58 protein-coding genes and 1 tRNA gene are annotated in these 53,843 nt (G+C 67.4%); 34 read left to right on the top strand and 25 right to left on the bottom strand.

Annotated features, from left to right (window positions below; genetic code table 11):
* Window positions 1-140 precede the first annotated feature (140 nt).
* The gene (locus ACFOOL_RS10775) at window positions 141-965 is read left to right on the top strand and encodes a siderophore ferric iron reductase (RefSeq protein WP_380097004.1); all 825 of its coding nucleotides are present in this window, start codon (window positions 141-143) and stop codon (window positions 963-965) included.
* Between the two features lie 10 nt (window positions 966-975).
* Here the strand turns inward: ACFOOL_RS10775 and ACFOOL_RS10770 are convergent, their stop codons facing one another.
* On the bottom strand, window positions 976-1,530 hold the full coding sequence (locus ACFOOL_RS10770; RefSeq protein WP_380097003.1) for an SH3 domain-containing protein: 555 nt from the start codon (window positions 1,528-1,530) through the stop codon (window positions 976-978).
* A 105-nt stretch (window positions 1,531-1,635) separates the two neighbouring features.
* Here ACFOOL_RS10770 and ACFOOL_RS10765 point away from each other — a divergent pair, with 105 nt between their 5' ends.
* The 4 genes from ACFOOL_RS10765 to truB all read left to right on the top strand — a co-directional run bounded on the left by ACFOOL_RS10765 (window position 1,636) and on the right by truB (window position 4,819).
* Entirely contained in the window at window positions 1,636-2,655 is a 1,020-nt protein-coding gene (locus tag ACFOOL_RS10765; protein WP_380097002.1) for a 2-hydroxyacid dehydrogenase, read from the top strand.
* A 160-nt stretch (window positions 2,656-2,815) separates the two neighbouring features.
* A complete protein-coding gene (locus ACFOOL_RS10760; protein WP_380097001.1) occupies window positions 2,816-3,460 on the top strand; it encodes a hypothetical protein in 645 nt (214 codons plus the stop codon).
* Window positions 3,461-3,493: 33 nt separating this feature from the next.
* Window positions 3,494-3,907 (top strand): 30S ribosome-binding factor RbfA, encoded by a 414-nt coding sequence (gene rbfA / locus ACFOOL_RS10755; protein ID WP_380097000.1) that lies wholly within the window; start codon window positions 3,494-3,496, stop codon window positions 3,905-3,907.
* 3 nt (window positions 3,908-3,910) lie between these two features.
* A complete protein-coding gene (truB, locus tag ACFOOL_RS10750; RefSeq protein ID WP_380096999.1) occupies window positions 3,911-4,819 on the top strand; it encodes a tRNA pseudouridine(55) synthase TruB in 909 nt (302 codons plus the stop codon).
* Between the two features lie 119 nt (window positions 4,820-4,938).
* Here truB and ACFOOL_RS10745 read toward each other — a convergent pair whose 3' ends face one another.
* The 4 genes from ACFOOL_RS10745 to ACFOOL_RS10730 form a co-directional block, all read right to left on the bottom strand.
* The gene (locus ACFOOL_RS10745; protein ID WP_380096997.1) at window positions 4,939-5,604 is read right to left on the bottom strand and encodes a TetR/AcrR family transcriptional regulator; all 666 of its coding nucleotides are present in this window, start codon (window positions 5,602-5,604) and stop codon (window positions 4,939-4,941) included.
* Window positions 5,576-7,099: a tripartite tricarboxylate transporter permease gene (locus ACFOOL_RS10740; protein WP_380096996.1), complete on the bottom strand. Its 1,524-nt coding sequence runs from the start codon at window positions 7,097-7,099 to the stop codon at window positions 5,576-5,578. The genes ACFOOL_RS10745 and ACFOOL_RS10740 overlap by 29 nt, the downstream gene beginning before the upstream one ends.
* 12 nt (window positions 7,100-7,111) lie before the next feature.
* Window positions 7,112-7,651, bottom strand: a complete 540-nt coding sequence (locus tag ACFOOL_RS10735) for a tripartite tricarboxylate transporter TctB family protein (RefSeq protein WP_380096995.1) — start codon at window positions 7,649-7,651, stop codon at window positions 7,112-7,114.
* Between the two features lie 103 nt (window positions 7,652-7,754).
* Window positions 7,755-8,804, bottom strand: a complete 1,050-nt coding sequence (locus ACFOOL_RS10730; RefSeq protein WP_380096994.1) for a Bug family tripartite tricarboxylate transporter substrate binding protein — start codon at window positions 8,802-8,804, stop codon at window positions 7,755-7,757.
* A 224-nt stretch (window positions 8,805-9,028) separates the two neighbouring features.
* Here ACFOOL_RS10730 and ACFOOL_RS10725 point away from each other — a divergent pair, with 224 nt between their 5' ends.
* From ACFOOL_RS10725 to ACFOOL_RS10710, 4 genes are all read left to right on the top strand, one after another.
* The gene (locus tag ACFOOL_RS10725) at window positions 9,029-9,775 is read left to right on the top strand and encodes a sulfite exporter TauE/SafE family protein (RefSeq protein WP_380096993.1); all 747 of its coding nucleotides are present in this window, start codon (window positions 9,029-9,031) and stop codon (window positions 9,773-9,775) included.
* A 94-nt stretch (window positions 9,776-9,869) separates the two neighbouring features.
* A complete protein-coding gene (locus ACFOOL_RS10720) occupies window positions 9,870-11,021 on the top strand; it encodes a Gfo/Idh/MocA family protein (protein WP_380096992.1) in 1,152 nt (383 codons plus the stop codon).
* A 155-nt stretch (window positions 11,022-11,176) separates the two neighbouring features.
* The gene (locus ACFOOL_RS10715; protein WP_380096991.1) at window positions 11,177-12,346 is read left to right on the top strand and encodes a dihydrodipicolinate synthase family protein; all 1,170 of its coding nucleotides are present in this window, start codon (window positions 11,177-11,179) and stop codon (window positions 12,344-12,346) included.
* A gap of 338 nt (window positions 12,347-12,684) precedes the next feature.
* Window positions 12,685-13,503, top strand: coding sequence for a sugar phosphate isomerase/epimerase family protein (locus ACFOOL_RS10710; RefSeq protein ID WP_380096989.1), 819 nt, complete (start codon window positions 12,685-12,687; stop codon window positions 13,501-13,503).
* Window positions 13,504-13,515: 12 nt separating this feature from the next.
* On the opposite strand, the gene ACFOOL_RS10705 is transcribed toward ACFOOL_RS10710, so the two are convergent.
* The 3 genes from ACFOOL_RS10705 to ACFOOL_RS10695 all read right to left on the bottom strand — a co-directional run bounded on the left by ACFOOL_RS10705 (window position 13,516) and on the right by ACFOOL_RS10695 (window position 16,001).
* On the bottom strand, window positions 13,516-13,902 hold the full coding sequence (locus ACFOOL_RS10705) for a hypothetical protein (protein WP_380096987.1): 387 nt from the start codon (window positions 13,900-13,902) through the stop codon (window positions 13,516-13,518).
* A gap of 214 nt (window positions 13,903-14,116) precedes the next feature.
* Window positions 14,117-15,106 carry an aldo/keto reductase gene (locus tag ACFOOL_RS10700; protein WP_380096986.1) on the bottom strand — a complete coding sequence of 330 codons (990 nt, stop codon included), beginning with the start codon at window positions 15,104-15,106 and terminating at the stop codon, window positions 14,117-14,119.
* Between the two features lie 10 nt (window positions 15,107-15,116).
* Entirely contained in the window at window positions 15,117-16,001 is an 885-nt protein-coding gene (locus ACFOOL_RS10695; RefSeq protein ID WP_380096985.1) for an aldo/keto reductase, read from the bottom strand.
* 105 nt (window positions 16,002-16,106) lie between these two features.
* On the opposite strand from ACFOOL_RS10695, the gene ACFOOL_RS10690 reads away from it, so the two are divergent.
* On the top strand, window positions 16,107-17,003 hold the full coding sequence (locus tag ACFOOL_RS10690; protein WP_380097008.1) for a LysR family transcriptional regulator: 897 nt from the start codon (window positions 16,107-16,109) through the stop codon (window positions 17,001-17,003).
* 113 nt (window positions 17,004-17,116) lie between these two features.
* Here ACFOOL_RS10690 and ACFOOL_RS10685 read toward each other — a convergent pair.
* The 4 genes from ACFOOL_RS10685 to metK all read right to left on the bottom strand — a co-directional run bounded on the left by ACFOOL_RS10685 (window position 17,117) and on the right by metK (window position 19,998).
* Window positions 17,117-17,192: transfer RNA gene (locus tag ACFOOL_RS10685), tRNA-Ala, on the bottom strand.
* Window positions 17,193-17,265: 73 nt separating this feature from the next.
* A complete protein-coding gene (locus tag ACFOOL_RS10680) occupies window positions 17,266-17,931 on the bottom strand; it encodes a flavodoxin reductase (protein ID WP_380096984.1) in 666 nt (221 codons plus the stop codon).
* A 50-nt stretch (window positions 17,932-17,981) separates the two neighbouring features.
* The gene (gene trmB, locus ACFOOL_RS10675) at window positions 17,982-18,686 is read right to left on the bottom strand and encodes a tRNA (guanosine(46)-N7)-methyltransferase TrmB (RefSeq protein WP_380096983.1); all 705 of its coding nucleotides are present in this window, start codon (window positions 18,684-18,686) and stop codon (window positions 17,982-17,984) included.
* 55 nt (window positions 18,687-18,741) lie between these two features.
* Complete coding sequence (gene metK, locus ACFOOL_RS10670; protein ID WP_380096982.1) at window positions 18,742-19,998, bottom strand: methionine adenosyltransferase; 1,257 nt, start codon at window positions 19,996-19,998, stop codon at window positions 18,742-18,744.
* A 241-nt stretch (window positions 19,999-20,239) separates the two neighbouring features.
* On the opposite strand from metK, the gene ACFOOL_RS10665 reads away from it, so the two are divergent.
* From ACFOOL_RS10665 to ptsN, 7 genes are all read left to right on the top strand, one after another.
* The gene (locus ACFOOL_RS10665; RefSeq protein ID WP_380096981.1) at window positions 20,240-20,854 is read left to right on the top strand and encodes a ribonuclease D; all 615 of its coding nucleotides are present in this window, start codon (window positions 20,240-20,242) and stop codon (window positions 20,852-20,854) included.
* A gap of 13 nt (window positions 20,855-20,867) precedes the next feature.
* Window positions 20,868-21,512 (top strand): hypothetical protein, encoded by a 645-nt coding sequence (locus tag ACFOOL_RS10660; protein ID WP_380096980.1) that lies wholly within the window; start codon window positions 20,868-20,870, stop codon window positions 21,510-21,512.
* Complete coding sequence (locus tag ACFOOL_RS10655) at window positions 21,512-21,970, top strand: LptA/OstA family protein (RefSeq protein ID WP_380096979.1); 459 nt, start codon at window positions 21,512-21,514, stop codon at window positions 21,968-21,970. The genes ACFOOL_RS10660 and ACFOOL_RS10655 overlap by 1 nt, the downstream gene beginning before the upstream one ends.
* Window positions 21,967-22,722 carry an LPS export ABC transporter ATP-binding protein gene (lptB, locus tag ACFOOL_RS10650; protein WP_380096977.1) on the top strand — a complete coding sequence of 252 codons (756 nt, stop codon included), beginning with the start codon at window positions 21,967-21,969 and terminating at the stop codon, window positions 22,720-22,722. The genes ACFOOL_RS10655 and lptB overlap by 4 nt, the downstream gene beginning before the upstream one ends.
* A gap of 434 nt (window positions 22,723-23,156) precedes the next feature.
* The gene (gene rpoN / locus ACFOOL_RS10645; protein ID WP_380096976.1) at window positions 23,157-24,656 is read left to right on the top strand and encodes an RNA polymerase factor sigma-54; all 1,500 of its coding nucleotides are present in this window, start codon (window positions 23,157-23,159) and stop codon (window positions 24,654-24,656) included.
* 232 nt (window positions 24,657-24,888) lie between these two features.
* Window positions 24,889-25,467 (top strand): ribosome hibernation-promoting factor, HPF/YfiA family, encoded by a 579-nt coding sequence (gene hpf, locus ACFOOL_RS10640; protein ID WP_380096975.1) that lies wholly within the window; start codon window positions 24,889-24,891, stop codon window positions 25,465-25,467.
* Between the two features lie 49 nt (window positions 25,468-25,516).
* Window positions 25,517-25,981, top strand: coding sequence for a PTS IIA-like nitrogen regulatory protein PtsN (ptsN, locus tag ACFOOL_RS10635; protein WP_380096974.1), 465 nt, complete (start codon window positions 25,517-25,519; stop codon window positions 25,979-25,981).
* Between the two features lie 98 nt (window positions 25,982-26,079).
* Here ptsN and ACFOOL_RS10630 read toward each other — a convergent pair whose 3' ends face one another.
* Entirely contained in the window at window positions 26,080-26,364 is a 285-nt protein-coding gene (locus ACFOOL_RS10630; RefSeq protein WP_380096972.1) for a DUF1150 family protein, read from the bottom strand.
* Window positions 26,365-26,389: 25 nt separating this feature from the next.
* A complete protein-coding gene (locus tag ACFOOL_RS10625; RefSeq protein ID WP_380097006.1) occupies window positions 26,390-26,809 on the bottom strand; it encodes an Hsp20 family protein in 420 nt (139 codons plus the stop codon).
* Window positions 26,810-26,931: 122 nt separating this feature from the next.
* Here ACFOOL_RS10625 and ACFOOL_RS10620 point away from each other — a divergent pair, with 122 nt between their 5' ends.
* The 9 genes from ACFOOL_RS10620 (at window position 26,932) to ACFOOL_RS10580 (ending at window position 35,334) form a co-directional block, all read left to right on the top strand.
* Entirely contained in the window at window positions 26,932-27,780 is an 849-nt protein-coding gene (locus ACFOOL_RS10620) for a glycosyltransferase family 2 protein (RefSeq protein ID WP_380096971.1), read from the top strand.
* A 139-nt stretch (window positions 27,781-27,919) separates the two neighbouring features.
* The gene (gene rpmI, locus ACFOOL_RS10615) at window positions 27,920-28,120 is read left to right on the top strand and encodes a 50S ribosomal protein L35 (RefSeq protein WP_380096969.1); all 201 of its coding nucleotides are present in this window, start codon (window positions 27,920-27,922) and stop codon (window positions 28,118-28,120) included.
* 20 nt (window positions 28,121-28,140) lie between these two features.
* Window positions 28,141-28,539 (top strand): 50S ribosomal protein L20, encoded by a 399-nt coding sequence (rplT, locus tag ACFOOL_RS10610; protein WP_380096968.1) that lies wholly within the window; start codon window positions 28,141-28,143, stop codon window positions 28,537-28,539.
* Window positions 28,540-28,686: 147 nt separating this feature from the next.
* Window positions 28,687-29,817, top strand: coding sequence for a phenylalanine--tRNA ligase subunit alpha (pheS, locus tag ACFOOL_RS10605; protein WP_380096967.1), 1,131 nt, complete (start codon window positions 28,687-28,689; stop codon window positions 29,815-29,817).
* A gap of 33 nt (window positions 29,818-29,850) precedes the next feature.
* Window positions 29,851-30,117, top strand: a complete 267-nt coding sequence (locus ACFOOL_RS10600; RefSeq protein ID WP_380096965.1) for a BrnT family toxin — start codon at window positions 29,851-29,853, stop codon at window positions 30,115-30,117.
* Between the two features lie 13 nt (window positions 30,118-30,130).
* Complete coding sequence (locus ACFOOL_RS10595; RefSeq protein WP_380096963.1) at window positions 30,131-30,436, top strand: BrnA antitoxin family protein; 306 nt, start codon at window positions 30,131-30,133, stop codon at window positions 30,434-30,436.
* The gene (locus ACFOOL_RS10590) at window positions 30,433-31,473 is read left to right on the top strand and encodes an ASCH domain-containing protein (protein WP_380096962.1); all 1,041 of its coding nucleotides are present in this window, start codon (window positions 30,433-30,435) and stop codon (window positions 31,471-31,473) included. The genes ACFOOL_RS10595 and ACFOOL_RS10590 overlap by 4 nt, the downstream gene beginning before the upstream one ends.
* An 11-nt stretch (window positions 31,474-31,484) precedes the next feature.
* Entirely contained in the window at window positions 31,485-33,908 is a 2,424-nt protein-coding gene (gene pheT / locus ACFOOL_RS10585) for a phenylalanine--tRNA ligase subunit beta (RefSeq protein ID WP_380096961.1), read from the top strand.
* A 136-nt stretch (window positions 33,909-34,044) separates the two neighbouring features.
* Complete coding sequence (locus ACFOOL_RS10580) at window positions 34,045-35,334, top strand: bifunctional folylpolyglutamate synthase/dihydrofolate synthase (RefSeq protein ID WP_380096960.1); 1,290 nt, start codon at window positions 34,045-34,047, stop codon at window positions 35,332-35,334.
* A gap of 13 nt (window positions 35,335-35,347) precedes the next feature.
* Here the strand turns inward: ACFOOL_RS10580 and ACFOOL_RS10575 are convergent, their stop codons facing one another.
* The 5 genes from ACFOOL_RS10575 to ACFOOL_RS10555 all read right to left on the bottom strand — a co-directional run bounded on the left by ACFOOL_RS10575 (window position 35,348) and on the right by ACFOOL_RS10555 (window position 39,298).
* Window positions 35,348-35,929 (bottom strand): DUF6969 family protein, encoded by a 582-nt coding sequence (locus ACFOOL_RS10575; RefSeq protein ID WP_380096959.1) that lies wholly within the window; start codon window positions 35,927-35,929, stop codon window positions 35,348-35,350.
* A 1-nt stretch (window position 35,930) separates the two neighbouring features.
* Window positions 35,931-36,254: a hypothetical protein gene (locus ACFOOL_RS10570; RefSeq protein ID WP_380096957.1), complete on the bottom strand. Its 324-nt coding sequence runs from the start codon at window positions 36,252-36,254 to the stop codon at window positions 35,931-35,933.
* Entirely contained in the window at window positions 36,251-37,465 is a 1,215-nt protein-coding gene (locus ACFOOL_RS10565) for a YeeE/YedE family protein (protein WP_380096955.1), read from the bottom strand. The genes ACFOOL_RS10570 and ACFOOL_RS10565 overlap by 4 nt, the downstream gene beginning before the upstream one ends.
* A gap of 98 nt (window positions 37,466-37,563) precedes the next feature.
* Window positions 37,564-38,466, bottom strand: coding sequence for a sulfurtransferase (locus tag ACFOOL_RS10560; protein WP_380096954.1), 903 nt, complete (start codon window positions 38,464-38,466; stop codon window positions 37,564-37,566).
* Between the two features lie 139 nt (window positions 38,467-38,605).
* The gene (locus ACFOOL_RS10555) at window positions 38,606-39,298 is read right to left on the bottom strand and encodes a FadR/GntR family transcriptional regulator (RefSeq protein WP_380096953.1); all 693 of its coding nucleotides are present in this window, start codon (window positions 39,296-39,298) and stop codon (window positions 38,606-38,608) included.
* 153 nt (window positions 39,299-39,451) lie between these two features.
* Here ACFOOL_RS10555 and ACFOOL_RS10550 point away from each other — a divergent pair, with 153 nt between their 5' ends.
* From ACFOOL_RS10550 to ACFOOL_RS10530, 5 genes are all read left to right on the top strand, one after another.
* A complete protein-coding gene (locus ACFOOL_RS10550) occupies window positions 39,452-40,993 on the top strand; it encodes a sugar ABC transporter ATP-binding protein (RefSeq protein WP_380096952.1) in 1,542 nt (513 codons plus the stop codon).
* Window positions 40,994-41,068: 75 nt separating this feature from the next.
* Window positions 41,069-42,064 (top strand): ABC transporter permease, encoded by a 996-nt coding sequence (locus ACFOOL_RS10545; protein WP_380096951.1) that lies wholly within the window; start codon window positions 41,069-41,071, stop codon window positions 42,062-42,064.
* A gap of 85 nt (window positions 42,065-42,149) precedes the next feature.
* A complete protein-coding gene (locus tag ACFOOL_RS10540) occupies window positions 42,150-43,097 on the top strand; it encodes an ABC transporter substrate-binding protein (RefSeq protein ID WP_380096950.1) in 948 nt (315 codons plus the stop codon).
* Between the two features lie 75 nt (window positions 43,098-43,172).
* A complete protein-coding gene (locus tag ACFOOL_RS10535) occupies window positions 43,173-43,904 on the top strand; it encodes an SDR family oxidoreductase (protein WP_380096949.1) in 732 nt (243 codons plus the stop codon).
* A 77-nt stretch (window positions 43,905-43,981) separates the two neighbouring features.
* Complete coding sequence (locus tag ACFOOL_RS10530; RefSeq protein ID WP_380096947.1) at window positions 43,982-45,253, top strand: L-fuconate dehydratase; 1,272 nt, start codon at window positions 43,982-43,984, stop codon at window positions 45,251-45,253.
* Window positions 45,254-45,698: 445 nt separating this feature from the next.
* Here ACFOOL_RS10530 and ACFOOL_RS10525 read toward each other — a convergent pair whose 3' ends face one another.
* The 6 genes from ACFOOL_RS10525 to gluQRS all read right to left on the bottom strand — a co-directional run bounded on the left by ACFOOL_RS10525 (window position 45,699) and on the right by gluQRS (window position 51,697).
* Window positions 45,699-46,121 carry a F0F1 ATP synthase subunit epsilon gene (locus ACFOOL_RS10525; RefSeq protein WP_380096946.1) on the bottom strand — a complete coding sequence of 141 codons (423 nt, stop codon included), beginning with the start codon at window positions 46,119-46,121 and terminating at the stop codon, window positions 45,699-45,701.
* A gap of 89 nt (window positions 46,122-46,210) precedes the next feature.
* Window positions 46,211-47,650 (bottom strand): F0F1 ATP synthase subunit beta, encoded by a 1,440-nt coding sequence (gene atpD, locus ACFOOL_RS10520; protein WP_380096945.1) that lies wholly within the window; start codon window positions 47,648-47,650, stop codon window positions 46,211-46,213.
* A 21-nt stretch (window positions 47,651-47,671) separates the two neighbouring features.
* On the bottom strand, window positions 47,672-48,559 hold the full coding sequence (locus ACFOOL_RS10515) for a F0F1 ATP synthase subunit gamma (RefSeq protein ID WP_380096944.1): 888 nt from the start codon (window positions 48,557-48,559) through the stop codon (window positions 47,672-47,674).
* Between the two features lie 22 nt (window positions 48,560-48,581).
* The gene (gene atpA / locus ACFOOL_RS10510; protein ID WP_380096943.1) at window positions 48,582-50,117 is read right to left on the bottom strand and encodes a F0F1 ATP synthase subunit alpha; all 1,536 of its coding nucleotides are present in this window, start codon (window positions 50,115-50,117) and stop codon (window positions 48,582-48,584) included.
* Window positions 50,117-50,677, bottom strand: coding sequence for a F0F1 ATP synthase subunit delta (locus ACFOOL_RS10505; RefSeq protein ID WP_380096942.1), 561 nt, complete (start codon window positions 50,675-50,677; stop codon window positions 50,117-50,119). The genes atpA and ACFOOL_RS10505 overlap by 1 nt, the downstream gene beginning before the upstream one ends.
* A 171-nt stretch (window positions 50,678-50,848) precedes the next feature.
* Complete coding sequence (gene gluQRS / locus ACFOOL_RS10500; RefSeq protein ID WP_380096940.1) at window positions 50,849-51,697, bottom strand: tRNA glutamyl-Q(34) synthetase GluQRS; 849 nt, start codon at window positions 51,695-51,697, stop codon at window positions 50,849-50,851.
* A 4-nt stretch (window positions 51,698-51,701) separates the two neighbouring features.
* On the opposite strand from gluQRS, the gene ACFOOL_RS10495 reads away from it, so the two are divergent.
* The 3 genes from ACFOOL_RS10495 (at window position 51,702) to ACFOOL_RS10485 (ending at window position 53,676) form a co-directional block, all read left to right on the top strand.
* Window positions 51,702-52,373 (top strand): DNA-3-methyladenine glycosylase family protein, encoded by a 672-nt coding sequence (locus tag ACFOOL_RS10495; protein WP_380096939.1) that lies wholly within the window; start codon window positions 51,702-51,704, stop codon window positions 52,371-52,373.
* A complete protein-coding gene (locus ACFOOL_RS10490; protein WP_380096937.1) occupies window positions 52,370-53,029 on the top strand; it encodes an alpha/beta hydrolase in 660 nt (219 codons plus the stop codon). Before ACFOOL_RS10495 ends, ACFOOL_RS10490 begins: the two co-directional genes overlap by 4 nt.
* An 89-nt stretch (window positions 53,030-53,118) precedes the next feature.
* Window positions 53,119-53,676 carry an HNH endonuclease gene (locus tag ACFOOL_RS10485; RefSeq protein WP_380096936.1) on the top strand — a complete coding sequence of 186 codons (558 nt, stop codon included), beginning with the start codon at window positions 53,119-53,121 and terminating at the stop codon, window positions 53,674-53,676.
* Window positions 53,677-53,843 lie beyond the last annotated feature (167 nt).

The raw sequence follows: 53,843 nt of genomic DNA, 5'->3' as shown, positions 1-53,843 counted from the left end.
CATCAGCCGGGATGCGCATCCCGGCTGATGCAAGCAGTAAAGCAAAAATCGTCCACACAAGCCCGAGGGAAGCCCGGTGTGGGGGATAAATTGAGCCAAGAGCCCGAAATGAACACTCCTCGCGCCCAAGGCGGCGCCTGGTGGCATATGCGCAGGGAAAGGCCGAGGTGAAGGTCCGCAACTATCTATTCGCCCAGGACAGCGACGACGTGGCGCTGACCCGCTTCATCGCCCTGGCGGCCTCGACCAGCGGCTTTCTCAAGGGTGCGCCGGGCGGCCATCTGCCCGGCTGGCACCAGCCGGGCCGGGACAACCGCGCCTTCATCGAAACGCTGCATGCGCGGCTCGCCGCCGCCTATCCCGAGGCCGGCCAGCCCTTTCACGCGGTGCGCCTATGGACCAATCTGCTCTGGCAGCCGGCCTATCTGGCGGTCATCGGGGTGCATGTGCACGGGGCGCTGCCGGCGCTCGCCCGCCTGTCGCAGGCGCGACAGAACCTCGATATCGACGGCTATCGGCTCGAGCCGGGCCCCCAATACCGCGCCGGCACCGAGGCGATGATCGCCCGCGCCGGGGGCGAATTGCGCGGAATGGCCGATGCGGTCCTCGTCGAGATCAACGCCGTCACCCGGCTGAAGCGCCTGCCGGCGATGCGGCTCCTGGCCGACCGCATGCTGGGGCTGATGGTGCGGCTGGCCCAGTACCGGCCCGGCACCGGCATCGCCGAGCAGCATCGCTACTGCGCCCTCTGGCTCGAGGCGATGGGCCTGGCCGGCCAGGGGAGCCTCGAAACCATCGACCTGCCGGGCGGGCGGCAGGCGGCGATCGTCGCCCGCAAGGGCTGCTGCCTCGATTATCTGGCCTTTCCCGGCACCTATTGCGCTTCCTGCCCCCGGCAGGAGGGGGCGCTGTGGCGCGAACGGCAGAAACAGGATGCCATCGCCGAGCTGGACGCGGCGGAATAGGGGGGCCGGCTCAGTCGAATTCCTCGTCCGGATAGACGCCCCAGAGCTCTTCCTGGCGCACCCAGCCGGAAAAGGCGGCGCGCTCGCCCGGCTGCGTCGCCGAGACGTTGCACCAGGCCCCGTCGCAGCGGCTGATCGATACCCGGACGCCGGGGGCGAGGCGGGCGCGCAGCGCCGCGTCCTCGGAGCGGCCGGTGCGCATGGCCACCTCGCCATTGGCCAGAAGCGGGGTGGCATAGCCCGCCCGCGTGCCCACCAGCAGGCTCTGATGCACCCAGCCCTCGTCGCCGTCGACGTCGCGGATCTTCCGCCAGGTGTCGAATTCCTGGACGATCTCCACCGGCACGCCTGAAACCAGGTAATTCCAGGCGATGTCGTATTTCGTGCCCGGCCCGACCCGCACATTGATCGGGTTGGAGCGGGTGGAGACGAAGCGCGGCAGCTTGAGGCCGCTGGGATTGTCCTGGGCGGCGGCCGGCAGGGGCTGCGCCGCCAGCCCGGACAGGAGACCGAGCAGGACGAGCAGGACGAAGGGGGCGCGGCCCCGATGGACGGGCTGGTGCAACATCACTTTGCAGGCGGGTTGGAATTGCCTTATCACTAGTCCATGATCCTTAATGGTCGCTGAAGGACGGTGCCGCCCGCCCGTGCGACGCCGATTTGGTCCCGCATGACATCCAGCAAACCCAAGATCCTGGTGACGAGGCGGCTGCCCGCGAGCATCGAGGCCCGCATGGCGACGCTGTTCGAAACCGACGTCAACGAGGCCGACCAGACCCTGACCGCAAGCGACATCCTGTCCGGCCTCGCCGGCAAGGACGTGCTGGTCTCCACCATAACCGACCGCATCGATGCCGGGCTCATCGAAAGCCTGCCCGCCAGCGTCCGGCTGATCGCCCAGTTCGGCAACGGGGTCGACAATATCGATCTCGAGGCGGCCTGGCGGGCCGGGCTGACCGTCACCAACACGCCATCGGTGCTGACCGAGGATACCGCCGACATGGCGACGGCGCTGATGCTGGCCCTGCCGCGCCGGCTGGTGGAAGGCACGCAGATTCTGTTGCGCGACCGCGCCTGGGCCGGCTGGTCGCCCACCTCCATGCTGGGCCACAGGCTGCGCTCCAAGGCGCTGGGCATAGTGGGCATGGGCCGCATCGGCACCGCCGTCGCCCAGCGGGCCCGGGCCTTCGGCCTCACCATCCACTATTATTCCCGCAACCGCCGCCCGCAGGGCGTCGAAGGGCCGCTCGAGGCCACCTATTGGGACGATCTGGACGCCATGCTGGAGACGGTGGACATCGTCTCGCTGCACACGCCGCTGACCCGCGACACCAGCGACATCCTCTCGGCGGCGCGGCTGGCCCGGATGAAGCCGGACGCCTATTTGGTCAATGTCAGCCGCCCCGAACTGCTCGACGAGCCGGCGCTGATCGCGTTCCTGGAAACGGGGCGCCTGGCCGGGGCGGCGCTCGACGTCTTCGACAACCGCCACGGCATCAATCCGCGCCTGCTGGCCCTGGCCGAGGCCAATCGGGTCATCCTCACCGGCCACATGGCCTCGGCCACGCTCGAGGCCCGCATCGAGATGGGCGAGGCGGTCATCGTCAATATCCGCGCCTTCATGGACGGCCACCAGCCGCCCCACCGGCTGCTGCCCGACATGCCCCAGCCGCGCGCCGCCCGGGGCTGAGTGTTGCACCAAACCCCCAATCGGGGCCCTCGATGCCGCAGGCGGGGCCCGCGCTCTTGCCGCCCGCGCCCCCTGCCCCTAATCGTCCCTTATGTCCGGTGATGCGCAGCGCCCGCACCGGCCCGTCTCGTTCCGGGCGCGAGGAGAGCCTGTGCCGCCGATGAAGATCCTGCTTCCGCTCCTGCTTGCCGCCGCGTTCCTTGCCGGCCCCGCCCTGGCGCAGCAGGACGGCCCGCCGCTGGCCGAGGCGGGCGCGGAACTGGTGCTCGACGCGCTGGGCCAGCGCCTCACCCTGCCGCGCCCCGACTGGCTCGCCGAAGGGGCGTCGCTGGCGGAGCAGACGAGCACCTATTATGCCGAGGATGGCGGGCAGGCGCGGCTGGAAATCTATCCGCGCGGGGAGAGCGAGGCGTTCTGGACCACGCTTTACGGCGCCCGCATCAGCCGCAGCGCCGCGCCGGTGCTGGCCGATTTCCGCTCGCTGGTGATCGGCATCTATGCCCGCGCCTGCCGGCCCGAGACGGTGGCATTGTTCCAGCTCGAGCCGGATGCGGGCGACGACATTCCGCCCCTGGGCTTCGTCTGCGGCGCCTATCGCGACGGCCTGCCCGGCTATGAGGGCCGGGGCGAGGTGATGGTGGTGGGCTTTTACAAGTCCGAGACCGGCATGGCCATGGTCTATCGGGAATGGCGCGGCGCCGCCTTCGACCCCGCCGACCAATCGAGCTGGCCGGTCTCGCCCGAGACGGTCGAGGGGCAGTTCGCCCGGCTGAAATCGGCAGCGGGGCTGAGCCGCGCGGATTGACGCGCGGGCGTGGACGGCCTAAGCCGCTTGCCCATGAAAAAGCAACCCAAACCGGCCGGTCCCAGCCAGCGCATGCTGCGCGTCGGCGAATTGATTCGCCACGCGCTGGCGGCGCTGTTCGCCCGCGGCGACATCGAGGACGAGGCGCTGCGCGGCATGGTGCTGACCGTGCCCGAGGTGCGCATGACGCCCGACCTCAAGATCGCCAACGCCTATGTGATGCCGCTGGGGGGCGAGCATGCCGAGGCGGCGGTGGCGGCGCTCAACCGGCACCGCAAATATATCCGCGGCCGCATCGCCCCGCAGGTCGAGCTCAAATTCGCCCCCGAAATCCGCTTCCTGGTCGATGAGACCTTCGGGGAGGCGGGGCGCATCGACGCCCTGCTGCGCTCCGAGCGGGTGCGGCGCGATCTCGACACCGATCCCGACGACAGCGACGAAGGCTGACCTTTGACCCAGGCCAGAGCGAAAAAGCGCCCCATCTCCGGATGGGTGGTGCTCGACAAGCCCTATGACATGACCTCCACCCAGGCGGTGGGCAAGGCGCGCTGGCTGTTCTCGGCCGCCAAGGCCGGCCATGCCGGCACGCTCGATCCGCTGGCGACCGGCATCCTGCCCATCGCCCTGGGGGAAGCCACCAAGGCGGTGCCTCAGGTGCAGGACGGCACCAAGATCTATCGTTTCGCCATCGGCTGGGGTCGCGCCACCTCCACCGACGATGCCGAAGGCGAGGTGATCGCCACCTCCGACATCCGCCCCGGCGCGGAGGCGCTGGAGGCGGTGCTGCCGCGCTTCACCGGCACCATCATGCAGAAGCCCCCGGCCTTTTCCGCCATCAAAATCGCTGGCGAGCGCGCCTACGACCTGGCCCGGGCCGGCGAAAAGCTGGACCTGGCGCCGCGCCCCGTCGATATCGAGGCCATCCGCCTCCTCGAGCACGGCGCGGAGGAAAGCCTGCTCGAGGTCACCTGCGGCAAGGGCACCTATGTGCGGGCCCTGGCCCGCGACATCGCCGCGGCGCTGGGCACGGAAGGCCACGTCACCCGCCTCCACCGCTCGGCGGTGGGGCCCTTCACCGACGCGGACGCGGTCACGCTCGCCCAGTTGGAGGCCGCCGATCCCGGCCCCGCCCGCGACGCACTCCTCGCCCCCGTCGCCGCCGGGCTCGCCCAATTGCCCGAAATCCGGCTCGACGCGGGACAGGCCGGGGCCGTCGCCCACGGCAATGCCATCCTGCTGACCGGCGCCACGGCCCCGCTGGCGCTCGAGGAGTGCTGGGCCAGCTTCCGCGGCCAGGTGGTGGCCACCGGCACGGTCGAATTCGGCCAGTTCAAGCCGCGCCGGGTGTTCAATCTGTAGGGCGTTTCATGATCGAGCGCAGGACAGCGCCGATGCGTTTCCCGGGAGGACTTTCCACAAGCACCGGGGGCGCTGGGAGAGGGGTCGTCGGCTCATGAGTTCGAACGCAACATTCCCCCTCAGCCTCCCGGCTTGGTCTTGAGGAAATCCAGCACCATCTGCACGGCGTGGCCTTCGCGCTCCTGGACCATGGCGATGCTCGACAGGTCGCGGTCGAAGATGACCGAAAGCGTGGCGGTGTTGGAGACGTAGAAAAAGCCCAGGGCGGCGATGGAGATATAGAGCTGCACCGGGTCGACGTCGCGGCGGAACACCCCGGCCTGGCTGCCGCGCTCGATGATGGCGGCGATCTGCCCGACCAGGGGCGAATGCAGCGCCCCGATATCGGGCAGGGTTTTGAGGAAACGCGCATTCTCGATGTTCTCGGCGCCCAGGAGCCTGGGGAACCAGGGATTGGCGAGGAAATGCCGGAAGGTGAAGCGGACCAGCCGGTCCATGGCCTGGGCGGGATCGTACTGGTCGAGCGAGAGCGCCCGCTCGCCCCGCCTGATCTCCTGATAGGCGTCGAGCAGCACCGCCCGGTAGAGATCCTCCTTATTGCCGAAATAGTGGTAAAGCAGGCGCTTATTGGCGCCGGCCCGCTCGGCGATGGCGTCGACGCGCGCGCCCTCGAAGCCGCGATCGGCGAATTCCCCCCGCGCCGCCGCGAGGATGGATGCCTTGGTCTTGGCCGAATTGCGCGGCCGCCTGGGCGTCTCAGCTTTTCGCCGGGGCCTTGCGGCCACGGGTGAAGATGGATCTGACACGGGTGGACACCGCCGGGATGGACATGAGGATGGTCAGGACGATGACGAGGCAGATAACAGCACTGATCGGACGGGTAAAGAACGGGGTGGGATCGCCATTGGTCAGCGCCAGCCCCCGCCGCAGGTTGAGATCGAGCAGGTCGCCCAGGACGATGCCCAGCACCAGCGGGGCCATGGGATATTTCATCTCGCGCAGGATGAAGCCGGCGACGCCGAAGAACAGCATGACATAGACGTCGAACATGCGCTGGGTGATGGCGAAGGACCCCACCACGCACAGCACGTAGATGACCGCCATCAGCCGCTCGCGCGGCACCGAGAGCACCTTGATGAACACCTTGGTCAGCGACAGGCCGAAGACCAGATTGGCCAGCGTCGCCAGCAGCAGCATGCCCACCACCTGGTAGAGGAAGGGGGCGTTCTCGATCATCATCATGGGGCCGGGGCGGATGCCGTGGATCATCATGGCGGCGATCAGCACCGCCGCCGCCGCCGAGCCGGGCAGGGCCAGGGTCAGGGTCGGGATCATCGAGGCCGAGACCACGGCATTGTCGCCGGTTTCGGCGGCGATCAGCCCTTCCTGGCTGCCCTTGCCGAATTCCTCGGGGTGCTTCGAGGTCTTCTTGGCCGCCGCATAGGAGCTCCAGGCGCCCACATCCTCGCCCACGCCCGGGATGATGCCGACAAAGGTGCCGATGATGCCCGAGCGGATGATGGTCTTCCAATATTGGAAGATCTCCCGCAGGGTGGGGATCACCCGGTCGTTGACCGGGGCGATATGGGCGACGGCGGTGCGCTTCATGGTGGAAAGGATCTCGGCGAGGCCGAAGGCCCCCACCATGGCCGGGATCAGGTCGACGCCGCCTCCCAGGGCCGGAATGCCGAAGGTGAAGCGCTGATAGGCGTGCAGCGTCTCCATGCCCACCATGGCCACCAGCAGGCCCAGAATGCCCGAGACATAGCCCTTGAGCGGGGTGTCCGAGCCGGTCATCTGGCCCGAGATGACGACGCCGAACAGCGCCAGCCAGAAAAATTCATAGGAGCCGAAGCGCAGCGCCGCCTCGGACAGCACCGGGGCGATGATGGCGAGAAAGAAGATGCCCACCAGCGTGCCCAGGGTCGAGGAGGTGGTGGCCAGGCCCATGGCCAGGCCCGCCTTGCCCTGCATGGCCAGGGGATGGCCGTCGAGCGTCGCCGCGGCATTGGCCGGGGTGCCGGGGATGTTGAGCAATATGGCGGTGCGGCTGCCCCCGTAGATGGCGCCCAGATAGACGCACATCAGCGTCAGGATGGCCTGGTCCGGCGCCATCTTGTAGGTGAGCGTCACCAGCAGCGCCACGCCCATGGTGGCGGTGAGCCCGGGCAATATGCCGATGGCCAGGCCGAGCAGCGTCGCCCAGGCGACGTTGAACAGGCCCGCCGGCGTGAGGAAATGCGCAATCCCCTGCCCCAGGAGGATGAGACCGTCGAACATGAATGGCTCTCCTCAGGGCAGGCGGACGAGAAAGACCTGCCCGAACACGTAATGGACCCCGATCCCGGCGGCCAGGGCGACGACGAAGGCCCAGAACAGGGTCCGCCGCAGCGAGCCGGGCCGGTCGGCCAGGACGGTCTCGAACAGCACGATGAAGGTGAAGATGAACAGGGCCGAGGCCAGCCAGAACGGCATGCGGCCCACCAGCACCAGCGTGTAGAACAGCGCCATGGCCAGGACCGCCCCCACCCGCACCGATGGCCAGGAGAGCAGCAGGCGCAGCAGGGCGGCCCCGGCGCCCTTCACCTCGAGCCGCACCGAGCGCACGGCCAGCAGGACGCCGCACAGGGTCAGCCCCGCGCCCAGGAACAGCGGCACCAGCCCGGGTATGGTCGAGGGATGGATGCGGCGGATCTCCAGCCGGTCCATGGTCCAGGACAGATAGGTGATCGTCAGGCCGAGCGCGATCCAGACGATGGCGGTGATCACATCGGCGCGTACGCGGATGGCGTCTTCGGTGCGGGTCGCATCCTGGCTGTCGGGCATTGACATGGCTGGCCTGGTTCTTGAATCGGGCTGGCGCCGCCGCCACGGGCTGCCGCCCCGCGCCACGGGGCGCGGGACGGGCCGGGTCGATGACGGCGGGCCGGGCGCCTCAGTTGGCGCCGACTTCGGTGCGGGTGGCGCAATCGACGCCGATCTCGACCGGATCGATCACGGCCTCGCCGCGCTGCACCGCCGCGCAGGCCTTGTCGATGACGATCGGCATGGCGGCCGCGCGCGCTTCCGCGCCATAGGACGGATCGAAGACGGCGCCGAAATTCTCCGCATAGTCGCGCAGCGTCTGCGAGTTCTCCACCTGGTCGGCCCAGATCGCGTCGAGCGTCGTCACGACCTCGTCGGGCACGCCGACCGGCAGGAAGATACCGAAATAGTTCATCGCCAGCGGCATGTCGGGCAGCCAGTCGGTGATCGGCGGGATCGGGTCGACGCCGGCCACCACCAGCGGCTCGCTGGAGAGCACGGCCAGCCCGCGCAGGCGGCCGCCGCGAATCATCTCCACCTGCTCGACGGCGAGCTGGGTGGTGACCATGGCCTCGCCGGCCGCCGTGGCGATGACGGCCGGATTGCCGCCGTCATAGGTGATCATGTTGTAGTCGAAGCCGGCCTGCTCGGCGAGCGAGGCGATGGCCGTCCCGCCCGAGGAGCCGACGCCGGCCGTGGCCACGGTGATCTCGTTGCCGCGTTCGCGCAGCGCCTCGAGCAACTGGCCGAAATCCTCGAACTCGCTATCGGCCGCAACGCCCACCACGGCGACGTTGGCCACCGAGAGATAGACGTGCCAGTCGTCGATGTCGGTATCGGGGATCAGCCCGGTCACCGCATAGGTGGCGTTGTCGCCGATGGCGCCGGCGCCCCAGGTATAGCCGTCGCGCGGAGCGTTGAGCACTTCCTGGGTGCCGATGGCGCCCGAAGCACCCGGCTGGTTGACGACCACCACGTCGACGCCCAGCGCCTCGGCGACGATCGGCGCGGTGACGCGGATGACCTGGTCGGTCGAGCCGCCGGCGCCCCAGGGCACGATCAGGTTGATCGGATGATCGGGCTTCCATTCCTGAGCGAAGGTCATGCTGGTGGTCATGGCCGCGCCAAGCGCCAACAGGCCGGCGCCCGACGCCAGGATATACCGCAGGGGCTGCTTCATCATATCTCCTCCCAATGGATGCGGAGCCGCCTCCCGACAGTCCGCGCCCACAAAGCTTGCGACCGAAGAAACAGCGAGTCAAGAGCGATGTAACTGCACGGTGAGATTGACGGGGCTGGTCGACGCGGGAACTACCCCTTTGATACCAAGGACTTCCGGTGATACCACTGGCCGGGCCGGGGAGAGCCGAACCGGGGCGTTCGCCGCGAAAGGGGAGCAGGGGCATGGAATTCGACATCGGGCGGCTGGCGCTGATGGGGGTGGCGCTGGCGGCGGGGGCGGTGGTCAAGGGGGCGACGGGCATGGGCCTGCCGCTGGTGGCGCTGCCGGTGCTGACGACGTTTTTCGGCCTGCAGCACGCCGTGGCGCTGATGACGGTGCCGATCCTTTACACCAATCTGTTCCAGGTCTGGCGGTTTCGCGAGACGGCGCGCGAGCCGCGCCTCGGGTTCCTGCCGCTTTTCCTCGTCGGGGGCGCGGCGGGCGTCGCCATCGGCACCTGGGCGCTGACCAGCCTGCCCGAGCGGGCGCTGGTGCTGGCGCTGGGGCTGATCCTGCTGCTCTATGTGGCGCTGCGGCTGGCGGCGCCCCACTGGGTCATCGGCCCGGAGACCGCCCGGCGCATCGGGCCGGCGGCCGGGCTGGGCGCGGGCATATTGCAGGGCGCCACCGGCATTTCCGCGCCCATCGGGGCGACCTTCATCCACGCCATGTCGCTGGGCCGCGAGGCGCTGGTGTTTTCCATGTCCGCCATGTTCCTGCTGTTCGCGCTGGCGCAGATGGCCTCGCTGTGGACGGCCGGCGTGCTGGGCGGGGCGGCACTGCTCGACGGCGTCCTGGCGCTGATCCCCACGCTGATCTTCATGCCCGTGGGCCAGGTTCTGGCCGCGCGCCTCAGCCGCCGCGCCTTCGACCGGATGATCCTGATCTTCCTGGGGCTGATCGGGCTCAAGATGGTGCTGGGGCTTTAGGCTCCGACAGGCTACCGGCTTGACGGGCGGGCCGGAAGTCATGTAGCAAGTAACCAATCAGTTACACACAGGGCCGGGGTTCGGAGGAAATCGCATGGCGCAGAGACGGCTTGGCATCATCATGCACGGGGTCACCGGGCGCATGGGCTACAACCAGCACTTGGTGCGGTCCATCCTGGCCATCCGCGACCAGGGCGGGATCGCGCTCGCCAATGGCGACCGGCTGGTGGTCGACCCGATCATCGTGGGCCGCGACCCCAAAAAGATCGAGGCGCTGGCCAAAAAGCACGACATCGCCCGCTGGGGGACCGACCTGGATGCGGCGCTGGCCAATCCCGACGACGAGATCTTCTTCGACGCGGGCACCACGCTGATGCGGGCGGGCCTGCTGGAGCGGGCGCTGGCCGCTGGCAAGCACGTCTATTGCGAAAAGCCGACCTCGGACGATCTGGAGGTCGCCGTCAATCTGGCCAAGACCGCCCGCGCCTCCGGCCTCAAGCATGGCGTGGTGCAGGACAAGCTGTTCCTGCCGGGGCTGTTGAAACTCAAAATGCTGCGCGACAGCGGCTTTTTCGGCAAGATCCTGTCGGTGCGCGGCGAGTTCGGCTACTGGGTGTTCGAGGGCGACTGGCAGAAGGCCCAGCGCCCCTCCTGGAACTATCGCAAGAACGATGGCGGCGGCATCATCCTCGATATGCTGTGCCACTGGCGCTATGTGATGGACAATCTGTTCGGCGAGGTGCGGGCGGTCTCGTGCCTGGGGGCGACGCATATCCCCCAGCGCGTCGACGAGAACGGCAAGGTGTTCGACTGCGACACCGACGACGCCGCCTATGCCACCTTCGAGCTCGAGGGCGGCGTGATCGCCCAGATCAATTCGAGCTGGACCACGCGGGTGCGCCGCGACGACCTCGTCACCTTCCATGTCGACGGCACCCACGGCTCGGCCGTGGCGGGGCTGCACAAATGCTGGACCCAGCACCGGGTCAACACGCCCAAGCCGGTGTGGAACCCCGACCAGCCGCAGACCATGGACTTCTTCGCCGACTGGGAGGAGGTTCCCGACAACTGGCCGGCCGATAACGGCTTCAAGGCGCAATGGGAGATGTTCCTCAGGCATGTGGCCGAGGACGCTCCCTGGGAATACGGCCTCGAGGCCGGCGCCAAGGGCGTGCAACTGGCCGAGCTGGGATTGCGGAGCTGGGAAGAGCGCCGCTGGCTCGACGTGCCGAAGCTGGAGTTCTGAGGGCAGGGCAAAGGCCCCCTCACCCGCCCCCTTCGGGGCCGATCTCTCCCCCCGGGGAGAGGCGACGCAAGACTAGTCATCGTGCCCCTCTTCACCTCTCCCTGGGGGAGAGGTCGGCGCGCAGCGCCGGGCGAGGGGGCCTTTTGGAGGCCGCTATGCCAAGTATCAACCTGCCCAATCCCGACCGCAGCGTCACGCCCTACAGGCTGACCGGCGAGCCGATTCCGTTCGTCAAGGTCAAGGCCGCCGATTTTCCGCGCGTGGCCTTCGCCGCCGCCCATGTGGTGGCCGACCCGCTGGCCGGCAACGATCCCTGGCTGACCCCGGCGATCGACTGGGACACGACGCTGTCCTTCCGCCATCGCCTCTGGGACCTCGGCCTCGGCGTCGCCGAGGCCATGGATACGGCCCAGCGCGGCATGGGGCTGGGCTGGCCCGAAGCGCAGGAACTGATCCGCCGCTCGCAGGCCGAGGCGCGCACCCGCGACGACGCGCTGATCGCCTATGGCGCCGGCACCGACCATCTCGCCCCCGGCCCCGAGGTCACCATCGACGACATCGTCAGGGCCTATGACGAGCAGGTGGATTTCGTCGAGGGCGAGGGCGGGCAGGTCATCCTCATGGCCAGCCGGGCGCTGGCCGCCGCCGCCCGCTCGCCGGACGATTACGCCCGGGTCTATGGCCATGTGCTGGGCCGGGTGAACCGGCCGGTGATCCTGCACTGGCTGGGCGAGATGTTCGATCCGGCCCTGGCCGGCTATTGGGGCAAGGGCAGCCACGAGGAGGCGATGGATGTCTGCCTCGACGTCATCGCCGCCCATGCCGACAAGGTGGACGGCATCAAGATTTCCCTGCTTTCGGCGGAAAAGGAAATCGCCATGCGCCGGCGGCTGCCGGCGTCGGTGAAGATGTATACCGGCGACGATTTCAACTATGCCGAGCTCATCGCCGGCGACGAGGAGGGCTATTCCCACGCCCTTCTGGGCATTTTCGACGCCATCGCTCCCGCCGCCTCGGCGGGGCTGGCGGCGCTGGGGCGCGGCAATGGCAACGAATTCTTCGACATTCTCGAGCCCACCGTGCCGCTCAGCCGGCATATCTTCGCGGCCCCGACCCGCTTCTACAAGACCGGCGTGGTGTTCCTGGCCTATCTCAACGGCCTGCAGGACCATTTCACCATGGTGGGCGGGCAGCAATCGACGCGCTCCCTGCAGCATCTGGCCGAACTGTTCCGCCTCGCCGACCAGGCGCGGGTGCTGGCCGATCCGGAGCTGGCGACCAGGCGCATGCAGGCGGTGCTGGCCGTTCACGGCCTGTCCACGTGAACCCGGAGGATCTGGTCTTGGCCTCCCTCCCCCTTGAGGGGGAGTGTTTACAATGGGCTGCTGGCACAATTTATCCCCCACACCGGGCTTCCCTCGGGCTTGACCCGAGGGCCTCTGTCCACGTGCAAGAAACTCGGGTTTCGGGGCTCCCAGGCCGGCCCTCGGGTCGAGCCCGAGGGCAGCACAGCGTTGGTGTGGGCAATAACGATCGAACCAGAAGCGTCCAAAGTAAACACTCCCCCCTTGAGGGGAGGGTTCGGACTCCCGGATAATCCCCAACCCCCACCCCCGACCCCTCCCCTCAAGGGGGAGGGGAGACATGAACCGAGGCATTTCACATGAGTAAAATCTCGCTCAACCTGGCCACGACGCGGGCGCAATGGGGCTTTGCCGAGGCGGTGGAGGGGTGCCTCAGGGCCGGCATCACCGCCATCTCGCCCTGGCGCGACCAGATCGCCGCGATCGGGCTCGAGGAGGCCGCCCGCATCGTGCGCGACAACGGCCTGCAGGTGACCGGGGTATGCCGGGGCGGCATGTTCCCGGCCGAAACCGCGCAGGGACGGCAGGCCGGCATCGACGACAATCTGCGCGCCATCGACGAGGCGGCGGCCCTCAATGCCGATTGCCTGGTGCTGGTGGTGGGGGGATTGCCGGGCGCCTCCAAGGACCTGCCCGGCGCCCGCGCCCAGGTGGCCGAGGGCATCGCCGCCATGCTGCCCCATGCCAGGGCCTCGGGGGTCAGGATCGCCATCGAGCCGCTCCATCCCATGTATGCGGCGGACCGGGCCTGCGTGAACACCATCGACCAGGCGCTCGACATCTGCGAGACGCTGGGCGAGACGGTGGGCGTCGCCATCGACGTCTATCACGTCTGGTGGGACCCTTATCTGGCGCGCGCCATTGCCCGCGCCGGGCGGATGAAGCGCATCTTCGCCCATCATATCTGCGACTGGCTGGTGCCGACGCGCGACATGCTCAACGATCGCGGCATGATGGGCGACGGGGTGATCGATCTCAAATCCATCCGCGCCATGATCGAGGAGGCCGGCTATCACGGCCCGCAGGAGGTGGAAATCTTCTCGACCGAGAACTGGTGGAAGCGGCCCGGCGACGAGGTGCTGTCGGTGATCAAGGAGCGGGTGGCCAGCGTGTGCTGAGGCCGGGCCCGGTTACACGCGATAGAATACCAGCGTCTCGCAGAAGATCACCACCTGGCAACCGGTGATCTCGACGGTGTCGGGCGTCGTCAGCGTCACCTTGGCGGCGGCCCGGCGCCCTTCATAGAGCACGGTGCCTTCCCATCTGTTGGGCGCGATCTGCTCGGCCTCGACCACCTGCTGGTTCACATAGGCCATGTTCTCGGGGGTGCGCGATTCGCCCTGGATGTCGTTGAGCACGCCGCATAGCGTGGTGCCGTCGCCGCACAGCGAAAAGGTGAAGGTGGTGCCCTCGGCGTCCATCCAGCGGCCGTTGATATCGGCGGGATCGGCCAGGGCGGGCGCCGCCGCGGCGCCCAGCAACACCCCGGCGGCGAGGATGATCCTTGCAATGGTCATGTCGGTTCTCCGTCTGCTTCGGCGCCCTCCGCTCGCCATTACCGATGCGAAACCACCCGGAAAACCGGCATCCGGTTTTCGGCTCGATGGTTTCGGGTGACACGGGGTCAACGCCGCTCGATGCGGCCGGGTTGCGCCAAAAATCCGGTCGGGCGGCTTCCCGAAAGCGGACCGACATAGCCGATAAAGTTCGGGGCGCCGTAGCGCCCCTTGCTTATCGTCCTGCCATGGCCTTGTTCTCGGGCGGGTAGCGGTCCCCCGCCATTTCCACGCCGGCCAGGGCCGCTTCGATGGAGTTGAGGTCGGCGGCATCGAGCACGATTTCCGCGGCGACGATATTCTCTTCGAGCCGATGCAGTTTCGTGGTCCCCGGGATGGGGACGATCCAAGGCTTTTGGGCCAGGAGCCATGCCAGCGCAATCTGCGCGGCCGTTGCCTGCTTTTCCGCCGCCACTTTGTTGATCACGTCCACAAAGACCTGGTTGGCCTGCCGGTTTTCAGCCGAGAAGCGCGGCTGCTTGCTGCGGAAGTCGTCGGCGCCGAAGCTCCGGTCCGCGCCGACCGTGCCGGTCAGGAAGCCCTTGCCCAGCGGCGCGAACGGCACGAAGCCGATCCCCAGTTCCTCGAGCAGCGGAATGATCTGCTGTTCCGGTTCGCGGAACCAGAGCGAATATTCGCTCTGCAGCGCCGTGACCGGATGAACGGCGTGGGCACGGCGGATCGACTGGACGCCGGCTTCGGACATGCCGAAATGGCGAATCTTGCCCTGGTCCACCAGTTCCTTGATGGCGCCCGCCACGTCTTCCATGGGCGTGTTCGGATCGACGCGGTGCTGGTAATAGAGGTCGATATAGTCGGTCTGCAGACGCTTGAGCGAGCCTTCGACGACCTTGCGGATATGATCCGGCTTGCTGAGCGGCTGGCGGGCGAAGCCCGAGCTGCCCTCGATGTCGAAGCCGAACTTGGTGGCGATGACCACCTGCTCGCGGACCGGCTTCAGGGCCTCCCCGACCAGTTCTTCATTGGCGTAGGGTCCATAAACCTCAGCGGTATCGAAGAAGGTTTCGCCGCGCTCGACAGCAGCGCGGATCAGCTTGATGGCCTCCTGCTTGTCCATGGCGGGCCCGAAGGCGGCGCTCATGCCCATGCAGCCCAGCCCAATGGCAGACACCTCAAGGCCTTGTCCCAGTGTGCGTTTCTTCATCGTTTTCTCCTCAAGCTTCCGGAATTTCGCGGCTGAATGTTTCGAGCGTGATGTTGTCCGGCACCGGGCCGCCCCGCTCATCGGTATTCAGGGCGTCGATGGCGGCCAGTTGTTCCGGCGTCAGCTCGAAATCAAAAATGTCGTAATTCTGGGCAATACGCGCCGGCCGGACCGATTTGGGGATCACCGAACGGCCTTCCTGCACGCCCCAGCGCAGCATCACCTGCGCGGCGGATTTGCCGTGCGCCTTGGCGATGCCCAGGATCACGGGATCTTCGAGCGTGCTCCTGGAAAAGCCCGGACGGTAGAACGTGATGCCGCCGATCGGCGCCCAGGCCTGCGTCAGGATGCCGTGCCTGGCGTGAAGCGCCTGCAGTTCGGGCTGCTGGAAATAGGGGTGGACCTCGATCTGGTTGACCGCCGGCACGATTTTGATCTCGGGGAGAAATCGCTCGAGATGCTGCGGCATGAAATTGCTGACGCCGATCGCGCGGACCTTGCCGTCGGCGAGCAGCGTTTCCAGGGCGCGGTAGGCCGCGAGCGTCTTGTCAAAGGCCGAGGGGAGCGGCTGGTGCAGGATCAGCAGGTCGATCTGCTCGACACCGAGCTTGCCGGCGCTTTTGGTGAAGCTATGGAGCGTTTCGTCATAGCCGTAATCATTGATCCAGATCTTGGTCTCGACAAAAACGTCGGACCGGGCCAGGCCGGAGGCCTTTATGGCGGCACCGACGCCGCGCTCATTGCCATAGGAGGCAGCCGTATCGATATGGCGATAGCCGACCCGCAGGGCCTCGGCGACGGCGGCCCTGGTTTCATCGGGCGGCGTCTGGAAGACGCCAAAACCCAGAGCCGGCATGGTCACGCCGTTGTTCAATGTGAAGGCCGGAACCGTCATTCTCCCTCCTTGGGTGTCCTTGCCGTCGTGACCCGAAAGATAGCCCTGCCCTTCACTGCCGATTAGGCGCTATAATCTTAATCTGCTTGTTAGGAGGGCTTCAAAATCGCTCGTGCTGACTACAACAATCTCGCGGCCTTCGCGGCCATCGCCCGCGCCAGGAGCTTCACCCGCGCCGCGGCCGAGACCGGGGTTTCTCCATCGGCGCTCAGCCAGACCATGCGCGCCCTGGAGGAGCGGCTCGGCTACCGGCTCCTGACCCGGACGACGCGCAGCGTCTCCACCACCGAGGCGGGCGAACGCCTGCTGGCCGCCATCGCCCCTCGTTTTGAGGAGATCGAGGCCGAACTCGCCGCAATGGGGGAGCTGCGCGACCGCCCGGCCGGCCTGGTGCGGATCACCTGCAGCGAGCGCGCCGCCGAGACGGTGCTCTGGCCAAAGCTGGCCGCCGGCCTGGTCGACTTTCCGGACGTCAGGGTCGAGCTGTTCATCGACCATGGCTTTACCGACATTGCCGCCGAACGGTTCGACGCCGGGGTGAGGCTGGGCGAGAGCGTCGAGAAGGACATGATCGCCGTCCGCATCGGACCGGATATGCGCATGGTGGCGGTGGCATCGCCGGCCTATCTTGCCGACCGCGTGGCGCCGGCAACGCCGCAGGAGCTGGTGGCTCACACCTGCATCAATCTGCGCCTCTCGACCGGCGGCAGCCTTTATGCCTGGGAATTCGAGAAAAATGGCCACCCCTTGCGGGTCAAGGTCGATGGACAGTTCACCTTCAACACCATCCGCCCGATGGTCAACGCGGCGCTGCAGGGGTTCGGCATTGCCTATATTCCCGAGGACAGCGCGCAACCTCACCTTGCAACCGGCGCGCTCGTGCAAGTGCTGGACGACTGGTGCCAGCCCTTCTCCGGCTTCCACCTCTATTACCCGAGCCGCAGGCAAATGAACCCGGCCTTCGCACTGGTCATTGACGTGCTTCGTCACAGGACGAAATAGCACCGGCCAAGCGGATGCAAGGCCGCGAGGGCGGCGACCTTTTGCGCATGCCCAAGCGGCGCCGGAACGCCGGCCAGCAAAAACTCAATTGAATAATGATTTCCAGGCCGGAATGGTGGAGCTGAGCGGGATCGAACCGCTGACCTCGTCATTGCGAACGACGCGCTCTCCCAACTGAGCTACAGCCCCGCACCGGGGGCGTATATGGCGCGATTGCCCCGGCAGCGCAAGGGGGATTCGCCGCCGGGCCGGAAAATCCGGGTCAGCGTTCCCAGGTGACGTTGGCGACGTCGGCGCCGGCATCCTCGAGCAGGCCGCGCAGGTCGCTCACCATCTCGTCCGGGCCGCACAGGTAGAAATTGCCGCCGAAATCCTTGACGTGGCGCTCGAGGAAACCGGCGTCGATCCGTTCCTGCAACAGGCTCGAGCCGGGATCGCCGGTGACGGTCCAGAGCACGTCGAGGCCCTCCATGGCCTCGAACTCCTCGCGCAGGATGATGTCCTTCTCCGTCTGGTTGGAGACGATCAGCCGGTTGCCGGCGATCTTTCCGGTGGCGTCGAGATGGCGCAATATGGCGATGAACGGGGTCACCCCGGCACCGCCGGCGATGAAGGTGCCCGGCCCGCGATACTGGATCGTGCCCCAGACGTCGCGCAGGATGAGCCGGTCGCCGGCCCCCAGCGACCACAACTGGTTGGTGACGCCCTGATGGTCGAAATAGCTTTTTATGGTGAATTCGAGCGTTTCGGCATCGGGCAGGCAGGTGAAGGTGAAGGGCCGCTTCCTGTCGCGCCACCCCTGCTTGTCGATGCTCACTTCCGTCGCCTGGCCGGGGGAAAAGCCGTAGTTCTTGGGCCGCTCCAGCCGGTAGTGACGCACATTGTGGGTGACCGGAACGGTATCGAGAATGGTGACGCTGATCTGCATGCCTGCCTCCTGCTGTGTGGACAACAGGCAATAGGCGGGGCCGGTTCCGCTCAGGTCCGCACGAAGGCGAAATAGAAGCTCGTCAGCCGCCCTTCGCGCCGCGCCTTGCGCTCATAGCGGGTCGGCTGCCAGCCCGGATAGGGCTCGTGCCACCCGCCCGGCGCCTCGGGGGCGAAGCGGAAGGACGGCGTCCGCAGGATATGGGCCAGGGTCCAGTCGGCGTAATCCTCGATATCGGTGGCGAAGTAGAACCGCCCGCCCGGGCGCAGCACCCGCGCCAGCTCGGCCAGCGTCGTGGGCGAGACGAAGCGGCGCTTGTGGTGGCGCGTCTTGGGCCAGGGATCGGGATAGAGCAGATAGACCGCGTCCAGCGACGCCCTGGGCAGGGCCAGCAGCAGCTTGAGCGCGTCGTCGGTATAGAGAAGGACATTGTCCAGGCCCCCGGCGGCGATGGCCTGCACCATCTTGCCGATGCCGCCGGTGAAGACCTCGCAACCGATAAAGCCGGTCCCGGGCTCCTCGGCGGCTTTGCGCGCCAGATGCTCGCCCCCGCCATAACCGATCTCGACCACGATGCGCTCCGCCCCGGGAAACAGCGATGCCGGGTCGAGCGCGCCGGCGAGCCGGATCTCCACCTGCGGCAGCAATTCCTCGACAAGCGCTTTCTGGCCGCCATGCAGCGTCTTGCCGGCGCGGCGGCCGAAAAAGGCGCGCGGCGCGCCGGCGCGGGTCTTGGGAAGCTGATGCGCGGTCATGCGAGCCTTGAAGCGAATGGAGCGCCCCGGTGATAATCCATCCGGGGACGCAATGCTACCGGACCGCCTCCTTCAGCGCCTTGACCAGGTCGGTCCTTTCCCAGGAGAAGGAACCGTCCCGCCCGGCCTTGCGGCCGAAATGGCCATAGGCGGCAGTCTTGGCGTAGATGGGCCGGTTGAGGTCGAGATGGGTGCGGATGCCGCGCGGGGTCAGGTCCATCACCTGGGCCAGCGCCTTTTCCAGCCTTTCCTCCTCCACCTTGCCGGTGCCGTGCAGGTCGACATAGATCGAGAGCGGCTCGGCCACGCCGATGGCGTAGGAGAGCTGGATGGTGGCGCGGTCGGCCAGCCCCGCCGCGACGACGTTCTTGGCCAGGTAGCGCGCCGCATAGGCGGCCGAGCGGTCGACCTTGGTGGGGTCCTTGCCCGAAAAGGCGCCCCCGCCATGGGGCGCGGCGCCGCCATAGGTGTCGACGATGATCTTGCGGCCGGTCAGGCCCGCATCGCCGTCGGGGCCGCCGACGACGAACTTGCCGGTGGGATTGACGTGCCAGATGGTGTCGGCGCCGATCCAGCCCTCGGGCAGGGCGGCGCGGATATAGGGCTCGACGATCTCGCGCACATCCGCGGAGGTCAGCGTCTCGTCCAGATGCTGGGTCGAGAGCACGATCTGGGTGACGCCCACCGGCTTGCCGTCCTCGTAGCGCACCGTCACCTGGCTCTTGGCGTCGGGGCCGAGCTTGCCGGCCGGGCCGTGATTGGCCTTGCGCGCCTCGGTCAGGGTTTCCAGGATCTTGTGGGCGTAATAGATCGGGGCGGGCAGCAATTCGGGCGTCTCGCGGCTGGCATAGCCGAACATGATGCCCTGGTCGCCGGCGCCCACATCCTTGTTGCCGGCCTCGTCCACGCCCTGGGCGATATCGGCCGACTGGCCGTGCAGCAGCACGTCGATGCGGCAGGTCTTCCAGTGGAAACCCGACTGCTCGTAGCCGATGGAGCGGATGGCGCGGCGGGCGGCGGAGCGGAACCGGGCCGGATTGACCACCGGCGCGCCGGCGGCGTCGAGCAGCACCTTGCCGTCCTTGCCCTTGCGCAGCAGGCTGTCGGGCACGCGCACTTCCCCGGCGATGATCACGCGATTGGTGGTGGCCAGGGTCTCGCAGGCGATGCGCACCTGGGCGGGGTCCATGCCGGTCTTGCGGGCTTCCTTGAACACCAGATCGACGATCTCGTCGGAAATGCGGTCGCAGACCTTGTCGGGATGGCCCTCGGAAACCGATTCCGAGGTGAACAGATAGTTGGAGCGGGCCACGTTAAACCTCTTTGCAAGTGGCGAGGGCGCACGCGGGAGTGCGCGCGTGGGGACAGCTTCCCCACACTTTCGGTGCCGGTTTTCGCAGGTCCTCGGGCGGAAAGCAATAGCGACATAAAGAAAGCTTTATATCGATAGGGGCCGCTGCGGGGAATATTCCGCCCCCGGGCCGGGCGCTGACGCCTTTTCTTGGCCGGCGCTCTGTGCCAAGGAAGGGCCGGACACCAGAAGCGGGACCGACATGGCCATCAGAGTGCATCGCGGCGATCTGCCCAATCTTTCCAATTACGGCCGCGAAGTGGCGATCGATACCGAGACCATGGGCCTCGACCCCCACCGGGACCGGCTCTGCGTGGTGCAGCTCTCGCCCGGCGACGGCAGCGCCGACGTGGTGCAGATTCCGCAGGACGCCACCGAGGCGCCCAACCTGGTCAAGCTGCTCGCCGATCCGGGCGTCACCAAGATCTTCCACTATGCCCGGTTCGACGTCGCCGTGCTCCAGCACCGGTTCGGCGTGGTCACCGGCCCGGTCTATTGCACCAAGATCGCCTCGCGCCTGGTGCGCACCTATACCGACCGGCACGGCCTCAAGGACCTGGTGCGCGAACTGCTCAATGTCGAATTGTCCAAGCAGCAGCAGAGCTCGGACTGGGGCGGGGAAAAACTCTCGGACGCCCAGCTCGACTATGCCGCCTCCGACGTGCTCTACCTGCACGACCTCAAGCGCCATCTCGACCGCATGCTGGCCCGCGAGGGGCGCACCGAGCTCGCCCGCGCCTGCTTCGATTTCCTCAAGACGCGCTGCGCGCTCGATCTTCTGGGCTGGGACGAGACCGACATCTTCGCCCATAGCTGAGCGGACGGGACCCGTGCCGGCCGCCGCCTCCCCCCAGATCCACCGCCGCCTGGCCCGGCGAAACCGCGTGGTGGCGGGGCTGCGCCTGATGGTGCCGGCGCTGGGGGCGCTGGTGCTGCTGGCGCTGGGAGCGCAGATCTATCTGGCCAGCTTCACCGGCCGCTTCGAGATCGGCCAGGTCACCGTCACCCCCGAGGCGATCAATATCGACGCGCCCGAATATGTGGGGGTGCTGGAAGACGGCTCGGTCTACCGGGTCTGGGCCAATTCAGCCCGCGCCGCCACCGCGCGGACCGACCTCATCGACCTGTTCGAGGCCGAGCTGGTGCTCAGCCGCATCGACGGCGTGCAGCTCGAGGCGCAGGCGGCGCGGGCCCAGCTCGACACCACCAGCCAGCTCACCCTGGTGCCGGGCCTGGCCGATGTCGCCGATTCCACCGGCACGGTGGGCACGCTCTACGATTCGGTGTTCGACTGGAATGCGCAGATGCTCACCAGCCGGGGACCGGTCGCCATCGACTATGCCGACGGCTCCACGGTGCGGGCCGAGGGCCTCACCTATGACGCCGCCGCGATCGTCTGGACTTTTACCCGCTCGAGGGTCACCCTGCCTACGACCCCCGGCGAGGACGCGCCCGCCGCGGACGGAGACCCATGATGCGCAACCGCCTGGCCTTGCCCATTCTCGCGGCCCTGCTCGCGCCCGTGGCGGCGCTGGCGCAAAGCCCGGTCGAGATCACCTCCGACCAGTTCGTGATGAACGAGGCCGAGCACGAGGCGGTGTTCACCGGCAATGTCGTCGTGGTCCACCCCAATGTCACGGTCTGGGCGCCCCGGGTCGTGGCCACCTATGGCGAGGGCGGCACCTCCGACATCGAGACCTTCCTCGCCTCGGGCGGCAATGTGCGCCTCAAGACCAAGGACCAGGACGCCACCGGCGACCAGGCGCTCTATACGCCGGGCGACCAGTTGCTGCGCCTCACCGGCAATGTGCGGGTGGTCAATGCCAGCGGCACGGTCGACGCCACCGAACTGGTGGTCAACCTGGCTACCAATGTCTCGACCTTCACCTCCTCGGGCAGCGGGCGCGTCACCGGGGTGTTCACCTCGCAATGAGCACCGAGGCCCGCCCGCGCATCGACCAGACGGGCTGGCTGGTCGCCCACAGCCTCGCCAAGAGCTTTGGCAAGAGGGCGGTGGTGCGCGACGTGTCGCTGGCGGTGCGGCGCGGCGAGGCGGTGGGGCTGCTGGGGCCCAACGGGGCGGGCAAGACCACGGTTTTCACCATGATCATGGGCCTGGTGCGGCCCGACGGGGGAAAGATCCTGCTCGACGGGGAGGTCATCACCCGCCTGCCGCTGTTCCAGCGCGGGCAATTGGGCATCGGCTATCTGCCGCAGGAACCCTCCATCTTCCGCGGCCTCACCGTCGCCGACAATATCATGGCGGTGCTGGAGAACACGGTGCGCGACCGCAAGGAGCGCCGGGGCCGCCTCAACTCGCTGCTCGAGGAATTCTCCATCACCCATCTGGCCCGCGCCAATGCGCTGGCGCTCTCGGGCGGCGAGCGGCGGCGCGTCGAGATCGCCCGGGCGCTGGCCGCCGATCCGGTGTTCATGCTGCTCGACGAGCCCTTCGCCGGGGTCGACCCCATCGCCGTGGCCGAGGTCAAGGGCCTGGTGCGCCAGCTCACCCAACGCGGCATCGGCGTCCTCATCACCGACCATGCGGTGCGCGAGACGCTGGGCCTGGTGGACCGCGCCTATCTCATCCATGGCGGCCGGGTGATGATCCAGGGTCGCCCCGAAACCATCTCCGCCGACCCCGAAGCCCGCCGCGTCTATCTGGGCGACAGTTTTTCCATCTAGAGGCTTTCATGTTTTGACGGAATCGGCGACCAGCGCTCCCTCCCCCTTGAGGGGAGGGTTTACTTTGGACGCTTCTGGTTTGATCGTTGTTGTCCACACCAACGCTGTGCTGCCCTCGGGCTTGACCCGAGGGCCGGCCTGGGCGCCCCGAAACCCGGGTTTCCTGCACGTGGGCAGAGGCCCTCGGGTCAAGCCCGAGGGAAGCCCGGTGTGGGGGATAAATTGTGCCAGCAGCCCATTGTAAACAATCCCCGCCTCCCCTTGAGGGGAGGGGAGCAAGAAGGCGCTGATCCGCTTGACAGTGAAAGGCTCCAGGAGAGAAGGAAAGAGGGAACACGGCGCCCTGGCACGGAACTTGCTTCGACACTTGTCGGGCGGGGAAAATTGCGCCATGGTCGGCTCGAATCGCCCCACCAGACGAGAGGCCGGGAACCATGGCGCTGACGCCGCGGCTGGAGTTCCGCCAGTCCCAAAGCCTGACGCTGACGCCGCAACTGATGCAGTCGATCCGGCTGCTGCAGCTCAGCCATCTCGAGCTCAACGCCTTCGTCGAGGCCGAATTGCTGCGCAATCCCCTGCTCGAGCGCGAGGAGGGCGACGGGGATGGCGAGCCGGCGGCGGCGCCCGAGCCGGCCGGGGAAAGCGGGCATGAGGACGCCGTCGCCGCCGGCGAGCGCATCCGGGACGCCGGCGAGATCGCCGAGAGCTTCGATACGGCGGTGGAGAACGTCTTTCCCGACGCGGTGCCGCGCGAACTGGGCCTGGGCACCGGCCCCGACCGCAGCGGCTCGTTCGAAGGCGGCGAGGCCCCCGATCTCGACCAGTTCGTCGCCAGCCGGCCGCTCCTGGCCGATCATCTGGAAGCCCAGGCGCAGCTAATGCTGCGCCATCCGGCCGACCGGCTGATCGCCCGCCACCTGATCGATGGGCTCGACGAGGCCGGTTATCTCAGGGTCGAGCCCGAGGCCGTCGCCGCGCTGCTGGGAGCGGAGCCCGAGGACGTGATGGCGGTGCTGGCGGCGCTGCAAGGCTGCGATCCGCCCGGCATCTTCGCCCGCTCGCTCGCCGAATGCCTCGCCCTCCAGCTCCGCGAGCGCGACCGCCTCGACCCGATGATGCAGCGCCTGCTCGACCATCTGCCGCTGCTGGCCAGCCACGACATCAAGGCGCTGCTCGGGACGGTCGGCTGCGACCGCGAGGACCTGGCCGACATGCTGGAGGAACTGCGCCGGCTCGACCCCCGGCCCGGCCTCGCCTTCGACAGCGGGCCGGTCGAGGCGGTAGTGCCCGACGTCTTCGTGCGGGCCGCCCCCGGCGGGGGCTGGCAGGTCGAGCTCAATGCCGACGTGCTGCCGCGCGTGCTGGTCGACCGGCGCTATTATGCCACGGTCAGCGGCAAGGCCCGCGACCCGGCGGAAAAGACCTTCCTCTCCGAATGCCTGGCCAGCGCCAACTGGCTGACGCGCAGCCTCGACCAGCGGGCCCAGACCATCACCCGCGTCGCCGCCGAGATCGTGCGCCGGCAGGATGGCTTCCTCGCCCATGGGGTGGCGCATCTGAAGCCGATGACGCTGCGGCTGGTCGCCGACGCCATCGACATGCACGAATCCACCGTCAGCCGCGTCACCGCCAACAAATATCTCGCGACGCCGCGCGGCCTCTACGAGATGAAATACTTCTTCACCACGGCCATCGCCGCGGCCGATGGCGGCGAGGAGCATTCGGCCGAGGCGGTGCGCCACCGCATCCGCCAGCTCATCGAGGCCGAGCCGGCCCATGCCGTCCTGTCGGACGACGCCATCGCCGACATGCTGCGCGAGGAGCAGGGGATCGAACTGGCCCGCCGCACCGTGGCCAAATATCGCGAGGGCATGAACATTCCCTCCTCGGTCATCCGCCGGCGCCGGAAACGGGACGCGGCAGCGCTCGGCTGAGCGGCGCCGGCGCGCAAATCAGCACGGACGAAGGCTATGTGGCATGATCCGGGCTGTCACCCCCTGAATTGCCCCGATGGGCGGGTTTGGCGATGGACAGCCGGGCCGGACGGGGACTAGCATCCGGAATGTCGAGACCCCACATCGGAGGTATCGGCAGGCGTGATCCCGTCAAGCCGGGAACGGCTTTCGGATTTCGCGTCGAGCCAAACGACCGAAAGGAACACGAGCCATGACCTTACGCGTTTCGGGAAAGAATATGGATGTCGGCGATGCCCTGCGGGGCAAGGCGGAGGAGCATTTCGCCAATGTTGTCGGAAAATATTTCGACGGCGGCTATGACGGCCATCTGACCCTGACTCCGGACGGCATTGGTTACCGCGCCGATTGCGTGGTGCATCTGGATTCGGGCGCCACGCTGCAGGCCAGCGCCCAGGCGGGCGACGCCACCGCCGCCTATGAAGTGATGGCGTTCAACATCGAAAAGCGCCTGCGGCGCTATAACCGCAAGCTCAAGCAGCACCGGCGCGGCAACGGCACGACCGGCCTCGACGGCTTCACCGCCCAGCACACGGTTTTCGGCGCTCCGGAGGGGGTGGACGAGCTCGACGAGGACTACGCGCCCCCGGTGATCGCCGAATCGACCCAGAACCTGCGCCAGATGAGCGTCGAGGAGGCGGTGATGGACCTGGACCTGAGCGGTCAGCAGGTTGTGATGTTCCGCCACGCTGGACATGGCGGCCTGAATGTGGTCTACCGCCGCGCTGACGGCAATATCGGCTGGATCGATCCGGCCCTGGGCGCCAATTGACGCGCGCGCCATGCCAACACGCGAGCGAGTAAAATCCTAAGGCAGATTGATGGAATTGGCCGATATACTGGCGGAGCATGCGGTGCTCACCTGCACCGGCGTGACCACGAAGCGCCAGCTGTTTGAAATCCTTTCCGAAAAGGCAGCCGAGCTCACGGGCTTTCCGCAGGCGGTGATCCTGGAGGCCCTGCTGGGCCGCGAGGAACTGGGCTCCACGGGCCTGGGGAACGGCATCGCCATTCCCCACGGCAAGATCAGCGGCCTCACCGGCGTGACCGCGGTGTTCGCGCGGCTGGACGAGCCGATCGAATTCGATGCGGTGGACGACCAGCCGGTGGACCTGGTGATCATGCTGCTGGCCCCGGTGGGGGCCGGCGCCGACCACCTCAAGGCGCTCTCGCGCGTGGCGCGCCTGTTGCGCACCGAATCCGTGGTGGAGCAATTGCGGGCCGAAACCGACCCGGCCCGCCTCCACGCCGTGCTGATCACGCCGCTGGAAGCCTGCGCCGCCTGAGCCGGGCCAAAGACCGACATGAAACAAAACCCCCGAGGCCGCGCCGGCCTCGGGGGTTTTGGTTTATCGGTGCAATCAACTGAAACCGGAACCGGCGATCAGTGCAGCGTCGCCACGCCGATATTCTGGTCGCCCAGCCATTCGCTGACCGCCTCGGCGGTGTCGGCCACCATGAGCGGCGTGCCGTCGGCGGACATGACCAGGTGATATTGCGTCGTGGCGTCGAATTCGGCGTCCCGGATCATGCCCGAGAGCACCAGGCCCGAAACCGGCTTGATATAGGCGACCGCGTCGCCGCCCAGAGCCGCGAACTGGGCGCGCGTCAGGTGCCGCAGGGGGTTGGCGGCCTCGGCCGCGATCTCGGTATTGCGTTTGTCCATCATTGCGTCGGCCCTTTCCTGAACTTCCTCACGCTGAGCGAATGTCGATGTTTCGGGCGATCCTGGGCGCGCGGGGGCGCTCAAGGGTGATAACGAGCATGCCATGGTCCAGGGTTGCATCCTTGACCTCCATGCCGTCGGCGAGGAGGAAATTGCGCTGGAACTGGCGGGAGGCGATGCCGCGATGCAGATAGTCGCGCTCCGGCTCGTCCTTCTGTCTGCCGCGCACCTGGAGCTGGTTGTCCTCGACGCTCACCTCCAGCTCGCTGCGGGCGAAACCCGCCACGGCGATGGAGACGAGGAAGGTCTCGGCGCCGTCCGCATCCTGGCTGCGCTCGATATTATAGGGCGGATAGCCGTCGGCCGCGCGGGCCAGGCGATCGATGCGCTCCTCGAAACTGTCGAAGCCGAGGAGGAAGGGGGCGGAAAATACCGAGATACGCGACATGCACTGGTCGTCCTTGATCATCAAGCAACGTCGTGCGCCGACCCGGAAACAGTGGCATCGGCGGCACGGGCCAGATATGGGTCGGAGGTCCCATCGGTTCAAGTCCAGCCCCGGTCATGCCCATGCGCCAGACGATCGCCGTCATCACCCCGGCCTATCGGGCCGCCGCCACCCTGCCCGAGACGGTGCGCAGCGTGCTCGGGCAGACCCACGCCCATTGGCAGCACTGGATTATCGCCGATGACGGGCTCGACTACGCGGCCCTGCTGGCCGAACACGGGCTGGCCGATCCGCGGCAGGTGTTCCTCTCCAGCGGCGGGGTGGGGCGCGGCGCCTCGGTCGCCCGCAACGCGGCGCTCGAGGCGCTCGAGACGCCCTATGCCGCCATTCTCGACGCCGACGACCGGCTCAAGCCGCAAAAGCTCGAAATGGTGCTGGCGGCGCTGACGAGGCATGGCATCGTCACCACGGCGCTCGACGTCATGGATGCCGGTTTCACCCATCTGCGCCATGTCGGGGCGGGGCCGGACCGGGCACTGCGCCCGGGGGCGCACAAATGGGTGAACCTGTCGATGGATTCGATGATCGCCTGGGACCGGCGGCGCGGCGAGGAGCGCTACGATCCGGGCCTGAGCAACATGACCGACCTGGAATTCCTCCTGCAGCTCTATCGCACCAATGCCCAGGGCCTGCATCTGGGCACGCCGCTGCACGATTACGTCAAGCGCGACAATTCGATGAGCAACGGCAAGGACGTCGCCGCCGGCATGATCGCCTCGAAAACCGAGATCCTGCGGCGCCTGGAGAGCGGCCATTACGGGCTCGCCCCGGCCGATGTCGAGGGGCTCGCCGCATTCCTGCGCGTCTCGCTGGCGGCGGAGGCCGGCTATGGCGCCGCCCTTGCGGCGCGGCCGGGCCTGCTGTTCGAGGACCATATCGAGCCCATGCTGGCCGCGGCACGCAAGGGCTGACGCCGGCGGGACTTGCCTTTGCCGCCACTTCCTCCTATAGAGCCGCATCTCCGGACCGCCCGGCCAAAAGGCATGCCGTGGCGGTCTTTGAACGCGATAGGCCCTGCAATCCTATCCCAGAACACCAAGGACCCGCAAAATGCCCAAAATGAAGACCAAGTCCGGCGCCAAGAAGCGGTTCAGCTTCACCGCCACGGGCAAGGTGAAGGTCGGCGTCGCCGGCAAGCGCCACCGCCTGATCAGCCACAACGCCAAGTACATCCGCACCAACCGCGGCACCAAGATCCTCTCCAAAGGCGATGAGGGTCTGGTCAAGTGGTACATGCCGTACAATCGCTGACGCTGAAGGGATATTGAGACATGCGCGTTAAGAGAGGCGTTACCGCCCACGCCCGCCACAAGAAGGTCCTCAAGGCAGCCGAGGGCTATTACGGGCGCCGCAAGAATACCATCCGCACCGCCAAGCAGGCGGTGGAAAAGGCAGCGCAATATGCCTATCGCGACCGCCGCAACAAGAAGCGCAATTTCCGCGCCCTGTGGATCCAGCGCATCAATGCCGCCGTGCGCGACCAGGGCCTGACCTATAACCGATTTATCGACGGCCTCAGCAAGGCTGAGGTCGCCGTCGACCGCAAGGTGCTGTCCGATCTCGCGATCACTCAGCCCGAGGCGTTCGCGGCGCTCGTCGCCAAGGCCAAGGCGGCGCTGGCTTATCTCGAGGACGTCGAACAGACGACCCACGCCCGCGTCACCGCCTAGGCTTTCAGCCTCGCTGAGGTCGAATCCGCGCCTTGCGCCGCTCCGAAAGGGGCTGGCGCGGGGCGTTTTTGTTTGGTCCGGGGCGCCGCTCCCGGGCCGGTTCCCGCCGCCCGCTCCAGCCGCGCCACATTGTCCGAGTTGATGAAGATGTCCCTAGAAACCCAGATCGAAACCCTGCGCCGGGAGCTGTCCGCAGCCATTGCCGCTTCCGGCGACGAAGCCGCGCTCGAGGCCGTGCGCGTCGCCGCGCTGGGCAAGAAGGGGTCGGTCTCGGCCCTGCTGGCGACGCTCGGCGGCATGGCGCCCGAGGAGCGCAAGAGCGCGGGGCCGGCGATAAACGGCCTCAAGACCGAGATCGCCGCGCTGATCGAGGCCCGCGGGGGCGAGTTGAAGCGCCTGGCGCTCGAAGCCCGGCTCGAGGCCGAAACGCTCGACGTCACCCTGCCGCTGCCCCCGGCCCCCACCGCGCGCGGCCGCATCCACCCCATTTCCCAGACCATCGACGAGATCACCGCCATCTTCTCGGATATGGGCTTTTCCATCGCCGAAGGGCCCGATATCGAGACCGATTATTTCAACTTCACCGCGCTCAATTTCCCCGAGGGCCATCCGGCCCGCGAGATGCACGACACCTTCTTCATGAAGCCCGGCCCGGACGGGGAGAAGAAGGTGCTGCGCACCCACACCTCGCCGGTGCAGATGCGCGTCATGCAAAAGAGCAACGAAAAGCCGGCGGCGTCCTATCTCACCCCGCCCATGGACCCGCCGATCCGCGTGGTCATGCCCGGCCGCACCTATCGCAACGATTCGGACCAGACCCATACCCCGATGTTCCATCAGGTGGAGGGCCTCGTCATCGACAAGGAAAGCCATATCGGCCAGTTGCGCTGGGTGCTGGAAGAATTCTTGAAGGCCTTTTTCGAGGTGCCCAGCGTCACCTTGCGCTTCCGCCCCAGCTTCTTCCCCTTCACCGAGCCCTCGATGGAGGTGGACGTGCAATGCGACCGCTCCGGCGCCGAGGTGAGGATCGGGGAGGGCAGCGACTGGCTGGAAATCCTGGGCTGCGGCATGGTCCACCCCAATGTGATCCGCAATGCCGGGCTCGACCCCGATATCTATCAGGGCTTTGCCTGGGGCATCGGCATCGACCGCATCGCCATGCTCAAATACGGCATGCCGGATCTGCGCGCCTTCTTCGACGCCGACCAGCGCTGGATCGACCATTACGGCTTCCGCCCGCTCGACCTGCCGACCCTGTTCGGGGGCCTGAGCTCTTGATTTAATTGTGGCCACAATTAAATGGTGTAGGATGTGGAACTGGAATGGGATGAAGGCAAGAGGCAATGGACGCTTGAAAACCGGCAGCTGGATTTTGCGGACATCGCCTTGACCGACCCGGCCAGCCTGATCTCCGAAAGAGATGGTCGCCGCGATTACGGCGAATCCCGGTTTTCGAGCTTTGCCTATCTGCATGCGACACTCATCAACTTCTGCTGGACGCCGCGAAATGGTCGCATCCGCATCATTTCCATGAGGAAAGCCAATGACCGCGAACGCAAGAAATACCAGGCGCGATAGGGAGCCGGGGACGATGGAGGGCATAAGGCCCGGTGAAACGCTCGATGAATTCGAAAAGCGTGTGGGTGATGACGCGCCCGAATGGAGCGAGGAAGATTTCAAGCGCGCCCGGCCGATCTCGGATTTCCCCCAATTGCAGGAGGCGCTCGAGAACGCCCGCGCCCGGCGCGGCCAGCGCGGCCCGCAAAGAGCGGAAACCAAGGACCGCGTCGGCCTGCGGCTCGATCGCGAGGTGGTGGACTATTTCCGCGCCACCGGCCCCGGCTGGCAGAGCCGCATCAACGACATCCTTATCGAGCATGTGAAGAAACATTCGTGAGTTCCCTCCCCGCTTCACTTGAAGGCGCCGTCCGCTTCAGTTTCGGCGACAGTCCCGAACTGGCCGATCGCCTGCTGGCGCTGGTGCTTGCCGGCAAGAAGACCGCCACCTGCGGCGCGCTGCGCGATTTCGAGGCGGGCGAGCCGATGCCGCAGCCGGGCCGCCGCGACATCGTGCTCGACGGGGCGGGGCAGGAGGCCTGCGTCATCGAGACGGTCCTTGTCGAGACCATGCGCTTCGATGCCATTCCGCCTGCCTTCACCGACAAGGAGGGCGAGGGCTCCTATGCCGAATGGCGGGAAGGGCACGAGGCCTATTTCGCCCGCAATGGCGGCTTTGCGCCGGACATGCAGATCGTGTGCGAAACCTTCCGGCTGGTGCAGGTGCTCCCGGCCGGGCGGCCGGTCTATGATCGGGTGGCGACGCCGCTCTTCATCGTCACCGACATCGAGTCGGACGGGCCCACCCCGCTGCACAATTCCATGCTCAGCTTCGCCTCGGTCGCCATCGCCGCCGATGGCGGGCGCCATGGCGAATTCGAGGCGGTGCTGACCCCGCGCCCGGATCGCGTCGCCAATGAAACCACCATGGCGTGGTGGGCGACCCAGCCCGAGGCCTGGAACGCGGCCACGCAGGGGGCCGAGGATCCCGCCATCGTCATGCCGCGCTTTGCCGACTGGGTCGAAAGCCTGCCCGGTCCGAAAGTCTTCGTCGCCGCCCCGATGATCTTCGACGGGCTGTGGATGGATCATTATCTGGACGAATATGCCGGCACCCGCGCGCTTTCCGGCCCGTTCAAGGGCAGGCAGATCTTTCGCGGCGGCGGGGTATGCCTTTATACCATGGCCGGCACGCTGCGCGGCGCGCCCTATCTGGATTGGGGCATGAGCAAGCTGCCGGCCGAATTCTACGGCCATATCGCCCATACCCACAAGGCCATCGACGATGCGCGCGGCTTCGCCAATGTGCTGGTCGAACTGTTCAAGCTCTCCTCCGCGCTGCCGCCCATCACCGGCTCTGCCAGCGATTTCCGCTAAAGGTTGCAAACATGAAATTCACCCTCGACTGGCTCAAGGACCATCTCGACACCCAGGCTTCCGCCGACGAGATCGGCACCGCCCTCACCATGATCGGCCTGGAAGTGGAATCGATCGACAGCCAGGGCAAGGCGCTGGACGGGTTCGTCGTCGCCCATGTGGTGGAGGCGAAGCGCCATCCCAATTCCGACCACCTCAGCGTCTGCAAGGTGGATGCGGGCACGGGCGAGCTGATCGACGTGGTCTGCGGCGCGCCCAATTGCCGGACGGGGATGAAATCCGTCTTCGCCTTTCCCGGCACCTATATCCCGGGCAAGGATTTCGAATTGAAGGCGGGCGTGGTCATTCGCGGCGCGCCCTCCAACGGCATGCTGTGCTCGGGGGCCGAGCTGGAGCTGTCCAACGACCATGACGGCATTCTCGAATTGCCCGCCGAGGCGCCGGTGGGCACGAAATATGTCGACTATGCCGGGCTCGACGGCGTGGTCTTCGACATTTCCATCACCCCCAACAGGGGCGATGCCACCGGCGTTTACGGCATCGCCCGGGACCTGGCCGCCTTCGGCCTCGGCACGCTCAAAACCACCGACTTCACGCCCGTGCCCTCGCAGGGCCCCAGCCCCATTCTCCCGCTGCCGCATCGCTTCGCGGCGGACGAGCCCAAAGCCATCCGCAAATTCGCCGGGCGCTATATCCGGGGGGTGCGGAACGGCCCCTCGCCGGACTGGCTGCAACAGCGCCTGCGCGCCGTGGGCCTGCGGCCCATCAACGCCATCGTCGACATCACCAATCTGGTGTCGCTGGGCTGGGGCCGGCCGCTGCACGCCTATGACGCCGACCGCGTCGAGGGCGAGATGGTGCTGCGCAACGGGCGCGGCGAGGAGTTCGACGCGCTGGACAACAAGATCTACCGGATCGACGAGACCATGACGGTCATCGCCGACGACAGGGGCCCGCTCTGCCTCGGCGGGGTCATGGGCGGCATAAGGTCCGGCGTCACCGAGGCGACGGTCAACGTCTTCATGGAATGCGCCTCCTGGGACCCCCAGCTCATCGCCCGCACCGGCCGCAAGACCGGCATCGTCTCGGATGCCCGCTACCGGCTGGAACGCTCCGTCGATCCGGCCCTGACCGAGCCGGGCATGGAGCTGGCGACGCGCCTCGTCCTGGAACTGTGCGGCGGCGAGCCGATGGAGCCCGCCATTTCGGGCGAGGACGTCTTCCCCGAAACGGTGGTGGACTTCCCGCTTGCCGAAGTGCGCCGCCTCACCGGGCTCGAGGTTTCGGCCGCGGAGATCGAAGCCATCCTCACCCGGCTCGGCTTTGGCGTCGAGGGCGGTGGCGAGGTGCGGAAAGTACAGGTGCCGTCCTGGCGGCCGGACGTGACGCAGAAGGCGGATCTGGTCGAGGAAGTCATGCGCATGGTGGGGGTGGACAAGGTGCCGGTCGAGCCGCTGCTGCGCCTCGACCACGTCGCCCCGCGCATGCTGACCACGATCCAAAACCGCCGCCGCATCGCCCGGCGGGCGCTGGCGGCGCGGGGCCTCGACGAAGCGGTCACCTGGAGCTTCATCTCCCATGACGACGCGGTGCGCTTCGGGGGCGGCTCCGCGGACCGCCAGCTCGCCAATGCCATCGCCTCGGACATGACCGACATGCGCCCCTCGCTGCTGCCCGGCCTCCTCGCCGGCGCCCGCCGCAACGCCAATCGCGGCTTCGAGGACGTGGCGCTGTTCGAGGTGGGGCAGATCTTCCTCTCCGACCGGCCCGAGGGCCAGCATACCCATGCCTCGGGCGTGCGCACCGGCACGGCGAAGCTGACCGGCGCCGGCCGGCACTGGTCGGGCAAGGCCGAAGCGGTTTCGGTCTGGGACGCCAAGGCCGATCTGGCCGCCGTGCTCGATGCGCTGGGCGTCGATATCGACAAGGCCCAGGTGCTGGCCGAGCCGGCGCGCTGGAGCCATCCGGGCCGGGGCGGGCGCGTCGCCCTGGGGCCCAAGCTGACCCTGGGCTGGTTCGGCGAACTGCATCCGGCGCTGGCCGCCGAGCTCGATATCGACGGTCCGGTCGCCGCCTTCGAGATCGACCTCGATGCCCTGCCCGAGCCGCGCCGCAAGGCCACTCGCACCAAGCCGGCGCTGGAGCTGTCGCCGTTCCAGCCGGTCAGCCGCGACTTCGCCTTCGTCATGGACCGCGACGTGCCGGCGGCCTCGATCCTGCGGGCGGCGCGCGGCGCCGACAAGGCGCTGATCAGCGATGTGGGCATTTTCGACGTCTTCGAGGGCACCCATCTCGGCGCGGGCCGGAAGTCGGTCGCCATCGAGGTGACCCTGCAGCCACACGAGCGGACCCTGACCGACGAGGAAATCGACAAGGTCGCCGCCGCCGTGGTCGCTGCCGTCACCAAGAGCACGGGCGGAGAATTGCGGACCTAATCTTCAAGCTCCCCCCGGCTTCGTCATTGCCCGGCTCGTCCGGGCAATCCATGCTGTTGCGACCATGGAACACCGGGACAAGCCCGGTGATGAAGCCTATCGATGGTCCTGTTCGCCGCATTTCCGGAAGCCCGAATTGTCCCGCACCGACGCCATTCTCGCCCGCCTCAGCCGGCTGCATCCGCGGCTGATCGATCTCAGCCTCGAGCGCATGCTGCCGCTGCTGGAGCGGCTGGGCAATCCGCAGGACCGCCTGCCCCCGGTCATCCATGTCGCCGGCACCAATGGCAAGGGCTCGACCATCGCGCATCTGCGCGCCTTTCTGGAGGCGGCGGGCAAGACGGTGCATGTCTATAATTCGCCGCATCTGGTGCGCTTCAACGAGCGCATCCGGCTGGCCGGCAAGCTGGTCTCCACGCGCCGGCTCAACCTGGCGCTCGAAAGGGTGGAAAAGGTCAATGCGGGCGATCCGATCACCTTTTTCGAGGTCACCACCGTCACCGCCTTCTGCCTCTTTGCCGAAACGCCGGCGGACTATCTGCTGCTCGAAACCGGCATGGGCGGCACCTATGACACCACCAATGTGGTGAAGCAGCCGCTGGGCACCGTCATCACCCCCATCGACTACGACCATCAGGGATTTCTGGGCGACACGCTGGCCGAGATCGCCTCCAGCAAGGCCGGCATATTGAAGCGCGGCGCCAGGGCGGTGATGGGCCTGCAAAGGGACGAGGCGCGGCAGGTGCTGGCCCGCGCCGCCGCCCGGCTCGGCATCGTCCCGCTCTGGCAGGGCGAGGATTTCCACGGCCATGCGGAGGACGGACGCCTCGTCTATCAGGACGAGGCGGGCCTGCTCGACCTGCCGCCGCCGGCGCTGGCCGGCCCGCATCAAATCGACAATGCCAGCCTCGCCATCGCCGCCTGCCGCCATTTCGGCCTCGAGGTCGATGAGAACAGCTTTGCCGAAGGCTTGCGGCGCGTCGCCTGGCCGGCGCGGATGCAGGCGCTGACCGAGGGAAAGCTGCGCGCCCTGCTGCCGCCGGGGCACGAGCTCTGGCTCGATGGCGGGCACAACGCCCATGGCGCCGCCGCCCTTGCCCGCGCCATCGCGCAATTGCCGCCCCGGCCGCTGGTTCTGGTCATGGGGATGATGAACAACCGCCCGCCCGAGGATTTCCTCGATGCCTTCCGGGCGCTCGCCCCGGCGGCGGTGCTGACCCTGGCCATTCCCGGCGAGCCCAACGCCCACACCGCTTCCGAACTGGCCGCCCGCGCGCAAAAAGCCGGCTTTGCCGCAAGGCCGCAGCGCTCGGTCGGCGCGGCGCTGCGCGAAGCCGCCCGGATCGGGGGGGCGCGCGTCCTTATCTGCGGCTCGCTTTATCTGGCCGGCGACATATTGGCGAAGAACGGCACCCATCCCGATTGACCGGGGCGCGACCTCAGGCCGGCAGCGCCCACTCCGAGGTGACCTCCAGGGCGCGATCCTCGCGCGCGGGAACCCCCTGGGGCGGGTCATGGGCGGCGATCGTCGCGTCGCGCCGGCGGACGAGGGCGACGATCTCGTCCTCATAGGCGGCGAAAATGGCGGTCAGCCAGCGGTTCACCAGATAGGAAGGGCTGGGCATCTGCATGTCGAAGCGCGGCAGCAGCGCGATGGTGGCCTCGGCATCGGCCCAGTCGTCGCCCACCACCCATTGATTGACGGTGAACAGGCGCAGCAGGCGCCCATGCGCGTCGACGCCGATGGCCACGAGGTGATGGATGGGGCCTTCCGGTCCCTCGGGCCGCAGGAAGCAGTGGAAATGGCCGTGCTCGGCGGCGCCCTCCTCGGCCGGGTGGCAATGGTAGAACCATTGCGCATTGCTTTGCGGGTCGAAGACGTCACCGGGCGGATAATGGTCCCAGGCGGCGATGTCGGCGACGCCGCGAAAGGTTTCGGTGAGCACGTTGAGCCCGCCCTTGGCGAGGATGGCCTCGCAAAAGGCGATCTCCTTGCGCGCCTGCTCCCGGGCTGCGGACATGTCAGCCCCCGGTGACGACGAGGTCGGGCGCTTCCTCGCCCGCCGGCTTCTGCCGCGGGGCCGGCGGTGGCGGCGCCAATTGCGGCGCCGGCGCGGCCTGGGCGGGCGGCGGCGGGGGCGGCGTCAGTTGCGGGCTGGCCGCCGGGGGCGGCGGGGGAGCGGCCAGGGCCGGCGCGCCGGCGGCACAGGGCGCGGCCCCCGCGACGGTGCCCGTCGCCTGCGCCGCGGGGCGCGGCGGCACCGGCTTGGTCACATGGTCATAGGCGATGGCGGCGGTGGTGGCGACGAGGGCGGCGCCGAACAGCAGGGTATTTCTGGCGCTCATTTGCGGGTCAATCCATCCAGGCCGAAAACGGGACGCAGCCAGACGCCGGCGAAGGAGCCGGCAAAGGCGGCGGCGAACCACAGCCAGCCATGCAGGCTGCCCGTGGCGATGCCGGAGAACAGCGCCCCGATATTGCACCCGAAGGAGAGGCGCGCGCCATAGCCCATGAGCAGGCCCCCGACAATGGCGGCCAGCAGCGAGCCCAAGGGCAGCTTCGCCCTGGGGGCGAACTTGCCGGCAATGGCGGCGGCGAGCGCGGCGCCCAGCACCAGGCCGAAATCCATCACCGAGACGGTATCGGCCAGCACCGAGGAATTGAGCGCCTGGGCCTGGGCCGGCCAGGTCCAGAATTCCCAGGAGGCGACGTCGATGCCCACGCCCTGGGCGATCTTGGCGCCCCACAGGCCAAAGCCATAGGTGATCGACCAGGGGTGGCCGGCCAGCAGCAGGGTGGCGATATTGAACAGGGCCAGCAGCAGCCCGGCGCCGACCAGCGGCCAGGGGCCGTAGAGAATCCAGCTCCAGCCCTGCCGCGCCGGGGCCGGCTCGCGCTCGATATTGCCGTGCGCGCGGCGTTCGATGAGGGCGGTGACCAGCGCCACCAGGGCAAGGGCGGCGATGGTGGCGGCGAGGGCGAAGCCGACGCCCAGCTCGGCACCCAGGCTGATGGCGGGCAGGGAGGGCTGCTCGAGCCAGAACGGCAGATGGGCGGTGCCGATCAGCGCGCCGATGATGAAGAAGGCCAGCGTCACCAGCATGCGGGCCGAGCCGCCGCCCACGGTGAACAAGGTGCCCGAGCCGCAGCCGCCGCCCAATTGCATGCCCAGGCCGAACAGGGCCGCGCCCAGCAGCACCGAGACCCCGACCGGCGCCATGGCGCCGACCATGGCCTGCCCGCCGATCGTGCCGGCGGCGACCAGCGGGATCATGGCGAGCGCGGCGACGCCGATCATCAGCATCTGCGCCCGCATGGCGCGGCCGCGCTTTTCCACCACCATGCGGCGCCAGCCGCCGGTGAAACCGAAGGAGCCGTGATAGAGCGTGGCCCCGAGCGCCCCGCCGATGAGGAAGAGCCCGCCCTGGCGCAGGTCCACCGCATTGGTGATGAACAGGAAGCCGGCCAGCAGCACGGCGGCGGCAATGACGAGGGGCCAGCGATCGACGGTGACGGCGGGCAGGTATTTGGGCGCGGAAACGGAAATGTCGCTCATGGGTCCACGAAAAGGGTTGTCGGAAAAAGCCGCAGGATGCCGCGCGTGGCGCGGCATCCGGTCGATGGTGCCCTCGGGAGGCGGCGGTCCGGTCCGGCCTACTGGATCGGACGGGCCGGGTCGGCCGCCCATTCGGCCATGGAGCCGTCATACATGGCGGTGTGCTCGTTGCCCGCCACTTCCGCCAGGGCGAACCAGGCGATCGAGGCCCAGTGGCCGGTATTGCAGAAGACGATATTGTCCTCGCCCTCGGCCACTTCCAGCCCCTTGAGCAGGGCGTCGATGGTTTCGGGCCGGGCGAAGCTGGCATATTCGGCGCTGTAGAAATTGGAGTGAGGCAGGTTGCGCGAGCCGGGAATGGTGCCTTCCACGCGCACCACCGGGCTCTTGGACTGGCCCAGATACTGCTCCTCGGGGCGCGCGTCGATCAGCGTGATGCCCTGGGCCAGCGCCGCCTCGACATCGGCGGTGGTGGCGCGCAGCTCCTCGCGGATTTCGAAGGGGAAGTCGGTGGCCGGACGGGTGGCCGCCTCGGCGACGCGCTCGCCGCCCTGGGCGTCATATTGCCGCCAGCCGCCATCGAGGATGGAGACGGCGTCGTGGCCGAGATATTTGAAGGTCCAGTAGACGCGGGTGGCGCCGCCGAACTCGGAGGAATCGGTGCCCCAGGGCACGATCACCACATGGTCGTCGCCATCGATGCCCAGGCCCCCGATGAGGCCGGCGATCTGCTCGGCGGGCGGAATCTGGGCCGGAACGCCCTCGACCTCGACGCGCCAGCCGGCGCTGGCATAGGGGGCGACCACGGCATTGGCGATATAGGGCAGCTCGCCCAGATCGGTGCCCTCGATATTGTCGCGGATATCGAGGATGACCAGATTGTCGTCGCCGGCATGGGCCTTGAGCCATTCCGCATCGACAAGCGGGGTGGCATCCTGGGCCTGGACGGCGGCGGGCGCGGCGACCAGCACGAAAGCGGCTGCGAGAGCGGCGAGGCGCATGGGAAAACTCCGTATTCGATCCGAGCCGAAACTATCGCGGACGGCGCGGCAAAGCGACGTGGGCCGATGCCAAAAGCAGGGCCGGAAGGGAAAAAGCGGCCTCAAACGCGGCGCGCCGGGGCAATGAAATTGCGGCGGCCTATTCCCAGGCCTCCAGCATGGCGTCGGCGACGAATTGCAGATGCCGCGCCATGGCGCTTCGCGCCTCGTCGTCATTGCCGCTGACGATGGCGGCGACGATGGCTTCGTGATCGTTGAGGATATGGGCGCGCACCGCCCCGATATCGGCCAGATGCTGGTGGAAGCGGGTATCGACCGCGCCGCGCCGCGAGGCCCACAGCCCGTCCAGCATCTCGCGCAGCACCGCATTGCCCGAGGATTCGGCCAGGGTCATGTGCAGCGTGCGGTCGCTTTCCGAGGACCACTGCCCCGCTGCCGTCTCGGCGCGCATGCGGCGCAGCGTCTCGGCGAGCCGCGCCGTGCCCTCGGGCGACACATGGCGGCTGGCCAGCGCCGCCGCCTCGGGCTCGAGCAGGCGGCGCACCGCCATGATCTCGAGCGGCGAGGCGCTCATCTCGGGCAGGGCGTCGCCCGCCGCCTCGCGCTGGCGCACAAAGGCACCGACCCCCACCCGCACCTCGACCAGACCCGCCACTTCCAGCGCGATCAGCGCCTCGCGCACCGTGGGGCGGGACACGCCCAGGCCCAGCGCCAGATCCCGCTCGGAGGGTAGCTGGCGGCCCGGCGCCATCGCCCCGCCCAGAATCTGATCGCGGATCTGGTCGGCGATCTGGATATAGAGCTTGCGGTTGGATACGGCCTGAAGCTTCATCGCGCCCCCTCGGGATTTTCATATCGTCGGGGGCCGCACCTGTCTAGTGGCCAGACCGCTTGACAGCCCCACACTCTTGCCCTTAGCTCTCCACCGCAAGCGGGCCGGCGCCGAGCAGTGCCAAGACCGGAACCGGTGCAGGGGAGGCTGATCATGGTGGGAGAGACGTCCGACGCCGCGCCGTCGCCGCTGGTGGTCATGCGCGGCATCGACAAGTCCTTTCCCGGCGTGCGGGCGCTGTCGCAGGCGCAGTTCGAATTGCTGCCCGGCGAGGTCCATGCCCTGATGGGCGAGAACGGCGCCGGCAAATCCACCCTGATGAAGATCCTTTCGGGCGTCTATCAACGCGATGCCGGCAGCCTCGAGCTCTATGGCCGGCCGGCCGAGATCGCCTCGCCGCGCGAGGCGCAGGATGCCGGCATCGGCATCATCCATCAGGAACTGGCGCTGATGCGGGACCTCACCGCCGCGCAGAACATCTTCATCGGCCGCGAGCCGCGCCGCTTCGGCATCCTGGACGAGGGCCGGCTCAATCGCGGCGCGGCGGCGATCTTCCGCTCGATGAACCTCAAGCTCGACCCCACCGTGCTGGTGGAGACGCTCACCATCGCCAAGCAGCAGATGGTGGAGATCGCCAAGGCGCTCTCCTACCGATCGCGGGTGCTGATCATGGACGAGCCGACGGCGGCGCTCAACGACGCCGAGATCGCCGAATTGTTCGCCATCATCAACCGGCTCAAGGCCGAGGGCGTCGGCATCGTCTACATCTCCCACAAGATGGACGAGATCAAGCGCATCTCCGACCGGGTGACGGTGATGCGGGACGGGGAATATGTGGGCACCGTGCCGGCGGCCGAAACGCCCATCGAGACCATCATCTCGATGATGGTGGGCCGCAAGCTGACCGACGAAGCGCTGGCCATCCCCGATACGGCGGACGCCCCGATCGCGCTCGAGGTGCACAATCTCAATCGCGGCCGCGAGATCCGCGAGGTCAGCTTCTCGGTGCGCCAGGGCGAGATTCTGGGGCTGGCCGGGCTGATGGGGGCGGGCCGCACCGAGGTGGCGCGGGCCATTTTCGGCGCCGACCGGCGCGAGGGCGGCGACATCCTCGTGCATGGGCAGCGCGTGCGCATCGTCTCGCCGCGCGATGCGGTGGAAAAGGGCATCGGCTATCTTTCGGAGGACCGCAAGCTGTTCGGCCTCGCCACCGGGCTCGACGTGCGCAACAATATCGCCTTGGCCAGCCTCGAGCGCTTCACCGGCCCCATGGGCGTGCTCGACGAGCCCGGCATGCAGGCGGCGGCGGACCGCTATATCCGCCAGCTCGCGATCAAGACGCCCAGCGACACCCAGGAGGCGCGCCTGCTCTCGGGCGGCAACCAGCAGAAGGTGGTGATCGCCAAATGGCTGCTGCGCAATTGCGACATCCTGATCTTCGACGAGCCCACGCGCGGCATCGATGTCGGGGCGAAATCCGAAATCTACAAGCTGCTCAACGCACTGGCCGCCGAGGGCAAGGCCATCATCGTTATTTCCTCGGAACTGCCCGAGATCCTGCGGCTCTCGCACCGCATCGCGGTGATGTGCGAGGGGCGGCTGACCGGCATCCTGCCCGGCGGCTCCAGCCAGGAAGACATCATGCGGCTGGCCACCATGCGCGAGCCGGCCATGGAGGTGCGCCGTGCGGGGTGACCACTTTCTTTACCTCTCCCCCATGGGAAGAGGTGGGGCGACAGCCTCCGATCCAGCGAATATGAGGAGGTCTGCATGACCGACGCCACCGCTCCGGCGCAGAAATCCGGAATCCGCATCACCGGCGCCTTCCACCGGCTGCTCGCCTTTTCGGGGCTGCTGGCGCTGGTGGTGGTGTTCTCGCTCGCCTCGCCCAATTTCATGCAGACCCAGAACATATTGGCGATCCTGCAGGCCACCTCGGTCAATGGCGTGCTGGCCATCGCCGCGACGCTGGTGATCATCACCGGCGGCATCGATTTGTCGGTGGGCACGCTGATGACCTTCTGCGCCGTCATCGCCGGCGTGGTGCTGACCTATTGGGGCATGCCCATGCCGCTGGGCATCCTCGCCGCCATCCTCGCCGGCACCGCCAGCGGGCTGGTCTCGGGCGTGGTCATCGCCAAGCTCAAGGTGCCCCCCTTCATCGCCACGCTGGGCATGATGCTGATCCTCAAGGGCCTGTCGCTGGTGATCTCGGGCACGCGGCCGATCTATTTCAACGACACGCCCGGCTTCACCCAGCTTTCGCAGGGCTCGATCGTGGGCGCCCTGGTTCCGGCCATGCCCATTCCCAATGGCGTGCTCATCCTCTTCGCCGTGGCTCTGCTGACCGCCTTCGTGCTCGGCAAGACGGCGCTGGGGCGCTACACCTTCGCGCTGGGCTCCAACGAGGAGGCGGTGCGCCTGTCCGGCATCAATGTCGACCGCTGGAAGATCGCCGTCTATGCCGTGGCGGGCGCCATTTGCGGGGTGGCGGGCCTGCTCATCGCCAGCCGCCTCAACTCGGCCCAGCCGGCGCTCGGCCAGGGCTACGAGCTCGACGCCATCGCCGCCGTGGTCATCGGGGGCACCTCGCTGTCGGGCGGGCGCGGCACCGTGCTCGGCACGCTGATCGGCGCCCTCATCATTTCCGTGCTGGCCAATGGCCTGCGCATCCTTTCGGTGGCCCAGGAATGGCAGACGGTGGTGACCGGCACCATCATCATCCTGGCCGTCTATGCCGACATACTGCGGCGCCGCAAACTTTAGGCGCCGGTCTTCAACGCGCGTCCCGCGCCAACAAGGGGCAATGCCAATGCCTTGCACATCCATTTTAGCATCTGGGAGGAATACCATGTTCAACCGCCGCACCCTGCTCGGCGCCATCAGCGCCGTGGCCATGCTGGCCACCGGCCTCACGCCGGCCCTGGCGCAGGAAAATTACGATATCGCCCTCGTGTCCAAGGGCTTCCAGCATCAGTTCTGGCAGGCCGTGAAGGCCGGCGCCGATCAGGCCGCCGCCGATCTGGGCGTCTCGGTGACCTTCGAGGGCCCGGAAAGCGAAACCCAGGTCGACCGGCAGATGGACATGCTGGCCGCCGCCCTGTCGCGCCAGCCCGACGCCATCGGCTTCGCCGCGCTCGACAGCCAGGCCGCCATCCCGCTGCTGCAGCAGGCCGACGCCGCCGGCATCCCGATCATCGCCTTCGACTCGGGCGTCGACAGCGACATTCCGCTGACCACCGCCACCACCGACAACGCCGCCGCCGCCGCGCTGGCCGCGGACGTCATGGGCGAGCTGATCGGGGGCGAGGGCAAGATCGCCGTGGTCGCCCACGACCAGACCAGCCGCACCGGCATCGACCGCCGCGACGGCTTCCTCAACCGCATCGCCGAGGCCTATCCCAATATCGAGGTCGTCTCGGTCCAGTATGGCGGCGGCGACCAGTTGCAGTCGACCGAGATCACCAAGTCGATCCTTCTGGCCAATCCCGATCTCAAGGGCATTTTCGGCACCAATGAGGGCTCGGCCATCGGCGTCGCCAATGGCAAGCAGGAGCTGGGCAGCGACGTCGTCGTCATCGGCTTCGATTCGGGCGCGGCGCAGAAAAGCATGGTCCAGTCCGGGCTCATGGCCGGCGCCATCACCCAGAACCCGGTCGGCATCGGCTACCAGACCGTGCAGGCGGCCGTCGCCGCCCTCAACGGCGAGGAACTGCCGCCCGTCATCGACACCGGCTTCTACTATTACAACGCCGAAAACATGGACAACCCGGAAATCGCCGCCGTCCTTTACGACTAAGCCTCGCCTGCCGGCATGGCCCGCCCCTTCCCGCGCGGAGGGGTGGGCCATGCCTTCTCATTCCAGGACCGCCACATGACCGACCTCACCGGAAAGACCGTTCTCATCACCGCCGCCGCCCAGGGCATCGGCCGGGCCTCCGCCGAGGCGTTCGCGCGCGCCGGCGCGCGCGTGATCGCCACCGACATCAATGCGGACAAGCTGGCCGGGCTCGCCGGGATGGACAATGTCTCGACCCGCCTGCTCGACGTGCTGTCCGCGGCGGAGGTGAGGACGGCGGTGGCCGAAATCGGCCAGATCGACGTGCTGTTCAACTGTGCCGGCGTGGTCCATTCCGGCACCGTGCTGGAGATGAGCGACGCCGATCTCGAGTTCGCGCTCGATCTCAACGTCAAGGCGCAGATCCGCACCATCCGCGCCGTCCTGCCGCAAATGCTGGAGCGCCGGGACGGCGCCATCATCAACATGGCGACCGTCGCCTCCTCGGTGAAGGGCGTGCCCAACCGCGCCGCCTACACCATTTCCAAGGCGGCGGTGGTGGGGCTGACCAAGTCCATCGCCGCCGACTACACCAGTGCCAATATCCGCGTGAACGCCATCTGCCCGGGCACGGTCGATTCTCCCAGCCTGCACGAGCGCTGGCAGGCGACCGGCGATTTCGAGGCGGCCCGCAAGGCCTTCATCGCCCGCCAGCCCATCGGCCGCATCGCCCGGCCCGAGGAAGTGGCGGATCTGGCCGTCTATCTGGCCGGCGCCACCTATACCACCGGACAGGTGCACATCATCGACGGGGGCTGGACGGCGTAGCCCCCCAATCCGGCGCTGCGCGCCACAGCCACGATGCCCCCCTCTCCCTTGCGGGAAGGGGCATCCCGGAGACGCACATGAAGATCACCAGCCTCAAAACCCACGACCTGCGGTTCCCCACCTCCGCCGCTCTCGACGGGTCGGATGCGATGAATCCCGACCCCGATTATTCCGCCGCCTATCTGGTGCTGGGCACCGATGGCGCGCATGAGGGCCATGGGCTGACCTTCACCATCGGGCGCGGCAACGAGGTGGTCTGCGCCGCCATAGAGGCGCTGGCCGGCCGCGTGGTGGGGCTGGAGCTCGACTGGATCGAAGCCGATCCGGGCCGCTTCTGGCGCCATGTCACCGGCGACAGCCAGTTGCGCTGGATCGGGCCGGACAAGGGCGCCATGCACTTGGCGACCGGCGCCGTGGTCAATGCGGTCTGGGACCTGCTGGCCAAGCGGGCCGGCAAGCCGGTCTGGCTCCATGTCGCCGAGATGAGCCCCGAACAGCTCGTCTCCATCGTCGATTTCCGCTATCTCACCGACGCCATCACGCCCGAGGAGGCGCTGGAGATCTTCCGGCGCGCCGAAAAGGGCAAGCAGGAGCGCATCATGACGCTCCGCCGCGAGGGCTATGCCTGCTACACCACTTCGGCCGGCTGGCTGGGCTATTCCAACGACAAGCTGACGCGGCTGGCGAGCGAGGCGGTCGAGGCCGGCTTCACCCATATCAAGATGAAGGTGGGGCGCGATCTCGAGGACGATATCAGGCGGCTGGAAATCGTCCGCGCCATCATGGGGCCGGACCGCTATCTGATGATCGACGCCAACCAGGTCTGGGAGGTGGACGAGGCCATCGCCTGGGTCAACGCGCTACAGCGTTTCTCGCCTTATTTCATCGAGGAGCCGACCAGCCCCGACGATGTCGAGGGGCATCGCAAGATCCGCCAGGGGGTCGCCCCGGTCAGGGTCGCCACCGGCGAGATGTGCCAGAACCGCATCCTGTTCAAGCAGTTCATCACGCGCGAGGCCATCGACATCGTGCAGATCGACGCCTGCCGTCTCGGCGGGCTCAACGAGGTGCTTTCGGTGCTGCTGCTGGCGGCCAAATACGGCAAGCCGGTCTGGCCCCATGCCGGGGGCGTGGGCCTGTGCGAATATGTGCAGCATCTCTCGATGATCGACTATCTGGCGGTCTCGGGCAGCAAGGAGGGGCGGGTGATCGAATATGTCGACCATCTGCACGAGCACTTCCTCGACCCCTGCGTCATCCGCGACGCCGCCTATATGCCCCCCGAGCGCCCCGGCTTCTCCATCCAGATGAAGCCGGAATCGATCCGGGAGAATACTTTCCGGGGGTGAGCGGGGCCAGACCGCGTGGCGAGAGGCTTTCATGTTTTTGACGGAATCGGCGACCAGCGCTCCCTCCCCCTTGAAGGGAGGGTTGGGGAGGGGGTGGATCTGACGGATCACCGAAGGACCCCCACCCCCGACCCCTCCCCTCAAGGGGGAGGGGAGCAAGAAGGCGCTGATCCGCTTGACAGTGAAAGGCTCGAGCCTGTCGAACCACGAGGCCGGATGACGCCGGGGGCCGCGTCCTTCGACGGAATCGGGATGAAATTTGTGTGGGGGGAGTTCCGCCCCTTCGTCATTGCCGGGTTCATCCCGGCAATCCAGTTCGCGGCGATCTCACATGGACCACCGGAACAAGTCCGGTGGTGACGATGGGGAAGGGACGGAGCCGGAGCGCTGGGCGTCACGGGTTTCCGCCAGACCTCATGGCGAGGACGCTTCTACGGCACCCTCGTCAGTGGACGTGGGCGCCGTCGATATGCTGGGCTTCGATGGCGAGGTTGAGCAGGGCCGAGACGACCTCCTGCGCATAGGAGCGATCCTCGGGGGTCTGGGCGCGGTTGAGCTCTTCCTCGGCGGCGCGGATCTGGGCCTGCAGGTCGCCATGGTCGAATTCGGTGAAGGGCACCGACTGCTCGGCGAGGATGGTGAGGCCCTTGCTCGAGACGTCGGCAAAGCCGCCGCGGACGAAATAGACCTCGGCGCCCCCGTCCCGGGACACGGTGATGAAGCCGGGGCGCAGCGTGGTCATGAACGGGGCGTGGTCGTGCATGACGGTGAAATAGCCTTCCGTGCCCGGCACGGTGACCGATGCGACGGTCTCGGACAGCACCAGCCGCTCGGGCGACACGATCTCGATTCTGAGGCCTTCAGCCATTCTTTCGGTCCTTTGGCAAAAGGACCCGAACTCGCATCCGGGCCCCATGTCGAGAAAGACTGGGCCGCCAGCGCGGCCCAATCGGAATTTTAGGCGGCCTGGGCGGCCAGCTTCTGGGCCTTGGCGACCGCGTCCTCGATGGTGCCCACCATGTAGAAGGCGGCCTCGGGCAGGTGGTCGTATTCGCCGTCCACCAGGCCCTTGAAGCCCTTGATGGTGTCCTCGAGCTGCACGAAGACGCCCGGCGAGCCGGTGAACACCTCGGCCACGTCGAAGGGCTGGCTCATGAAGCGCTCGATCTTGCGGGCGCGCGCCACGGTGAGCTTGTCCTCCTCGGACAGCTCGTCCATGCCCAGGATGGCGATGATGTCCTGCAGCGCCTTGTACTTCTGCAGCACTTCCTGCACCCGGCGGGCGACGTCGTAATGCTCCTGGCCCACGACCTGCGGGTCGAGGATGCGGGAGTTGGACGCCAGCGGGTCCACCGCCGGGTAGATGCCCTTTTCCGAGATCGCGCGGTTGAGCACGGTGGTGGCGTCAAGGTGCGCGAAAGTGGTGGCGGGAGCCGGGTCGGTCAGGTCGTCGGCGGGCACGTAAACGGCCTGCACCGAGGTGATCGAGCCCTTGGTGGTGGTGGTGATGCGCTCCTGCATCGCGCCCATGTCGGTCGACAGGGTCGGCTGATAGCCCACCGCCGAGGGGATGCGGCCCAGCAGCGCCGACATCTCGGCGCCGGCCTGGGTGAAGCGGAAGATGTTGTCCACGAAGAACAGCACGTCCTGGCCCTGGTCGCGGAAATGCTCGGCCAGCGTCAGGCCGGTCAGCGCCACGCGGGCGCGGGCCCCTGGAGGCTCGTTCATCTGGCCGAACACCAGGGCGCATTTGGAGCCCTCGGCCGAGCCGTTATTGGCCTTGGGGTCCTTGTTCACGCCCGATTCGATCATTTCGTGATAAAGATCGTTGCCCTCGCGGGTGCGCTCGCCGACGCCGGCGAACACCGAATAGCCGCCATGGGCCTTGGCGACGTTGTTGATCAGCTCCTGGATCAGCACCGTCTTGCCCACGCCCGCGCCGCCGAACAGGCCGATCTTGCCGCCGCGCGCATAGGGGGCGATCAGGTCGACCACCTTGATGCCGGTGACCAGGACCTGGCTTTCCGGGCTCTGCTCGACGAAGCTGGGGGCCTCCTGGTGGATTTCGCGGCGGGCGGATGCGTCCACCGGGCCGGCCTCGTCGATCGGCTCGCCGATGACGTTGATGATGCGCCCCAGGGTCTCGTCGCCCACCGGCACCGAAATCGAGGCGCCGGTATCGACTACGTCGACGCCGCGCACCAGGCCTTCGGTGGTGTCCATGGCGATGGTGCGCACGGCGTTCTCGCCCAGGTGCTGGGCCACTTCCAGCACCAGGCGCTGGCCGTTATTGGTGGTTTCAAGCGCGTTCAGGATGGCGGGCAGGTGATCGTCGAACACCACGTCAACGACGGCGCCAATGACCTGCGAAACGCGACCGGCCTTCTTCTCTGCCATTTGTTCGTCCTCGCTGATGGGTTAGAGCGCTTCGGCGCCCGAGATGATTTCGATGAGTTCTTTGGTGATCTGGGCCTGGCGCTGGCGGTTGTAGCTCAGCTGCAGCCGGTCGATCATTTCGCCCGCATTGCGGGTGGCATTGTCCATGGCGGACATCTGCGCACCGTAGAAAGAGGCGCTGTTCTCGAGCAGGGCCCGCAGGATCTGCACGCTGATATTGCGCGGCAGCAGGTCCTCGACGATGGCTTCCTCGCTCGGCTCGTATTCATAGGGCACGGCGGCGGCTTCCGCCTCGCCCTCGCCCTCGGCCCTCTCGATGCGGGCGGGGATGAGCTGCACCGCCTGCGGCACCTGGCTGATGACCGAGTTGAACTTGGCGAAATAGAGCGTGGCCACGTCGAATTCGCCCGCGGCGAACATGGCCTGCACCTTTTCCGAGATCAGCGCCGCCTGCTCGAAGCCGACATTGCGCACCTCGCGGAAGCTGACGGTCTCGACGATGAGATCGGCGAACTGGCGCTTGAGGATGTCGTTGCCCTTGCGCCCGACGGTCAGCAGCTTGACCGTCTTGCCCTCGGCCTGGAGCTTGAGCGCGTGCTCGCGGGCGAGCCGGGCGATGGAGGAGTTGAACGCCCCGGCCAGGCCCCTTTCGCCGGTGGCGACCACCAGCAGGTGCACCTGGTCGCGGCCATTGCCGCCCAGCAGCACCGGCGCGTTCTCCTGCCCGTCATAGACGGCGGCGAGGCTGGAGAGCACCCGGCCCATGCGCTCGGCATAGGGGCGGGCGGCCTCGGCGGCCTCCTGGGCGCGGCGCAGCTTGGCGGCCGCGACCATCTGCATGGCCTTGGTGATCTTCTGGGTCGATTTGACCGAGTCGATCCGGTTCTTGAGGTCCTTTAGCGACGGCATTGCCTGTCGTCTCCTTCAGGGCTTAGGCCGCGTAGGTCTTCTTGATCTCGTCCAGCGCCGCGGTGAGGCTGGCGCGGCTCTCGTCGCTCAGCGCCTTTTCGGTGGCGATGGTCTGGAGCAGGCCGGCATGGCGGGCGCGCAGGTTCGAAAGCACGTGCTTTTCGAAATCGCCCACCTTGTCGACCGGCAGGCTGTCCAGATAGCCGTTGACGCCGGCGAAGATCACCGCGACCTGTTCCTCGGTGCGCAGCGGCGAGAACTGGGGCTGCTTGAGCAGCTCGGTCAGCCGGGCGCCGCGGTTGAGCAGGCGCTGCGTCGCGGCGTCGAGGTCGGAGCCGAACTGGGCGAAGGCAGCCATTTCACGGTACTGCGACAGCTCGCCCTTGATCGAGCCGGCCACCTGCTTCATCGCCTTGACCTGGGCCGAGGAGCCCACGCGCGACACCGACAGGCCCACGTTCACCGCCGGGCGGATGCCCTGGAAGAACAGGTTGGTCTCGAGGAAGATCTGGCCATCGGTGATGGAGATCACGTTGGTGGGGATATAGGCCGACACGTCGTTGGCCTGGGTCTCGATGACGGGCAGGGCGGTCAGCGAGCCGAGCCCGTGGTCCTCGTTCAGCTTGGCGGCGCGCTCAAGCAGCCGCGAATGCAGGTAGAACACGTCGCCCGGATAGGCTTCGCGGCCCGGCGGGCGGCGCAGCAGCAGCGACATCTGGCGATAGGCCACGGCCTGCTTGGTCAGGTCGTCATAGGCGATCACGGCATGCTGGCCGTTGTCGCGGAACCACTCGCCGATGGCGCAGCCGGTGAAGGGCGCGATATATTGCAGCGGCGCCGGGTCCGAGGCGGTGGCGGCGATGACGATGGAATAGGGCAGCGCGCCCGATTCCTCGAGCTGCTTGACGAACTGGGCAACGGTCGAGCGCTTCTGGCCGATGGCCACATAGATGCAGTAGAGCCGCTCGGTATCGGAGGCGCCGGCGTCGTGCGCGGGCTTCTGGTTGAGGAAGGTGTCGAGGATGATGGCCGACTTGCCGGTCTGGCGGTCGCCGATGATCAGCTCGCGCTGGCCGCGCCCGATGGGGATCAGCGCGTCGATGGCCTTGAGGCCGGTGGACATGGGCTCGTGCACCGACTTGCGCGGCAGGATGCCCGGGGCCTTGACGTCGACGCGGCGGCGCTCGGTGTGCTCGATGGGACCCTTGCCGTCGATGGGATTGCCCAGCCCGTCGACCACGCGGCCCAGCAGGCCCTTGCCCACGGGGGTATCCACGATGGCGCCGGTGCGCTTGACGACGTCGCCTTCCTTGATCGAGCGGTCATTGCCGAAGATCACCACGCCGACATTGTCGGTCTCGAGGTTGAGCGCCATGCCCTGGACGCCGCCGGGGAACTCCACCAGCTCGCCGGCCTGCACCTTGTCGAGGCCGTAGACGCGGGCGATGCCGTCGCCCACCGAGAGCACCTGGCCGACTTCGGAAACCTGGGCTTCCTGTCCGAAATTCTTGATCTGGTCCTTGAGGATCGCAGAGATTTCCGCGGCTTTGATGTCCATTATCCGACCTCTTTCATGGCGATCTTCATCGCAGCGAGTTTTGTCTTGAGGGATGAGTCGATCATCTGGCTGCCGACCTTCACCTGAAGGCCGCCGATCAGCGAGGGATCAACGAATTGATTGAGGGTGACGGTGCTGCCCAGCCGCGCCTTGAGCGTCTCGGCCAGCGCGCCGGCCTGCGCCTCGGTCAGCGGCGCGGCCGAGGTCACCTCGGCGGTGATCTCGCCGCGCGCCCGGGCCGCCAGTTCGCGGAACACGGCGATGATCTGGTCGAGCGCGAACAGGCGCCCATTGCCGGCCACCACGCGCAGGAAATTGCCCACCAGCGGATTGACCTTGGCCTTGCCCAGAATGGCGTCGAGCGCCGTGGCCTTAGCGTCGCCGGAAATGACGGGGGAACGGAGATAGCGCGAGAAATCCTCGCTTTCACCGATCAGCCGGGAGATGTCGGACAGCCCGGTCTCGACCTGGGCCAACTGGTTCTCGCCCTGGGCGAGATCGAACAGCGCCGACGCATATGGCCGTGCGATCTGGGTAAGCACTGAATTCTGCGCTGCCAATGCCGCTTCACCCTCTTTCTGGCCGGCCCCTGGACTGGTTCCGCAGGCCGGAACCGGGGTGGCTTATGAACGCTTGGACGTACTCGGAAACGGGCCGCGAGCCGGACCCCCTGAAAGTTGCGCTCGCTCTAACACAAGCCAAGCGCGCCATGCAAGGCTTGGGGAAGCGATTCAGTTGCGGCGAATTTGTCGCAGGATATCGGCGCGCGTCCAGCCCCGATCCCGCAATTGCCGCAGGCTGGGCGAGCCCTTCGACTTGGACAGCTTCTCGCCGTCCGCGCCCCGCAGCAGGGGATGGAAATGATAGCGGATTTCGGGCAGGCCCAGCAGCATCTGCAGCAGCACGTGGATATCGGTGGCCGCCTCGAGGTCGCGGCCGCGCGTCACATGGGCGATGCCCTGGGCCGCATCGTCCACCACCACGCTCAGATGATAGCTGGTGGGCACGTCCTTGCGCTGCAGCACCACGTCGCCCCAGCGTTCGGGGCGCGCATAGCGGATTTGCGGGCGATCGAGGATGGAGGGGCCGATCACGGTGAAGCTGAGAGCGCCGGTGCGCGCCAGCGCCGCCCCGGTATCGAGCCGGTATTGCGCCTTCTCGCCGCGCGCGAGGCGGGCCTGCCGCTCGGCTGCGCCCAGATGGCGGCAGGTGCCCGGATAGAGCGGCGCGCCGTCCGGATCGGTGCCTTCGGCCCGGGCGGCGATATCGGCGCGGGTACAGAAACAGGGATAGAGCAGGCCCATCTCCTCGAGCTCCCGCGCCGCCGCCCGGTAGGCCCCGAAACGCTCGGACTGGCGCATCACCGGTTCGGGCCAGTCGAGGCCCAGCCAGTGCAGGTCCTCGAAGATGGCGTCGGTAAATTCGGGTTTACAGCGGAGACGGTCGATGTCTTCGATGCGTAATAGGGCGGTCCCGCCCAGTTTTTCCGCCGCATCCCAGGTGACCAGCGCCGACAGGGCATGGCCCAGATGCAACGGACCGTTGGGGCTGGGGGCGAAACGAAGCAGTGGCCTGGACATGGATATGAACGATAGCACCGAAATTGCCCGCGTCACACCGCGGATCGACACCGAGGAAGGGGTGACCTGGCATCTGGACGCGCTGGTGGGCCGGGCGCCGCTGCTCGAGCCCATGCGCCTGACGGCCGGGCCGGTTCCGCCCCGGATCAACCCGAAGGGCTTTGCCGGCATGGCCAAGGCGATCTGCGGCCAGCAGCTTTCCGTGGCCAGCGCCGCCGCCATCTGGGGGCGGTTCGAGGCCCTGCCCGGCGCGCTCGAGCCCGAACCCTATCTCGGGCTCGCCGAGGAGACGGTGCGCGCCACCGGCTTCTCGCGCGGCAAGTTCCTCGCCCTGCGCAGCGTGGCCGGGGCCGTGCTGTCGGGAGAGCTGGATTTCGCCCGGGTCGAGGCGCTGCCCGCCGAGGACGCCGTGGCCGAGCTGGTGAAGCTCAGGGGCGTGGGGCCGTGGACGGCGGAAATCTACCTGCTGTTCTGCGCCGGCCATCCCGACATCTTCCCCGCCGGGGACCTGGCCCTGCTCAAGGCGGCCCAGCACGGGCTCGGCCTTGACGCCCGCCCCACGATCAAGGAGATGATCGCCCTGGCCCGGGACTGGTCCCCGCACCGTTCGGTGGCGGCGCTGATGTTCTGGCGCTATTTCGCGGCGATCAGGAAGCGGGAAGGAAGCCTGTTGTGACCAAACTGTCCGGACCCATGCTGGCTCCCGCCCATGGCGGCGCGCCCGATGCGGCGGTGGTGCTGCTGCACGGCTATGGCAGCGACGGGCACGATCTGATCGGGCTGGCGCCGCACTGGCAGGACCTGTTGCCCGGGGCGCTGTTCGTCTCCCCGCATGCGCCCCAGGCCACCGGCATGAGCGGCTATCAATGGTTCGCCATCGACTGGGAGGGCGACCGCGTCGCCAGCCGCCAGGCCGGGCTCGCCGCCGCCCGCCCGGTGCTGGCCGGCTTTCTCGAGGATTTGTGGACCCAGACCGGCATCGCCCCCGGACGCACCCTGCTCGCCGGCTTCAGCCAGGGCGCCATGATGGCGCTGCATGTGGGGTTGAGCCTGCCGGCGGAGCGGACCCCGATGGGGGTCATCGGCTTTTCGGGCGCCTTCCTGCCGCCCGAGGGCTTTGGCGGGGAAGGGCTGGCGCGCCCGCCGGTCTGCCTCGTCCATGGCGATCTGGACGAGGTGGTCGATCCCGCCCTCAGCGCGGCGGCCGAGCGCCTGCTGGCCGGGGCCGGCATCGAGGTGATCCACCATGTCAGCCGGGGCGTGGGGCACGGCATCGCCCCCGACGGCCTCGCCGCCGCCACTCGCTTCATCGAAAAGATCGCCGCGAAATAAGATTTCCGCGCCCGCTTCACACGCCCGACACAAAGGGTTTAGTATAGACGGGTTATGGACTTACGCGATTCCCGTTTCGGGAGACTCAAGTGACCATACATGTGTCGCCTGAGGCTTGTCCCGCTCTGGTGCTGAACGCCGATTACCGGCCGCTCAGCTATTATCCACTCTCTTTGTGGTCGTGGCAGGATGCGATCAAGGCGGTGTGCCTGGAACGCGTCAACATCGTTTCCGAATACGATACGATCATCCATTCGCCCAGCTTCCAGATGCGCCTGCCCAGCGTGGTCTCGCTCAAGGATTACGTGAAGCCGGCGCGCCACCCCGCCTTCACCCGCTTCAACGTCTTCCTGCGCGACCGCTTCCAGTGCCAGTATTGCGGGGCGCGGGAGGAGCTGACCTTCGACCACGTCATCCCCCGCTCCAAGGGCGGGCTGACCACCTGGGAAAACGTGGTGGCCGCCTGCGCGCCCTGCAATCTGCGTAAGGCCAACCGCCTGCCCAGCGAAATCCGCATGTTCCCGCACCAGGCTCCCTACGCGCCCAGCGTGCATGACCTGCACAATAACGGCCGCGCCTTCCCCCCCAACCACCTGCACCGAAGCTGGCTCGACTATCTCTATTGGGACATCGAGCTCGAGCCCTAAAGCCTTTCATAAAGGGGAATAAGCGCCTTCTCCCCTCCCCTCGAGGGGGGTGTACATTTAGGGCTCTTGGCTCGATTTTTCTCCCACACCGGGCTGCCCTCGGGCTTGACCCACTGCTGTCCGGTTAAATTTTCTGGACTACGTGCATGACATTGATTCTACTTCGT

Origin of the sequence: Devosia honganensis, from assembly GCF_042648785.1 — a bacterium.
Lineage (GTDB): Bacteria > Pseudomonadota > Alphaproteobacteria > Rhizobiales > Devosiaceae > Devosia > Devosia honganensis.
The sequence above is the reverse complement of the archived record's forward strand: the minus strand, read 5'-3'. Positions and strand labels throughout refer to the sequence as shown.

Bases quoted from the DNA above. Each gene is read 5' to 3' on its own strand.
- ACFOOL_RS10540 (WP_380096950.1), top strand. From the start codon at position 42,150: ATGTTCAACCGCCGCACCCTGCTCGGCGCCATCAGCGCCGTGGCCATG.
- ACFOOL_RS10680 (WP_380096984.1), bottom strand. From the start codon at position 17,931: ATGCAGATCAGCGTCACCATTCTCGATACCGTTCCGGTCACCCACAAT.
- ACFOOL_RS10700 (WP_380096986.1), bottom strand. From the start codon at position 15,106: ATGAAGAAACGCACACTGGGACAAGGCCTTGAGGTGTCTGCCATTGGG.
- ACFOOL_RS10560 (WP_380096954.1), bottom strand. From the start codon at position 38,466: ATGCGCCTCGCCGCTCTCGCAGCCGCTTTCGTGCTGGTCGCCGCGCCC.
- atpA (WP_380096943.1), bottom strand. From the start codon at position 50,117: ATGGACATCAAAGCCGCGGAAATCTCTGCGATCCTCAAGGACCAGATC.
- ACFOOL_RS10655 (WP_380096979.1), top strand. From the start codon at position 21,512: ATGCGCAACCGCCTGGCCTTGCCCATTCTCGCGGCCCTGCTCGCGCCC.
- ACFOOL_RS10595 (WP_380096963.1), top strand. From the start codon at position 30,131: ATGGAGGGCATAAGGCCCGGTGAAACGCTCGATGAATTCGAAAAGCGT.
- ACFOOL_RS10710 (WP_380096989.1), top strand. From the start codon at position 12,685: ATGAGTAAAATCTCGCTCAACCTGGCCACGACGCGGGCGCAATGGGGC.
- ACFOOL_RS10765 (WP_380097002.1), top strand. From the start codon at position 1,636: ATGACATCCAGCAAACCCAAGATCCTGGTGACGAGGCGGCTGCCCGCG.
- atpD (WP_380096945.1), bottom strand. From the start codon at position 47,650: ATGGCAGAGAAGAAGGCCGGTCGCGTTTCGCAGGTCATTGGCGCCGTC.
- rbfA (WP_380097000.1), top strand. From the start codon at position 3,494: ATGAAAAAGCAACCCAAACCGGCCGGTCCCAGCCAGCGCATGCTGCGC.
- ACFOOL_RS10720 (WP_380096992.1), top strand. From the start codon at position 9,870: ATGGCGCAGAGACGGCTTGGCATCATCATGCACGGGGTCACCGGGCGC.
- ACFOOL_RS10525 (WP_380096946.1), bottom strand. From the start codon at position 46,121: ATGGCTGAAGGCCTCAGAATCGAGATCGTGTCGCCCGAGCGGCTGGTG.
- ACFOOL_RS10620 (WP_380096971.1), top strand. From the start codon at position 26,932: ATGCGCCAGACGATCGCCGTCATCACCCCGGCCTATCGGGCCGCCGCC.
- ACFOOL_RS10515 (WP_380096944.1), bottom strand. From the start codon at position 48,559: ATGCCGTCGCTAAAGGACCTCAAGAACCGGATCGACTCGGTCAAATCG.
- ACFOOL_RS10705 (WP_380096987.1), bottom strand. From the start codon at position 13,902: ATGACCATTGCAAGGATCATCCTCGCCGCCGGGGTGTTGCTGGGCGCC.
- rpmI (WP_380096969.1), top strand. From the start codon at position 27,920: ATGCCCAAAATGAAGACCAAGTCCGGCGCCAAGAAGCGGTTCAGCTTC.
- trmB (WP_380096983.1), bottom strand. From the start codon at position 18,686: ATGACCGCGCATCAGCTTCCCAAGACCCGCGCCGGCGCGCCGCGCGCC.
- rplT (WP_380096968.1), top strand. From the start codon at position 28,141: ATGCGCGTTAAGAGAGGCGTTACCGCCCACGCCCGCCACAAGAAGGTC.
- ACFOOL_RS10545 (WP_380096951.1), top strand. From the start codon at position 41,069: ATGACCGACGCCACCGCTCCGGCGCAGAAATCCGGAATCCGCATCACC.
- hpf (WP_380096975.1), top strand. From the start codon at position 24,889: ATGACCTTACGCGTTTCGGGAAAGAATATGGATGTCGGCGATGCCCTG.
- ACFOOL_RS10550 (WP_380096952.1), top strand. From the start codon at position 39,452: ATGGTGGGAGAGACGTCCGACGCCGCGCCGTCGCCGCTGGTGGTCATG.
- ACFOOL_RS10630 (WP_380096972.1), bottom strand. From the start codon at position 26,364: ATGATGGACAAACGCAATACCGAGATCGCGGCCGAGGCCGCCAACCCC.
- ACFOOL_RS10495 (WP_380096939.1), top strand. From the start codon at position 51,702: ATGAACGATAGCACCGAAATTGCCCGCGTCACACCGCGGATCGACACC.
- ACFOOL_RS10570 (WP_380096957.1), bottom strand. From the start codon at position 36,254: ATGAGCGCCAGAAATACCCTGCTGTTCGGCGCCGCCCTCGTCGCCACC.
- ACFOOL_RS10730 (WP_380096994.1), bottom strand. From the start codon at position 8,804: ATGAAGCAGCCCCTGCGGTATATCCTGGCGTCGGGCGCCGGCCTGTTG.
- ACFOOL_RS10695 (WP_380096985.1), bottom strand. From the start codon at position 16,001: ATGACGGTTCCGGCCTTCACATTGAACAACGGCGTGACCATGCCGGCT.
- ACFOOL_RS10555 (WP_380096953.1), bottom strand. From the start codon at position 39,298: ATGAAGCTTCAGGCCGTATCCAACCGCAAGCTCTATATCCAGATCGCC.
- ACFOOL_RS10665 (WP_380096981.1), top strand. From the start codon at position 20,240: ATGGCCATCAGAGTGCATCGCGGCGATCTGCCCAATCTTTCCAATTAC.
- ACFOOL_RS10735 (WP_380096995.1), bottom strand. From the start codon at position 7,651: ATGTCAATGCCCGACAGCCAGGATGCGACCCGCACCGAAGACGCCATC.
- rpoN (WP_380096976.1), top strand. From the start codon at position 23,157: ATGGCGCTGACGCCGCGGCTGGAGTTCCGCCAGTCCCAAAGCCTGACG.
- ACFOOL_RS10575 (WP_380096959.1), bottom strand. From the start codon at position 35,929: ATGTCCGCAGCCCGGGAGCAGGCGCGCAAGGAGATCGCCTTTTGCGAG.
- ACFOOL_RS10530 (WP_380096947.1), top strand. From the start codon at position 43,982: ATGAAGATCACCAGCCTCAAAACCCACGACCTGCGGTTCCCCACCTCC.
- lptB (WP_380096977.1), top strand. From the start codon at position 21,967: ATGAGCACCGAGGCCCGCCCGCGCATCGACCAGACGGGCTGGCTGGTC.
- ACFOOL_RS10565 (WP_380096955.1), bottom strand. From the start codon at position 37,465: ATGAGCGACATTTCCGTTTCCGCGCCCAAATACCTGCCCGCCGTCACC.
- ACFOOL_RS10535 (WP_380096949.1), top strand. From the start codon at position 43,173: ATGACCGACCTCACCGGAAAGACCGTTCTCATCACCGCCGCCGCCCAG.
- ACFOOL_RS10625 (WP_380097006.1), bottom strand. From the start codon at position 26,809: ATGTCGCGTATCTCGGTATTTTCCGCCCCCTTCCTCCTCGGCTTCGAC.
- pheS (WP_380096967.1), top strand. From the start codon at position 28,687: ATGTCCCTAGAAACCCAGATCGAAACCCTGCGCCGGGAGCTGTCCGCA.
- ACFOOL_RS10760 (WP_380097001.1), top strand. From the start codon at position 2,816: ATGAAGATCCTGCTTCCGCTCCTGCTTGCCGCCGCGTTCCTTGCCGGC.
- ACFOOL_RS10715 (WP_380096991.1), top strand. From the start codon at position 11,177: ATGCCAAGTATCAACCTGCCCAATCCCGACCGCAGCGTCACGCCCTAC.
- pheT (WP_380096961.1), top strand. From the start codon at position 31,485: ATGAAATTCACCCTCGACTGGCTCAAGGACCATCTCGACACCCAGGCT.
- gluQRS (WP_380096940.1), bottom strand. From the start codon at position 51,697: ATGTCCAGGCCACTGCTTCGTTTCGCCCCCAGCCCCAACGGTCCGTTG.
- ACFOOL_RS10725 (WP_380096993.1), top strand. From the start codon at position 9,029: ATGGAATTCGACATCGGGCGGCTGGCGCTGATGGGGGTGGCGCTGGCG.
- ptsN (WP_380096974.1), top strand. From the start codon at position 25,517: ATGGAATTGGCCGATATACTGGCGGAGCATGCGGTGCTCACCTGCACC.
- ACFOOL_RS10740 (WP_380096996.1), bottom strand. From the start codon at position 7,099: ATGTTCGACGGTCTCATCCTCCTGGGGCAGGGGATTGCGCATTTCCTC.